Below are 56,644 nucleotides of genomic sequence, written 5' to 3' on the forward strand. Positions count from 1 at the left end.
CCATGGCGGCGGTCAGCCCCAAGCCGATTAATGCGGCGAAGTACAGGTTCAACGACGAAATCAGCTTGCCCTCGATCATCACGCCTTCGCCCATCATCATGGTGGTGATGGGATAGAAGGCGATGGCTGCCAGCACGCCGGAAACGATCAGGCCGCGATACAACGCGTTCATGATCTTGCCGCCCTCACGCGCCGTAACGAAGAAAGTGCCCGCGATGGAGGCAATGATGGAGAAACCGCCCAGCACCAGCGGGTAGATCACCGCTTCGGGAGAACCGGTAATCAGCAGTCCACCCAGGAGCATGGTGGCGATGATGGTCACGGCGTAGGTCTCGAACAGGTCGGCAGCCATACCAGCGCAGTCGCCGACGTTGTCGCCGACGTTGTCGGCAATCACCGCTGGGTTGCGTGGGTCGTCCTCGGGAATGCCGGCTTCGACCTTGCCCACCAGGTCGGCACCGACGTCTGCGCCCTTGGTGAAGATGCCGCCGCCGAGACGGGCGAAGATGGAAATCAGCGAACCGCCGAAGGCCAGACCCACCAGAGCGTGAGTGGCTTCGGCGGTGGTGGTGCCCATCACCATGGTGAGGAAAGCGTAATAGCCCGCCACACCGAGGAGGCCCAGGCCAACCACCAGCATGCCAGTGATCGCGCCACCCTTGAAGGCCACGTTCAGGGCGGCGTTAAGGCCATTCTTGGCGGCTTCCGCGGTGCGCACGTTGGCGCGTACCGATACGTTCATGCCGATATAACCCGTCAGGCCAGACAGAACTGCACCGAGGGCGAAGCCGACGGCAGTTTGCCAGCCCAGTGCGACAAAAATGGCCACCAGCAGGATTGCACCGACGATACCAATGGTAACGTACTGCCGGTTCAGGTAAGCCTGAGCCCCTTCCTGCACCGCAGCGGCGATTTCTCGCATGCGATCGTTGCCGGTCGGCAAGCCCAAAATCCACTTAATCGAAACCGCTCCATATAGAAGCGCCGCAATCGCGCATAACAGCGCAAATACCAGTCCACCTGACATAATTACTCTCCCCAAGTTAAGCCGGCCGATCAGGGCCGGCCAAATGCCCTCACACCAAACGCCCAAAAACTCAAACTACTTTTACAAAACACTGACCCAGAACAAATAAAATACATATAGGAATCAGCTTTTAGTCCGAAACAATCCTGCAAAATGCGTTCGACCGGCTACGCACGCGGGAAAGAACTTGCCACTGAGCCGATAAAACGGTTTATTCAGCAGCAAGTTCATTCTTTACTCCCAGGACTTAAAGCTTGAATTCGTCCAGCTTCTTCGGCACCGCTACGTTCTTGAGCCGAACATATTGTGGCAGGCCATCCTTGTAGGGCGGGTAGTCCTCGCCCTTGATCAGGGGTGCCAGGTATTCGCGACACTTTTCGGTGATACCAAAGCCATCCTTGGTGATGAAGTTTTTCGGCATCATCTTTTCGACGTTGGCCACCTTGCTGAGCTGCGCCATGCCGACCTTCCACTTGTAGGGCTGGTTCGACACGCGGTCAATGGTCGGCATCACGGAATTGTGGCCCTTGAGTGCAAACTCGACCGCCGCCTTACCCATGGCATAGGCCTGATCCACGTCACTCTTCGAAGCGATGTGGCGAGCGGCGCGTTGCAGGTAATCGGCCACGCCCCAGTGGTACTTGAGGCCGAGACCTTCACGAACGATGTTAGCCACTACCGGCGCTACGCCACCCAGTTGGGCATGGCCGAAGGCATCCTTGAGTCCCTGGTCGGCGAGGAACTTGCCGTCGGCGCTCATCACACCTTCGGACACGACCACGGTGCAGTAGCCGAATTTCTTGACCAACTCGTCCACGCGGGCAAGGAACTTTTCTTTGTTAAATGTCACTTCCGGGAACAGGATCACGATCGGTTGCTCAGCGTCCTTGGTAGAAGCCAGTCCGCCAGCGGCAGCGATCCAGCCTGCGTGACGACCCATCACTTCGAGCACGAACACCTTGGTCGATGTCTTGCACATAGACGCCACGTCGAAGGTCGCTTCCAAAGTGGAAACGGCGATGTACTTGGCAACAGAACCGAAGCCGGGGCAGTTGTCGGTGATCGGCAGGTCGTTATCCACGGTCTTCGGCACATGGATGGCCTGGATCGGATAGCCCATCTTTTCCGAAAGCTGCGACACTTTCAGGCAGGTGTCGGCGGAATCGCCGCCACCGTTGTAGAAAAAGTAGCCGATGTTATGCGCCTTGAACACCTCGATCAGGCGCTCGTACTGGAGCTTGTTCTCTTCCAGGCTTTTCATCTTGAAGCGGCAGGAGCCGAACGCACCGGACGGCGTGTGGCGCAACGCGGCGATGGCCTTGGCTGTATCCTTGCTGGTGTCGATCAGGTCTTCGGTCAACGCGCCGATGATGCCGTTGCGGCCGGCGTAGACCTTGCCGATTTTATCCTTGTGCATGCGCGCCGTCTCGATCAGACCGCAGGCGGATGCATTGATCACCGCGGTCACGCCACCGGATTGGGCATAAAAAGCGTTCTTCTTCGCCATATCTTTAAGACTCCCTTTAATTATTGATTCTGCTGACGCTTCGCTTGGTGGTCGGCCTGGAGTTTGAGCAGGGCCACCACACATTCGAGCAGGTCATCGTATTCCGCCTTGCCGGTACCGTATTGCTCGCGCACCGAGTAAAAGAACTGGCAGCGGAAACGATGGTCGCCAACCTTGGATATCACGAAACCGGCGCCCTGCTCCTTCCATACCATCGCGGGGCAAAGCGTCAACTCCGGCACGGCGGGATCCAGACGCAATTCGACATCGGCCAACTGCACTTCCACCGGCTTGCCGTAGCGCTCCTTGAGGGTGGCCTTGACCACCCAGAGCTCGGAATCGGTGATGTCGGGGACGCCGCTCATGCTGAAGCGATTAACCCAATGCGGCAAAAATGGCGTCGCGAATCTGATCCACTTTGCCGATGCCGGAAACCTTGACGCACTTGGGCGCGCCAGCCGCGCCGGAAGCAGCCCAGTCGGCGTAGTATTTAACCAGCGGCTCGGTCTGGGCGTGGTACACGTCGAGACGCTTCTTCACGGTTTCTTCCTTGTCGTCGTCGCGCTGGATCAGGTCTTCGCCGGTAACGTCATCCTTGCCGGCCACTTTGGGCGGATTGAAGATGACGTGGTAGGTGCGACCGGAAGCCAGGTGGGCACGGCGACCGGACATGCGCTTGACGATTTCTTCGTCAGGAACGTCGATCTCGACCACGTAATCGATCGGCACGCCGGCGGCCTTCATCGCGTCGGCCTGCGGAATGGTGCGCGGGAAACCGTCGAACAGGAAACCCTTGGCGCAATCCGCTTCCTGGATGCGGTCTTTGACCAGACCGATGATGATTTCATCCGACACCAAACCGCCCGCGTCCATGATCTTCTTGGCAGCAATACCCAGCTCGGTGCCGGCCTTGACCGCAGCGCGCAGCATGTCGCCAGTGGAAATTTGCGGAATACCGAATTTTTCCTTGATGAAAGTAGCCTGAGTGCCTTTACCGGCGCCAGGGCCGCCCAATAGAATTAAACGCATAAAACCTCCCGTTATTGTGTGTTTGTGGTTTGCCCGGGCGCATGCCCGACCAAATATATTTTTACCCAGCTCGTCGTCAAGGATATTCAAAAACACTTACAGATGCACATTCAAATTTTGTATCAGCCCATAAAACTATCTAAGGATACTCCTTACTCTTTGCAGATCCTCCTCGGTATCCACGCCCGCAACAGGCGCCTGCTCAACCACTGCAACACCAATGCGGTAGCCGTGCCACAGCGCACGCAGCTGCTCCAGCGCCTCGAACTGCTCGATGGAGGCAGGCTGCAGCTGTTGGTAAATTTTCAGGAACGAGGTGCGGTAGGCATAGATACCGATATGGCGATAGGCAGGCAGCCCCGCCGGGAAATTTTCCGGCGCAGCAGCGAACGCATCGCGCGCCCAGGGAATCGGCGCGCGGCTGAAATACAAAGCATGACCTTCGCGGTCGGTCACCACCTTGACGATATTCGGATTGAACAGGTCGGCGCCATCATGGATGGCGTGGCAGGCGGTGGAAATCGCCGCCCCGGGATGGTCGTGAAGATGTTGCGCCACCTCGCGGATCAGCGACGGTTCGATCAGCGGCTCGTCGCCCTGCACGTTGACCACAATCTCGTCGTCACCCCAACCGCGTTGACTTGCCACCTCGGCAATGCGATCGGTGCCGGAGGGATGGTCGGGTGAAGTCATGCAAACAGAGTGACCGCTGGCGCGCACGGCATCGGCGACGCCCTGGTGGTCAGTCGCCACCCAGACTTCATCGGCACCGCTCTCCAGAGCGCGTTCGACCACATGCAACACCATGGGTCGACCGGCAATGTCGAGCAACGGCTTGCCGGGCAGACGGATGGAGGCGAAGCGGGCAGGGATGACGACCTTGAAGTTCACGGTAATGAGTGACGGGTGATGAGTGATGGGCGGCACATTACCCATCACTCATTACACCTCTTCCTCTGGCGGCAGCTTGCGCGCCTCATCCTCCAGCATCACCGGAATATCATCGCGAACCGGGTAAGCCAGGCGACAAGGCTTGCAAATCAGCTCCTGCTCGGCTTTTTTGTAGACCAACGGCCCCTTGCACAACGGGCATACCAGAATTTCAAGCAGTTTGGCGTCCATCAATATCCCTCAATTTTTGTAGTACTGTTTGTCCGAAAGCCGGTGACAGTATGGCTTCCACCGCCAGCGCCCAATAGCGTTCGTCGGCGAAACCGGCGCATTTGACCGCATCCTTCTCGGTCATCAGCAACGCATCGGCATCATCGTAATCCAGATCCTGCGGCCGAAAGACGCAATGATCAGGGAAAGCGTGTTCCTCGAACGCCAACCCCAGCCTGCGCAAATGAGCGAAAAACCGTTGCGGGTTACCGATGCCGGCCACGGCATGAAGTTTCTTGCCGCCAAAATCAGCCGCAACAGCGCGCATTTCCGGATGGCGCAGATTGCAAAACACCTCGCCTTCCAGGCTCATTTCGAACTCGTTGCGTAGCAGCATGGCCGCCTTCAGGCTGCCGCCGTTCACCACCACCGCATCCACCGACCTGAGGCGAGAAACACCTTCACGCAATGGACCTGCAGGCAACAACAAGCCATTTCCGAATTTGCGCTCCCCGTCCACCACCGCGATTTCCATATCGCGGTCGAGGCGGAAATGCTGCAGGCCATCGTCGCTCACCAGTACGTCGCACTCCGGATGCGCTCGCAGCAAAGCATTTCCTGCCGCCACCCGATCGCGGCCAACCCAGACCGGGCAACCGCTTTTTCTCGCCAACAGCAGCGGTTCATCGCCCACTATCGCCGGGTCACTGCGGATATCAACTGCCACCGCGCCCTGTATGCTGCCACCGTAGCCGCGACTGACAATTCCGGGATGGTAGCCCTGTTGCCGCAGAAAATCAGCCAGCCAAAGCACCAGCGGAGTTTTTCCGGTACCGCCGACGCTGATATTGCCGACCACGATCACCGGCACCGGCAATCGGATAGCGCGCAGCAGTCCGATGCGGTAAAGCACTCGACGCAGCGCTGCAACCAGCCCGAACAGGATACTCAGGGGAAACAGCACAACATGCCACGGCGTTAGTCGAAGCCATTGTCGTTGGAGCCAGAGCATACTATTCGGGATTGAGCGCTTGTCCCAATCCCACCGCCTACTTTTCCGGCTTTGCCTGAGTGGCAAAAGTGATGTGGCTGTAACCCGACAGGCGCGCGGCCTCCATGACGTTCACCACCGCCTGGTGGGTCGCCTTGGCGTCGGCATTGATGATAATCACCGGATCCGGCTTGTCCCCCGCGGCACGGCGCAGCGCCAGGCTGAGCGCGGCGGTGTCTGAATCAGCCACGGACGAACCGTTGACCAGGTAACGCCCGGTGGCGTCCACCGCCACGTTGATGGCAGCGGGCTTGTCCGCCGGCTTTTCCGCCTCGGCGGTGGGCAGGTTGATCTGCAATTCGGCAATCTGGGAAAAAGTGGTGGTGACCATCAGAAAAATCAGGATCACTAGCAGCACGTCGATCATCGGGATCAGATTGATCTCGGGGTCTTCCTTGGCCCTGCCGCGCTGAAAATCCATTTACTTCCGCTCGCCGTGGACGATCTGCACCAGCTTGATCGCCTGCTGTTCCATTTCCAGCACCAGTGCTTCGGCGCGGGCGCGGAAATAGCGGTAAAAAATCATGCTGGGAATCGCCACAATCAGGCCCATGGCGGTGTTGTACAGCGCCACCGAAATGCCGTGTGCCAGTTCGGCGGGGCTACCGCCGCTCGGCCGAAGCGCGCCGAAAATCTCCACCATCCCGATCACCGTACCGAACAGCCCGAGCAGCGGGCTCACCGAGGCGATGGTGCCGAGCGTGTTGAGCGAAACCAGGAAAGACAGGCCATATTTCAGGCGGGGCTGCTCGATTTCGTGGGCAACGCGCCGACCTGTTTCCTCGATCTCTTCCTGCATCATTTCACGCGAGCTCTTGGCATTCCTCAACCCGGCCGCAAAAATCTGCCCCAGGTAGGAGTGCTTCTCCAGCTGTGCCAGCTTTTCAGCGTTCACCGCGCCCTGCTTGACCCATTCCCGCACCTGGGGCAGCAAATCCCTGGGCGCGATCAGGTTGAACGTCCATAAATGCCAGCCGATGATCGTCAAGGAAATCACCGATGCAATGATCAGCGGCCAGATCGGCCAGCCCGCTGCTTGAATAATGGATAACACTCGCCCTTCTCCCTTATAATTCCGGCTGCTAGTTAAACGCCCGTAACTTTAGCCTGCCACAGGGTTTTCGGCAAGTCCGGTTAAGTAGAACATCAAGAAAGCGTATTAAGCTCTTGTCGTAAAAACCCTTTACTGACTATCCACAAAGACTGTGGATAACTATGTGGGCAAGTTGTATGCACTTACTCTAACTTGCCCAAGGGAAAAGGGAATTTCACGCAGGTTAAAATTTAACCTGCTGTTTTATTGTTTAAAATCAATCCACTAAAAAAATACGCAATAGGCTCATGGTGATAGCAATTTGTTACACCCACATTCGCCAGACTTGTGGATTAATGTAGAATGGAAAAATGCATTCCGCCCCAGCACTTACAGATGAATCTCCGGTCCTCAGCGTCAGCGAACTGAACCGCCGCGCGAAGCAGTTACTGGAGAGAAATTTCCCGCTGATGTGGATTTCCGGAGAAGTCTCCAATTTCATCGCTGCTGCGTCCGGCCACTGGTATTTTTCCCTCAAGGACGGCAATGCCCAGGTGCGCTGTGCGATGTTCCGCCACAAAAGCCAGTACCTCGACTGGCAGCCGCGCAACGGTGACCAGATCGAAGTGCGCGCCCTGGTCACCCTGTACGAACCGCGTGGCGAATATCAGCTTAACGTCGAAAATATCCGGCGTGCCGGCTTGGGCGCGCTGTACGCAGCCTTCGGAAAGCTCAAGGCACGCCTGGAACAGGAAGGGCTGTTCGACGAAGCATGCAAAAAACCCCTGCCCGCCTTTCCCGGACAAATCGGCATCGTCACTTCCCCTGCCGCCGCCGCACTGCGCGATGTCCTCACCACCCTGCGGCGGCGCATGCCCTCGATTCCGGTCATCCTGTACCCCACCCCGGTGCAGGGCGAAGGCGCAGCGGCGAAAATCGCCGACGCGATCCGCACTGCCGCCAGCCGGGCCGAATGCGACGTGCTGATTGTCTGCCGCGGCGGCGGCAGCATCGAAGACCTGTGGGCCTTCAACGAAGAAATCGTGGCGCGGGCGATCCATGCCTGCCCCATCCCGGTGGTCAGCGGCGTCGGCCACGAAACCGACTTTACCATCAGCGATTTCGTCGCCGACCGACGCGCCCCCACGCCGACTTCAGCGGCGGAACAGGCCAGCCCCAACCGCGCCGACCTGCGGCACCGGATCGAGGCTATGCACAGCCGCCTGAACCGCCATCTGCGACAGAAGCTGGAACAGCGCATGCAGCAAGTGGATTACCTGTCGCGGCGGCTGGTCCATCCCGGCGAAAGGCTGAACGCACGCCTGACGCATCTGACCCACCTGGGCCAGCGCCTGAACAACAACGCCGGCCATGTTCTCGCCGAACGCGAATGGCATTTGCAAAAACTGGCTCACCGTCTGGCTGCGGCCAAACCCGACATTGCCACACGCGAAGCACAACAGCGAGAGCTGGCGCGGCGCCTGCAACTTTCCTTGTCTCACCGGATGCAGGACTATAAAACCGGGCTGCAACGACTGCAGGCCAATCTCGTCCATCTCAACCCGCAGTCGGTGCTCGAACGCGGCTTCAGCATGGTGCGCTCGGCCGACGGGAAAATCGTCTACGACAGCAAGGAAATCGCGATGGATGAAGCGCTTTCCATCACCTTCGCACGCGGTAGCGCCGTAGCCCGGGTAACGCGCAAGGAGGATGGCCGATGAACCTGAAATTCCGGAAAAAGAAAAAGGCGCCCGAGGAAAACGACAATAACACTGATGATGCAACCATCGTCGCCACGGAAATCGACCCGGCTCCGGCAAAACCAGGCTTTTGGACACGACTGAAAAGCACCCTGACGCCCTCACGCAAAAAAGACAAAACCGAGGACGAAGAAAAGCCCGAGGTACGCAAATCCTCGGCTAAACACACAGACAGGAAACATCGGGATGAAGAACCGGAACTCTCGGACATCCCCGCAAAAAAATCCCAGAAACGGCTAGTGATTGTGCTGGCACTCCTGATCCCGCTGGCAGCCGGAGGAGGTTTTTTTTCTGCAACTAAATTATTGGCGCCGCTACAGCACCAGGAAGCGCCACCGGCTAAAAACGCCACTTCGCAGGAAATAAAAACTGACGGGCAACCCGCGTCAGAGCCGACTAAAGCAGCAGAACAAGCGCCGCAACTGAAAACCGAGCAACCTCAGAGCGAACCCGCACCGCAACAGGAAAGCGATGCCACGACACCCGCTGCGGAGGTTACCGAACCACTAGCGGAAGCGCCCGTTGCCGACGCACCCGCCCCGGCCGAAGAGGACGTCCAGACGCAAATTGAAGCGATGAAAAAACACAATCAGGAAATGCAGGCTCAAATCGAGGCGCTAAAAAAACAGCCTGCTGCCGCAAAGCCGGCAAGATCCACCGCCACTCCCCGGGAGGGCGTACTGATCATCAACGGCAAGAACACCAAGGAAAGTGTCCAGGGACTGAAAAAAGTCATCGAGGGCATGAATGGCACTTCAGAGGCAAGAGATACCGGCGGAAAGAAATAGGGGACAATCTTAGTGCCCCCAAGTCGTAAGGCACTAGCCCTATTCCTAGGGAGCCATTTCTAAGACGTCTGGAATCCAGTGTTGAAATGACCGAGGTTTCCCGCCTTGGGTGCCAAAGACCTCATTGTTGAATCTTGGACTAACGCCCGGTTCCGCCCCTGTGCGGACTGTGGCGGCCAGATGCTCCACCGTCTGCAATACAGCGGAAGCAGGCACCCTTTACCCCCAGCCTGTAACACACATTCCGGGAGGCTCACGCGGCATTATGAAAAGTCCAGATTCCTTGCTCAAGACACCTTGCTTTGCAGTTACCCACGACATTTTCCAGACAACTTCTTAGCCGCCGTCGAAGTGGGCAATCAGCTTACCCAAATTTTCGCAGTTTTAGTCATCTCATACATTGACTGTTCCACGTGATGAATGCTGAAGGGATTTTCATCAGTTGGAATATTTGCGCCATGACTTTGCCTATAAATTTTTGATAACACATTGCGCTAAATATACCCTTCCTCGTACCTAAAAATTAAGGTCTTTATCTTATCGCGAACTGTCCGTTGGACGGCTATATTAAAACTTCGTTATCAAACAGGAGGTGCAAGATGAAAAAGGCAGAACTAAAGAGTTTTGGGAATGCGGATGAGGTTCGTGAATTCCCGAAGGGTCGGCTTGAGCTGGTCAAGATTGGCGGCGCAACAGTTGGTCGCGCAATCTTCGAGCCAGGTTGGCGATGGGCAACGTCTGTCCAGCCTATAGCCAAGACAAAAAGCTGTGAGGCTCCTCATTTGCAATATCACGTATCTGGCGTTCTGAAGATACTTATGGATGACGGGACTGAGCTTGAGGCCAAGCCCGGCGACGTTTCCAATCTTCCCTCAGGGCATGATGCCTGGGTCGTAGGTAACGAGCCGGCAGTCGTTGTGGACTTCCAAGGAATGATTGACTACGCCAAATCCCGGTAGATGGCCGACGAGGCACTTACGCTTGGGATACTTTGGCTCGTGCGTTTAAATTTCCTATCCTTAGGAAAAGTCCATGAACCAAGAAACATACAAGATTGCCGTTATCCAGGCGGCCCCGGTTTACATGGACAGGGATGCCACCATGGAGTAGGCGTGTCGGTTGATTGCCGAGGCCAGTCAGAACGGCACACGCCTCGCCGTGTTCCCGGAGGCCTTCGCCTTCATTCCGACTTACCCGGGCTGGATTTGGCATTTGCCACCCGGCAAGATCGCCTTGAATCAGTAACTCTATGGCGACTTACTGGACCAGTCCGTCAGCATCCCCGGCAACCACCGCCACGCTGTGCCAAGCCGCTTGGGACGGCGGCATCCACGTGGTGATTGGCGTCAACGAACGCAACACAGAAGCGAGTGGCGGCAGCCTGTTCAACACGCTCATCTATAGGCGTGTGCGGCACCGCCTTCAAATGCCGCAACATAAGGAGGTCATCACATGAAAATGCTACTTACGGTCGAAATCCCACATGAGCCTTTCAACTCCCTCGTCAGAAGCGGAAAGGCGGGCGAGATCATTGGGCGTATCCTCGAAACAATCAAGCCGGAGGCGGCCTACTTCACGGAGCAGGACGGAACACGCGGCGGAATCTTCGTGATTAACGTTCAAACTCCGTCGGATGTACCGGCCTTTTCAGAGCCCTTCTTTCTCAACTTCCAAGCCAATTGTAAATTTCGCATTCTGATGAGCCCGGAGGATTTGCAAAAGGCTGGCTTGGAGGACCTCGGCAAGAAGTGGGCGTGAGATCCGCCTAACCCTGCGGTCAAGTGGAACGTGCCGCAAACGGCGCGCCCCTACCTTAAGCGTTGGGTGCTTTGGGGGACTACCTGAAGGAATGAAATGTCATATGCACGCATAGTTGCCCTGACGTCGCTGGCCATGATTGCATTTGCGGGCAATTCGCTGCTGTGCCGTGTCGCTCTAAAACACACCAGCATCGACGCAGCGAGTTTTACGACAATCCGACTGATCTCCGGAGCGGTAATGCTTTGGCTGGTCGCGCGAATGAGTCGCGGCACACATACCGGCAAGGGCAACTGGCTATCGGCATTTGCGTTATTTGCGTATGCGGCTGGCTTTTCTTTTGCGTATGTGAGCCTGCCCGCGGCAACGGGTGCACTGCTGCTCTTTGGCGCTGTCCAGGCAACGATGATCGGCCATGGCATTTGGGTGGGGGAACCTCTGCTGAGGCTGCAGCTCGTCGGTCTTGTGCTCGCTCTCGGAGGACTGGTTGGTCTGTTGCTGCCAGGTGTTTCTGCACCGCCCCTGTTAGGTTCCCTATTGATGTTGAGCGCTGGGGTTGCATGGGGCGTCTATTCTTTGCGCGGGAAAGGTGCGGGTGATCCCACCAGGGTAACGGCGGGGAATTTCCTGCGCGCTGTTCCTATCGCGGCAGCATTGAGCATATTGATGCATGATGGCGCTTCTCTGGATAGCGCTGGATTTTGGTACGCGGTTTCATCGGGCGCGCTGGCTTCCGGAATAGGGTACGCCATTTGGTACACGGCATTACCCGCGTTGAAAGCAACCAATGCCGCGACAGTGCAACTCAGTGTTCCGGTCATTGCCGCCTTAGGTGGCATCGTTTTCCTCGGCGAGTCCGTAACCCTACGCTTGGTATTGGCGTCCGTAGTCATACTCGGTGGAATTGCGCTGGTAATTCTTGAGAAACAAAATGCAACTGGCACCCAACAAGTCGTTCCAGCCGACACCGCTTCGCAGCGCGACTGAGCTTGATCGTTAGCCCCTGTTTTTCCACCCACCACGAAAGAAAACAATATGAAACTGAAACTCACATCACTCTCCCTCATGATCTGCGCTGGCAGTGCAATGGCTGACACAACCGTGCAAATGTACATGGCCGATGCCAAGGGTGTTGGCTCCAGTGTTGGACAGGTATCAATCTCTGAATCGCCGTACGGCATGGTGTTTACGCCTTCACTGAAAGGGCTCCCCCCGGGAATGCATGGATTCCATCTGCACCAGAACCCGAGCTGCGACCCGAAGGAGAGCGATGGGAAGATGGTTCCCGCGCTTGCCGCGGGCGGCCATTACGACCCGCGCAACGCGAAGCGCCATGACACTCCTTGGGGTGAAGGCCATTTGGGTGATCTGCCCGCGCTCTTCGTGGATGCGGAAGGTAACGCCAGTCAACCGGTACTCGCCCCTCGCCTCAAAACGGCGGATCTGGCAGGCCGTTCGCTGATGGTGCATGTGGGGGGAGATAATTATGTGGATCATCCTGCTCCGCTTGGCGGTGGCGGTGCGCGCATGGCATGCGGCGTTATCAAATAAATGGCTAACTCTGCATTCGAGAGGGACGCGCCAAATGCGGCGCGCCCCTCAATTTGAACGCTGAATGACCGCTTTGCCCGCCTAACCAGCCATTTCCTCGTGATCTGTGAATGTCCGGAACTGGCATGTTTGAGACTGTGGCAACAGGCAGTTCCCGACACTGAACGGCCATTCAATTTTCAGTAAACCGGACGTTCAACAAATGAAAGGGACTTCCCCGTCCCGAGGTTGCGGCGGAAGCCGCGGTCGGCAACAAGTGCCATGATGGAAGTTCCACCTCACATCAGAACCACGAAAGGGGAAGTCCATGAACATTATCACGGTAGGAATCGATCTCGCCAAGAATGTTTTTGCAGTTCACGGCGTTGATGAAAACGGCAAGGCTGTACTGATCAAGCCAAAGGTAATACGCGAGCAACTACTGCCGCTTATCGCGCAACTGCCGCCGTCCCTGATCGGCATGGAAGCCTGCTCCGGGGCGCATCACTGGGCGCGGCTGTTTCGGCAGCACGGCCACACCGTCAAACTGATGGCCCCGAAGTTCGTCACGCCGTACCGCATGGGTGGTAAACGCGGCAAGAACGATGCGGCGGACGCCGCCGCCATCTGCGAAGCCGTCACCCGGGCGCACATGCGTTTTGTCCCAATCAAAGAAGGACACCAGCAGATCATCCTGTGCCTGCACCGTACACGCCAGGGCTTCGTCGAAGAACGCACGGCAGTCTATAACCGGCTGCGCGGCCTGATTACCGAATTTGGCATCGTCCTGCCGCAGAAGGTCTCCTGCCTGCGGCGGGAGATCGGTGCGCATCTCGAAGACCTGCCGGGCTATGCCAATCAGTGCATTGGCGACCTGTTGTCCCATGCCGACCAATTAGAAGCGCGAATCGCCGAGTATGATCACATCATCGCCAAAGCGGCACGCGAGGATGCACGCAGCAAGCGCCTGATGCAACGTCCCGGCATCGGCCCGGTCACCGCCAGCGCTCTTCTAGCCAGTATCGGCTGCGGACACGACTTTAAAAACGGACGCCAGGTGGCTGCCTGGATCGGACTGATGCCGGGGCAATACAGCAGCGGCGGCAAGGCCCGATTGGGACGGATCACGAAGGCTGGCGACCACTACCTGCGAAGTCTTTTGGTTATGGGCGCCCGATCCATTCTGGCAGGCCTCGGCGACAAACAGGACGGCTTCAGTCGCTGGGCGCGCAGCCTGCAAGAACGGCGCGGCTGGCCTGGGCGGTGTTGAAATACGGCGAAGACTTTCGCCTGAGTCCGAGCGCGGCCTGAACCCCTTTAGAAACGTCTGCAGGAAAAGAATGCTGAAAGGAATTAGCGAGCCACCGGAAGGCGGCCAAGATTCACCGATGCACTGCACGTGTTGATGTGAAGCGGGTTGGACCCGCGCCGGGAGAGCCTGATTAGCTCAAGGGGAAGAAGCCACTCCCGACTAACGAGTGAGGTACCGGCGCGCGTCTTTCATCAGGGTCCGGGCAAGATGCCCAATATGACCGATTGTAGTTTCGCAGTCCTCCATCTTCTCGCTCAGCACTGGCAGGCAAAACATGAACTATCAGGAAAACAGAACATGAAAAGATAAAATCTCAAAGCACTTGCATGAAATGGGGAAGCCCTTGTAGTAGAGCTAAGGGGCACCGCGCTTTTGCGGCGTCCCGCTTAAGCGCCTGGTTAGGCATCGAGCAGCAGGATCTCGTAGCGGTCCATGCGCGCGCTTGCGGTGATCCTCGGGATCGCTTCCATGGCAAGGACGGTTGGCAAAGCGATATTGTGCCACCGGCGAAACTGCCACAGGGAACTTGTCTATACTGGGGAAAAGGCAGCCAACCATGACGCGCACCCTGCTCCCCGAACTGCACAGCCCCGCGACCCGGCAGGCCCTGGCCGAGGCGGTGCTTACCGTGCTCGATGCTTGGGGCATCCATCCGGCGAAGCAGGCGGAGCTGCTGGGGCTGGCGGACATCGCGCCCCTGAGGCAAGGGCAACCCCTGCCCGACGACCCCGGCGTGCTCGAACGCGCAGGGCACCTGCTCGGTATCGAGCGGGCATTGAAGCAGCTTTACCCGGATGACCCGGCATCGCGCCATGCGTCATTGATGCTTCCCGCTGCGGGGCTGGACGGACATCCGCCGCTGCTGGTCATGCTGAGCGGAGTGGAAGGGATCAAGCGAGTGCGTGCGCTGCTCGAGTCCGCGCGAAAAACAGACCGCGAATGAAACTCAGGGCCGGTACCCGCAAACATGCCTGAGACTCCGCTGCACATTCCCGCAGCCTGGCAGCATTCCGCCGCGCGCATCCTGGCAAAAAATTGGCGTCGCGTCCTGGTCGTCGGCGCCGCCGATCGCGGCAAGAGCATCTATTGCAACTTCCTGGTGAATGCCCTGTTGCGCGTGGGGCGCACGGCGTCCTTCGTCGATGCGGACATCGGGCAGAAGGACGTGGGCCCGCCGGCGACGGTCGCGCTCGCCGAGCTCAACGCATCCGCGGCGCTCGCCCAGGCACGCTGCAATGCGCTCTATTTCGTTGGGCACATCAACCCCATCGCCCACTTCCTGCCCTTGGTGCTGGGCACGCGCCTCATGGTCGAGGCGGCTAGGGGCGAGTTCGTGGTGATCGACACCACCGGCCTGGTCCAGGGCAAGGGTCGCGTGCTGAAAGGCTTCCAGATCGAGTCCCTGCAACCGGACGTGCTGGTCTGCCTGGAGCTCGGCGAGGAACTCGCCCCCATTCGTCACGCCGCCCGCCACCTGAATATCCTGCGTCTGCGCCCCTCGCGCCTCGCCGCGCCGAAGTCATCCAATGCGCGGCGGCGCGCCCGGGAGGAAGCGTTCCAACGCCATTTTCGGAAGGCGCGCGAGCTGGATTTCGGGTTGCAAGAAGTCATCGTGCAGCGCGCAAGCCTGTTCAACGGTCAGCCGGTCGAAGACTCGCGCTTTCTATACGCCGAGCGCCTGCCCGACGGGCTGCTCGCCGTGGCGGATGAGACGGTGCCTTCTGCCGAACGGATCCAGTCAGTCCCGCGGCATTGTCTGGATCACTTGTTGTGCGGTGTTGCAGACAAGACGGGTGAATGTCTGGGACTTGGCATCGTCAGCAGCATCGACTTCGCCCGCCGCAGCCTCACGCTCTACACACCGGTGCCGAGGCGCCATATCCGCATCGTCCGGTTGGGCGACCTGTATCTGAACCGGCAGGGACGCGAGCTGCACCTGGGGCGGCTGGGCCATTTCTGATTCATGCGGCCGGCCCCGACTTTGGCTCCGCATCACGTCGGTTTTGGAAGCACGCCGCCCAGGGGCTTGTGTCGATCCCCGAGCGCGACAGGGACGAAGTCAGTCTGTCTTGCAGGCGGCCAGGTGCGCGCGCCATTGGTCGAGGAGCGCCGCTCTGGCTGCCGGGTCGCGCAGGCTGGCGCCAAGAAGTTCAGCGCCTGCCTGCAGCTCCGAGCGCTGCCAGCCGGAGTCGGTGGCGCATTCCACGATGACCGCCCAAGCGCCCTCCCTCGGTTCGACGGCGAAGAGGTAGGCGGAAAGCCCCAGCCCTTCCAGCAGTGCACCCACGGCGGCTTTGGCCTGTGCCAGATCGGCTACGCTGAGCTCTGCCATGGCTCAATCGCGGCGCCCATGCAGGTGCAGCAGCGGGTGCATCCAGTAACAAAGCGCTTGCATGAGAGTCCTCCGCAAGAAACGAATGAAAAAATCTGTGCTGTTTCAGCATAGTCGATGCGCGTTGCGATGCACCGCCAACCAGTCGGCTGCGCGCGCACGTCACGTGCCAGCTGCGGCTAGCTGATCCCCAGTCGCTTGTCGTCGTCGATCTGCGCCAGCAGTTCTTCGACACGCCGGGCACCGCCTTCAGTCGACAGCACCTCCATTGGCGTGTGTCCGCCGAGCTGCAGACGAGGTTGCTCGAGCCACTCGGCCGCCTTGGCCGCACCGCCGAATACCCGGCCGGCCAGCTCCACTACGTAGTTGGGGTCATGCCGATGCACGATCAAACCTCTCTTCCACCTGACAGCAGGGGTGGAAATCTCACCCCTTTAATCAACAATATAGTCCGTGCCAACCACTTTTTTCATTGAATGGCCGCTCCTGGCATTCCTCGGTCAAGCGACACCATCCTGCGAAAACGGTCATCAAGATCAGCACGAGCTCTCTGGCGTTTTCGGCCAAAAAACCAACGCTCGCGGTCTCCTTCTTCCATAGAGCGGTTGTGTCAGACGTGCGACCAGGCTTGGGTGTTCCAGATGCTGGCGGGCAACGCGCAGTGAATCGCTCCAAATTTAGTAGACACCCTAGAACTATAGAATAGATCGTCAGCTTTGGCCGACGATCTGGCATCGCATCCGTTTTCCTGAAGGTCTCCTATCGCGAGCAGACCGGACGTCCGTCAGATCAATTTCAACGCGGCGTCAGTGATCGGAACTGGCACTAAGTAGTCCCCCGCCCTAAATTGATTCAATGCTGGATGCCAACTCACGATAGCGAAAACAACAGCTATAGCCGGGAATGTTGCAATGCCAGATTCCGGATACCCTATTTTTACAGTCCCGCTTTTTTATAGCTTCCCACGGAGCCAGTCGAAAACCGCATCATTCAAGTTTCTCTCCAGGCAGTCGAACTCTTCAATCCCCTCCATACCACGCAGCCAAGTCAACTGCCGCTTCGCCAACTGGCGCGTAGCGGCGATGCCTTTCTCACGCAACTCAGGCAAATCGAATTCGCCATCCAGATATTGCCAGGCTTGGCGGTAGCCGACGCAGCGCATCGACGGCAGGGAAAGATCGAGAGCGCCATTCCGCCTCAATTGCTCCACCTCATCGATTAGGCCTTGCGCCAGCATGATGTCGAAACGCTGGGCAATGCGCTGGTGCAGTATGGCGCGGTCGCTTGGCAACAGGGCCAAGGCATGGACGTTATAGGGCAGGTCGGCAGCGGCGTCCTTTTCAAGCAGCGAGGACATCGTCTGGCCGGTCAGGATGCACACCTCCAATGCGCGCTGGATTCGCTGCGCGTCGGCGGGATTGAGGCGCGCCGCGGTGGCCGGGTCGAGCCGGGCGAGTTCCGCATGTACAGCGGGCCAGCCGCTTTCAACGGCCATTGCATCGATGCTTGCGCGGGTAGCCGGATCGGCTTGAGGCAAATCGTTCAGCCCCTGCCGCAGCGCCTTGAAGTACAGCATGGTGCCGCCCACCAGCAGGGGAATATGGCCGCGCGAGGTGATCTCCGCCATCAGCCGCAGCGCGTCCTGGCGGAACTGCGCGGCGGAATAGCTTCGTGTCGGGTCGATGATGTCGATCAGGTGGTGCGGCGCCGCCGCCAACGTCGCCGCATCAGGCTTGGCGGTTCCGATGTCCATGCCGCGGTAGACCATGGCCGAATCCACACTGATGATCTCGCACGGCAGGCGCTGCACCAGATCGACCGCCACGCCGGTCTTCCCGCTGGCGGTAGGGCCCATGAGGAAAATTGCCGGAGGCAATTCTGGGGAATGGGGAATGGGTAACGAGTGATGAGTTGACATATATTTAAGCCATCAGCCTAAGCCGGACAAGCCGGAAGCCAAATGGAGTGAGGGGGGATGATCGAGAGGTTTTCATCTCCCATTCCTCATCACCCATCACTGTTATTTCCCCCGCATGAACAGCCTGTCCAGCTCTTCCATGGAAATCTCGCGCCAGGTGGGACGACCATGATTGCATTGGTCGGCGCGCTCGGTGGCCTCCATTTCACGCAGCAGGGCATTCATTTCCGGCACGGCCAGTTTTCTGTTGGCGCGCACCGAAGCGTGGCAGGCCAACGTGGCGAGCAGTTCGTTGCGCCGCTCGGCGAGCACCCGGTCGGCGCCGAACTCGCGCAATTCCTTGAGAAGATCACGTGCCAGCAGTACCGGATCGGCATCCTGCAGCAGCGCCGGTAGCGCCCGCACCGCCAGCGTGGTCGGCGACAGTATGGCGATGTCGAAACCCAGTGCGCCGAATGCGGCGGCATGCTCCTCGGCCACGGCAACATCCAGCGCCCCGGCATGGAACGACACCGCGATCAGTAGCGGCTGCATGGCGACGGCGCGATTGTCGAGCGCCGCTTTCAGCTTCTCGTAGGTGACCCGCTCATGAGCGGCGTGCATGTCGACGATCACCAGCCCCTTGGCGTTCTGAGCCAGAATATAGACGCCGTGCAGCTGCCCCAGGGCGAAGCCGAGCGGGGGAATTTCTGGCACCACCTCGGTCGGCGGTGCAGATTCAGGCTTGCCGATCCGGCCGAACAGGGTTTCGTAGAGATCAGTCCGCTCCGCCACGCCGAGCGGCATGGCTTGCTGCTGGGAATATGAGTGAAATGAAACCTGACGCGCCGGTTCGGCCAAAGGCGCGGTAGAGGATTCCTGCCGGGCACGGATCGGTGCCGACAGCGCCTTGTTCAGGGCATGATAAATGAACTGGTGAATGGCGCGTGCATCGCGGAAACGCACTTCGATCTTGGTGGGGTGCACGTTGACGTCCACCCCTTCCGGATCGATTTCGAGGAACAGCGCAAATGCCGGATGGCGGTCGTGATGCAGAATATCCTTGTAGGCCTCGCGGATGGCGTGGGCGATCAGCTTGTCGCGCACAAACCGGCCGTTGACGTAAAAATACTGGGCATCGCGCCCGCCGCGCGAAAATCCGGGCAGACTCGCCATGCCCCACAGGCGCAAGCTGCCGACACGCTCGTCCAGAATGACCGAGGCAGCTGCAAACTCATCGCCAAGCAGCGTGGCGGCACGGCGTTCCATCGACCCTGCGGGAAGCTGCCAGATTTTGCGCCCGTTATGCTGCAGGGCAAAGCCGATATCGGTGCGGCTCAATGCGATACGCCGGAACATTTCCTCGCAGTGACCGTATTCGGTCGCCTCGCTCTTGAGGAACTTGCGCCGCGCCGGGGTGTTGAAGTACAGGTCCTGCACCTCCACCGCCGTACCCGATTCCAGCGCGGCCGGCTGCAGCCCGGTGGTGTCGCCGCCGGCAGCCTCGACTTTCCAGGCGTGACGCTCCCCCCGTCGGCGGCTGGTCAGCGACAGGCGCGACACCGCGGCGATACTGGCCAGCGCTTCGCCCCGAAAACCGAGGCTATTCACTGCCTCCAGGTCGTCGAGTGTAGCGATCTTGCTGGTGGCGTGACGCGCCAGCGCCAAAGCCAACTCCTCCGCGACAATGCCAATACCGTCATCGGCAACGCGCAGCTGCTTGATCCCGCCCTGCGTCAGGGTGACTGCGATCTCGTTTGCCGCTGCGTCCACACTGTTTTCCAGCAGCTCCTTCAAAGCCGAAGCAGGACGCTCCACCACCTCACCAGCGGCAATCTGGTTAATGAGTAGGTCGGGCAAAATCCTTATGACTGACATTCAATGACCTGAGAAATAATTCAAATAAAAAACGATTATACGCATTATGCGAGAACTGTTTATTCAGAGACTCTCGGCACTGAAACGAATACAGATAATTCTTGACTGCTTTCATTGGTTATTGTCTAATGTCAAGACATGGTCTAAACAGAGACATTACCGTTGACGTTGACTACACACAGTCACGGCAAGCAATCATGCTGCTGGTGTGGTTATCAATAATTTTCAGATTCAGAAAGGAATACTTAATATGGAACTTCCAGATCGCGACGGAGATGGTTATCTCGCCGACATGAGCGTGTGGACCGAGGAGATTGGCCGGGCAATGGCGGATGCAGACGGCTATACGCTCGATGATGCCAAATGGGCTCAGATCATGAAAGCCCGTGAATATTTCGAAGAATTCGGCAGCGTGCCCCCGATACGGAAATTCGCCAAATACTTGGGTGAGGAACAGAACACCGTATTCAAACTCTGGATGACCGGCCCGATGAAGCCGATCACCAAGTATGGCGGTCTGCCGAAGCCTACGGGCTGCGTTTGACCATACCCTGCACCGGCGCTCGCCGGTGCATCCAATACCCTATTCGGCGCTGGCCATTTTTGAGCGTGCCAGCGGCGGATTCTTAGCAAAATAGCGCTTGATCCCGCCAAGTATTGCCGCCGCCATTTTGTCCTGGTAGTTGTCGTCCGTGAGTTTTTTCTCTTCCTCGGGGTTGGAGATGAAGGCAGTTTCCACCAGAATCGAAGGGATGTCCGGCGATTTCAGCACGGCAAAGCCGGCTTGCTCCACCGAGCCCTTGTGCAGCTGATTGATGCCGCCGAGTTCGCCGAGCACGGCCTTGCCGAGCTTGAGGCTGTCGTTGATGGTGGCGGTCTGCGACAAGTCGAGCAAAGTCTGTTTGAGATAGATATCCTTGACGTCGATATTGACGCCGCCGATCAGGTCCGCCTCGTTCTCTTTCTTTGCCAGCCAGCGCGCCGCGGCAGAGGTGGCGCCACGCTCCGACAGCGCGAACACCGAGGAACCGCGCGCATCGGGCTTGACGAAGGCGTCGGCGTGGATCGAAACGAACAGGTCGGCCTTGACGTTGCGTGCCTTGATCACGCGGCCGTTCAGGGGGATGAAAAAGTCGCCGTCGCGAATCAGCACACCGCGCATGTTCGGCTCCGCGTCAACCTGGGCTTTCAGACGACGGGCGATTGCCATGGTCACGTCCTTTTCCCTGGAGCCATTTTTGCCATGCGCACCAGGGTCCTCGCCACCGTGCCCGGCATCGATCGCAATGGTGATGAGGCGCGACACCTCCGGCTTCCAGGCACGCATTTCAGTCTGAGCCGGTTTCTCTGCCGGCTTTGCAAGCTCAGCGGGCTTTTCGCTGGCCGGACTTTCCAGTGTGGTGGCGCTAGCCAGTTCAGGCGACTTCTCGGACTGCTCTTTGACGCCCCCCGGCACAGCGACTTCCGTTTTTTCCAGCAGAGCCATCAGCGGGTCCGCCGGCTGTAATGGATAAATATCCAGCACCAGACGGTGGCCGTATTCGCCGTAGGGCGGCAGGGTGAACATCTGCGGCTTGACCTCGCCTTTCAGGTCCAGCACTACTCGCACCACGCCCGGCTTGTTGCGGGCGACGCGCACCAGCTTGATGTAAGGATCATTTGCCGCGACTTTGGCTGCAAGCCCTTCCAGCGCGGAATTGACATCCACGCCTTCAAGGTCGATCACCAGACGATCGGGATTCTTGACAGCGAGAAACTGATATTTGACCGGGCTTGCGGATTCCAGCGTGACCCGCGTGTAATCGGCCGCTGGCCAGACTCGCGCTGAAGTGATGACGATTTCCGCATGGACACTTGCCGCCGCGACCAGCAGAAATACGAGAGCTATTCTAATTCCTGCAAGCATTGCCGACCCTTCTCGCTGCCCGCTTCAACCGTGATGTCCCGTCCAGATTCCCGGATATCCAGGGAAATCCTGAGGTCCGGTGGGGGCAGCAGGCCGCCTGCCTTTTCCGGCCACTCGACGAGACACACCGAGTTTTCGTTGAAATATTCCCGAAAACCCGCCTCGTGCCACTCGTCCGGATCATTGAAGCGATAAAAATCAAAGTGATATAAGTATAAGCTAGAAATCACATAAAACTCAACCAGAGTATAGGTCGGACTTTTCACTTTTCCAAGATAACCCAGCGCGCGCAGCATGGCGCGCACCAACGCGGTCTTGCCGGCACCAAGGTCGCCGCTCAGGGTAATCATCAGGCCCGGTTTCAGCACCTTGGACAGTTTCGCGCCGAACGCATCGGTCGCGCTTTCATCGGCCAGATGGCGGGTTATTGTCGACGGCTGGCGGTTTTCATCTAAACTATGCACGTGGACGCTCTCACTGATTACTCCCAACTGGATTTACGGCAGATTGCCGCGAATATCAAGGCTTGGGGGATGGAACTCGGCTTTCAGGCAATCGGCATCGCCGGCACCGACCTCGGCCAGGCCGAAGTGCGCCTGCTGGAATGGCTGGCGCAGGGCTGCTATGGCGAGATGGATTATATGGCAAACCACGGTGTCAAGCGCAGCCGTCCGCAGGAACTGGTGCCGGGCACGCTGCGCGTAATCACGGCGCGCATGGCCTACTTTCCGCCGCAGGCACGCGACAGCATCGCGGTCATGGAAGACGGCAGCAAAGCCTTCATCTCGCGCTACGCACTGGGCCGCGACTATCACAAGCTGATCCGAGCCCGACTGCAGAAGCTGGCGGAAAAAATCCAGCGCGAAATCGGCCCGTTCCAATACCGCGCCTTCACCGACAGCGCACCGGTGATGGAAGTGGAACTGGCCAGCAAAAGCGGACTGGGCTGGCGCGGAAAACATTCGCTGCTGCTGTCGCGCACGGCCGGATCGTGGTTTTTTCTCGGTGAAATCTATACCGACCTGCCGCTGCCCATCGACGAACCCGAGCAAAACCACTGCGGCACCTGCACCAGCTGCATGACCTCCTGCCCCACCGATGCGATCGTCGCACCCTACCAGGTGGATGCACGGCGCTGCATCTCCTACCTCACCATCGAGCTCAAAGGCAGCATCCCGAAAGAACTGCGCCCCCTGATCGGCAATCGCGTCTACGGCTGCGACGACTGCCAGCTGGCCTGCCCGTGGAACAAATTCGGCCAGCTCACGCGCGAGCCAGACTTCGCCGTGCGCCATGGCCTGGACAATGCCAGCCTGATTGAATTGTTCCTGTGGAATGAAAAGGAATTCGACAGCAGGCTCGCCGGTAGCCCTATCCGCAGGATCGGCCACGAACGCTGGCTACGCAATCTGGCAGTGGGATTGGGAAACGCGCGGCCAGCCGTTGAGATCACCGCTGCCCTAAGGCAGCGTTTGAACCATCCATCCGAACTGGTGCGCGAGCACGTTGCCTGGGCGCTTAATCGTCAAGCGTTGTAAGGTAAGCCAGGATATCGCGGATTTCTTCGGGCTTGAGCTGGTTCAGGACGTCCTTGCTGGGATCCTTCATCTCCTCGTCATGAATGCGTTCGCCCTTGATGAACTTGTCGATCTGGCGCTTGAGGTATACCGTATACTGACCGGTCAGCATCGGCACGGTTTTGTTGCCCATCCCGTCCTTCTTGTGGCAGGAAGCGCATTCGGTCTTGTAGACCTTCAACCCGGCCTCAATATCTCCCTCGGAACGGGGGATGTTCAGCACCTTCTCCACCGCCAGCAACCGGGTCAGCGCGTCATCTGATTCCTTGAATACCGGATAGTCAGTATCCAGCTTGATCGAAGCCAGATAGGCCGCGATATGGACGAGATCCTCGTCCGGCAGCTCACGCTCCTCGGTGTAGGGGAACATCGGCAGGTTAGTCCGCTTGCGCTCTTTAAACTTCTTCAGCTGGTCCATCAGGTATTCGACGTGCTGCCCTGCCAGGCGCGGGTATTCGCCCTTCTTGCCGCCCTGGCCGGTATCGCCGTGACAGGCAGCACACACGCCGTTGATCTGACGCCCGGTTTCCGGGTCCGCCTTGAGCGCCGCGATGGCGGCGGAAATATGGGTGGTAACTGGCTTGTTGGCGGACGCGGGCTCAGAAGCCTCAGCCGTCGGCGCCTTGACCGATGACTTGACCGACTTTTTGGCGGATGACTTGGCCGCCGGCTTATCCGCCGCGGCAGCGCCGACTGGCGCCAGCGCCAAAACAGCCATTAACAGGTACAAACAATTTTTCGACTTAACAAACACTTACAAAATCCTCCGCGAAGTTTTTTTGATCCAGATCAAGAGAATAATTGTACGATAAAAGCCCGGCCCGACCAACCACCACGGTTGTCATGAATTCAAGGTTGCTCTAAGCTGGCACTTACCCCTCACGAGCAAATGCCTTGCTGAAATCCTTATTTAGCCTCCCCGCCACCGTCTGGCTGCTCGGCCAACTGCTGCCCGCCTCGCTGCTGTTCGGCTGGCTGTGGCTGAGTTTCAGGCTGGAAACGGCATTCGGCTTTGCCGCCGGCTGCGCGATGTTGGCAGCGGCGTTGCTGAAATTCTGGGTGTCGCCGAAGCGGAAAATGTAGCCTAGCAGCCTGTCAGACTTATAAGGAAATCGGCTGCAAGCCCGACAGGCTGCTAGTCCCTAAACCATCTCGCCCCCATCTTTACCACAAGTTGTTTGCATTTGGTTCCGGGAAACACTTCATGTTTCGTAAACTTGCGAATCAATACTGACGCACATATTATTACAGAGCCTAACCTAAGAAAGCCCAGCGCATTCAACAGAAACTAGCGACCGGCAAACAGCAGGGTGTCATCTTTGGGAGTTCCCCGCTCCCACCCTCGCCATGAACGGCGGCCGGCAATCGGCACTGTCGCTTCGTTCCGCGCACATCATACAAAGGAGGCTCAACCATGCAACAACAATTCGATATTTTCATTTGGCTCTTTTCTCATATCGTATTGATGACCTCAACCACTGACCGCCATCGCAAGCCACTGAGTGGGTTTCAGGTCGCCGTCGCGCGACCGCTCGATGGCACGGAACCAGCCGAGGTAACTGTCGAGGTAGCGCGTGGCCACGCCTTTAAAACGGCGCATCCAGTCCTTGAGGCGGCTGTGGTAGGCGTTCACGTTCTGCACATGCCAGGGTCCATCGACGCGGATACCGGCGGACAGGTTCACCGGGTGATGAGTCACCCCGATGTCCTTAGCTGCTGCAGTCAGCGCCTTGCTGCCGTCGGTTGCAGAGGATAGCGTCCTGAGCCAGCAGCGGTTTCAACACAGCAGAGACATGCTCCTTGTCGACCGCTTCGAGGATGAAGTCGGCAGTACCGCCGGCGCGATCACGAGCCACAAGCACAGGCACCTGCTCACCGGACAAGCCGCGCTTGCTGGCCTTGCCGCCCCGCTTTCGTGGTACCCGATTAAGCCCGCGCCGCTGCCCCTTATTGGAGCGCAGAAAAAAGGTCTCATCCGCTTCCGCGATACCGAAAAGTGCCTTAGCCTGCACGGTCTTTGGCAGTGCCAAGAACCGGTGCCGCCAGCGGAACGCGGTGCTGACAGCAATATTGAGCCGGTCGGCTACCTCGTGCAGCGTGAGCCCGGCGTGCAGGGCAGTGGCCTGTTCGAGCCACCTGCCGCGCATGTGCAATCCGGCCAGTGGAATGCCAGTCAAGGCGCAGAAGGTCTTGCCACAGCCCCGGCACTTGTAGCGTTGCAGCCCGCGGGCGGAACCATTCTTGACCACCCGTTCGGCGGCGCAGTGCGGGCAAGTCGGCATCTGGGCGAATCGTCCCTCAACAACATTTGTCGAAACCGGACGCGATTCCAGTGCCGCCAATTCCGCACTCAATGCCTTGCGTTGCCCCGGCGTCAATTTACCCAACGCCGCCTTCATTCGCTTCATCTCCCGATTCCTCATTTCGATCTCCTGGCATCGGCGCCATTGCTCCATGAAGCCAGTATCCGCCACCAAGTGGCTCACCAAATGAGCCCGTCACTACGGCTTGCGAAAAGAGCCTTTCATTTCCTCGTTCGATTCCATCATCGCGCAACTCGCGCATTTTCTGCCAAAGCTTCTTGCCGCCCTGGTCCTCCTGTTCTTCGGCTGGTTGATCGCAAAAGTCGTGCGCACCGGCATAAAACGACTACTGGCGCTTGCCCACTTCGACAGCCTCGCCCAGAAAACCGGCGTCGAGGAATTCCTCAGGCATGGCGACATGCACATCACCCTAGCCGGCGTTATCAGCGAAGTTAGCTACTAGCTGGTTCTGTTGATCGTTCTGGTTACCGTGTCGAGCAGCCTTGGGCTGACCGCGGTAGCGAATCTGTTCAACCGCATCGCGCTGTATCTGCCCAACATCATCGTCGCCGTGTTGATCATCATCTTCGGCACACTGCTGGCGCGCTTCATCAACCGCAGGGTGTTCGCCTGGCTGCGCAACCTCGGCGTCGACGGGGCGCTAACCATCAGCACCATCTCGGAATACGGCGTACAGCTGTTTGCGGTATTTGTTGCGCTGGAGCAACTCGCCATCGGCACTCAACTGTTGACGACCGCCTTCGCAATTCTGTTCGGCGCCATCTATCTAGCACTGGCGCTGGCTTTCGGCCTCAGCGGCCGGGATTGGGCGGCGCGTGTCATCGACCGCTGGTCTGGCAGCAAGAGAAACACCAAGTCTTGACTGAGCAACACTCGCCCGGCGGACAAGCGCGGCCATCCGCCGATCCTGCTACGACTTGGGCAGCCCGATCACCTCAATGCCTGATTCGGTTCTTCCCTCGTTGTTGCTCGACCGCGCGCATCAGGTCATCCGCACGCTTGAGCAAGCGATTCGTATCGTCGGGCATGTCACGGAAAGTGGCCACTCCCAGACTGAAGGTGACAGGCCAATTCACCTGACTCACTTCACATCTACTCGGAATACGCGCCCCCAGTACGATGATCATCGCGAGAGTAATACCGGACATCTCCCAGTGGAACCACAACGAGCCCGCCTTCCGTGACGTGATGGCCAGCCGCATGGTCGCGTTCGTGGTCGTAGCCGATCTGCGTGCCGGACGCGATCACGTTATGTCTATCGATGATCGTACGGCGCAGCTTGGCGCCGGCACCGATGCGCACATAGTCCATGATCACGCAATCCTCGATCTGGGCCCCCGATTCGACCACCACTTCTCGCCGAAGAATCGAATTACGTATCTTCGCATCGCTCACGATGGCCGCCGCGCCCAAGCACACATTGTCGAGCTCGCCTCGAAACACCTGCGCAGTCGGGCCATGATAATGACTGGAAAAAATCGGCCATCGCGGATTGAAAGCGTCGAAGCGCGGTTCCATGCCGAGCCCATCCAGATGCGCCTCGAAATAGGCATCCAGCGTTCCCACATCGCGCCAATAGCCTTTTTCTTCATAGGATTTGGTGCCAGGCACCGCGTTGGTTGCAAAGTCGTAGGCAAGCACCCGATGGGACTTGGAAAGACACGGCAGGACATGGATGCCGAAATCAGTCTCGCCGCGTTTGTGCGCATCCTCCAACGCCGCCCTCAGAAGATCCGCGTTGAACAGATAATTCCCCATGGACGCGTAGGCGCGTTGCGGATCATGCGGCAGGGTTTTCGCCTGCAAGGGCTTCTCCTGAAACCCACTAATCCGCCCCGCCTTGTCGGTCTCGATGATGCCGAAGTGGCAAGCCTGATCCAGCGGGACCGGCAACGCCGCCACCGTCACGTCCGCCTCGTTCTCGCAATGGAAGCGCACCATTTGCCGCACATCCATGCGGTAGATGTGATCCGCGCCGAACACCAGCACCAGATCTGGACGGTGCATCTCCATCAGGTTCAGGCTCTGATACACCGCATCGGCGGTACCACCGAACAGGGTATGTTCCTTGGTCATCTGCGGTGGAACTACGGTGACAAATTGTTCCGGGAACAGCGTCGAGACCGTCCATGCCTTGCGGATATACTCGATCAGCGACTGCGGCTTGTACTGCACCAGAACATAGATCGACCGAATATCCGAATTCACCAGATTGCTCAACACGAAATCGACGATGCGATAGCGGCTTCCGAAAGGCACCGCCGGCTTGCAGCGATCCTTCGTCAACGGCCGTAAACGCGAGCCCTCGCCACCCGCCATCACAAACGCCATCACTTTTTCGCGTCCCCGCCTTTCAAGCATCGCTATTCCCCAAACCGTTTACCCGTCGTTTGAAATGGCTTATCCTTTAAACATAGCCGACAAAACAACGCCCACTAAAAAAACATGAGGGTCTGTCCAGGAAATCCCTACCCGCCCGGCGCCACCTACGACGGCGCAGGAACCAACTTATCTCTGTTCTCGGAAGTTGCTGAGCGCATCGAGCTGTGCCTGTTCGATGAACAGGGCCGCGAAACCCGGGTCGATCTGCCGGAGGTCAGCGGTCACTGCTGGCACGGCTACTTTCCTGACATCGAGCCGGGGCAGCGCTATGGCTTCCGCGTGCACGGGCCGTGGGCACCCGAACATGGCCATCGCTGCAATCCAGCCAAACTCTTGCTCGATCCTTACGCTAAGGCCATCGACGGCGACATTCGTTGGGATGAAGCGGCATTCCCCTACCAGTTCAGCTCAGGCCCTGACGAGCGCAACGATGAGGACAGCGCGCCTTTCATACCCAAGTGCATCGTGCAACAGCCCTTCTTCGACTGGGCCGGGGACCGCCTGCTACAACGGCCCTGGCACGAAACCGTCATCTACGAACTGCACGTCAAAGGTTTCACGGCACAGCACCCGGACGTACCGCTCGAGCTGCGCGGCACCTACGCCGGTCTCGCGCATCCCGCGTCGATCGACTATCTGAAGCAGCTTGGCATCACCGCGGTCGAGTTAATGCCGGTGCACTACTTCGTGCATGACAAACATCTGGTCGAGCGGGGACTGCGCAACTATTGGGGATACAACTCCATCTGCTATTTCGCGCCCCACGCCGACTACGCTGCCGACAAGCGCCCCGGTGCCGCCGTGGCCGAATTCAAGCAGATGGTGAAGGTCATACACCAGGCCGGCATCGAAGTCATCCTCGACGTGGTCTACAACCACACGGCGGAAGGCAACCATCTCGGCCCCGTGCTCTGCTTCAAAGGCGTCGACAACGCCTATTACTACCGGTTGATGGAGGATGACCCTCGCCACTACATGGACTACACCGGCACCGGCAACAGCCTCAACATGCGCCATCCCCACGTATTGCAGCTCATCATGGATTCGTTGCGCTACTGGGTGCTGGAGATGCACGTGGATGGCTTCCGCTTCGACCTCGCCGCCGCCCTCGCGCGTGAGCTGCACGAGGTGGAACGCCTGTCCGCCTTCTTTGACATCATTCAGCAGGATCCGGTGATCAGCCAGGTCAAGCTCATTGCCGAACCCTGGGACGTGGGCGAAGGCGGCTACCAGGTCGGCAACTTCCCGCCCGGTTGGTCGGAGTGGAACGGCAAGTACCGCGACTGCCTGCGCGACTTCTGGCGCGGTCAGGATGAAACCCTGGCTGAATTCGCCTACCGCTTCACCGGCAGTTCCGACCTGTATGCCGACGACTCGCGCAACCCGTTCACCAGCATCAACTTCGTCACCGCCCATGACGGTTTCACCCTGCGCGACCTGGTGTCGTACAACGACAAGCACAATCTGGCCAATGGCGAAGACAACCGGGATGGCACCGACGATAACCGTTCCTGGAACTGGGGCGTCGAAGGACCCACCGATGATCCCGAAGTGCTCGCCCTGCGCGCCCGGCAGCAGCGCAATTTCCTGGTCACGCTGATGTTATCCCAAGGCATTCCCATGCTGCTCGCGGGGGACGAACTTGGCCGCAGCCAGAACGGCAACAACAATGCCTACTGCCAGGACAACGAAATCTCCTGGCTCGACTGGGCGCACATCGACCAGGATCTCCTCGCGTTCTGCCAGCGGCTGATCGCCTTCCGCCATGCCCACCCAGTCTTCCGCCGCCGCGGCTGGTTTCAGGGCCGCGCTATCCACGGTGGTGACAGCAAGGATATCGCCTGGTTCACTCACACCGGCGAACTGATGAACGAGGAGCACTGGGGCGAAGGCTTCGCCAAAAGCCTCGGCATCTTCATCAACGGCGACACCATTCCCAACCCCAACACGCGCGGCGAACCGGTTACAGATGCCAGCTTCTTCCTCATCTTCAACGCCCACTATGAGGCGCTAGAGTTCAGGCTGCCAGCCAAACGCTGGGGCCAGTGCTGGGTCACGCTGCTCGACACCATGCAAGGCTGGATCGACGACTCTCCTCCGCTTAATGCCGGCGCCAAGCTAAAGGTGGCGACGCGGTCAGTCGTGCTGCTCCAGCGCCAAGCCTAAGCGGCTACTACTGGCCCAGCGTGGACGCCGGCGCCTGGTAGTCCATCGCCACCGTGCCTAGCCGCGCATTCAGGCCCATGATGGGCACAACCACCAGCCACTTGCCCGGGCCCGTCTCCTCGGCGCTGATCTGCTCCGCACCCAGGTAACGCTCCGCATACAGACGGCTGAAGGCTGCGCCCTTATGCTTGCGGTCGCTGGCGACCATCACCGAACCGTCCGCCTTTGCCACCACCACCCGCTCAAAGCCTTTCTGCTTCACCAGATCGGTCACGGACTGGTCCACCTGATCCAGGTTGTCAGCCATCATCTCCCGCCGAATCGCCCACGCCAGCGGCACCCCGAACATCGTCAACGACTGCCTCACCGTCTCGGTCTGGCGTGCCTCGGCCTGCTTCACCAGTTCCGCCCGCTGAGCTGCTGCGGCTTCTTCAACGTGCCGCACGGCCATGCCCTTCGAAACATATAGCCACCCGATGATCGCGACACTGATCGCGACGACAACGATCAACAGACGATAGCGATGCCAGAACCCCATCGCGCCCGCTTCCTGATTCCCCATACTGGTTTCAGCCATGTTCACCCCTCCTCAAGAAGTTCGCTGCGATCAGACATCTGCCTTGTGCGCCCGCAGCAGCGCATAAGGAAAAGCCTCGAAGACCTGCGCCAGCGAGAGCCCACGTCCCTCGCCAAGCATCTGTGTCTTGACTGTCTGCTCAATCAACACATTGCTCCACTGCTCATGCATGCGCTCCGGCGGCAGTTCGAGCCAAGTGTCACCCCATACGGCCTGGCCGACGGGAAGACGCCCCGCTTCACCCATGAGCCCACCCAGCAGACGCGGCACGATGACCATCAGCGTTTCGCCACTGAAGTGCCGGGCGTAGGCGCAGATCTGCTCCGCGTGCTCTCCGTGCACTTTTAACGGCAGATAGTCACCTTCACGGAAGAGTTGCTCGCACTCGCGCCGAAATGCCAGCATCTTCCAAGTCAGATAGAGCTTGATCTGTCCGTTCTGCAGCGTATCGAGGAGGCTTTGCGCACACATCGCCGCCCCCTGATCAGCATGCATGGTCTTGATCGCTTTCAAGGCGCCATGCCGCGCCTCGTAATCCACCGGCCGCCGGTTATCCGGGTCAACCAGACTGAAGTCCCACACCTCGTTGCCCTGATAGATGTCCGGCACCCCCGGTGAGGTGAGCTTGAGCAGCAACTGCGACAGGCTGTTGAACGCGCCTACGCGCGCGACCCGCTGCTGAAACGGCAGGAAATCGCGCAGGAACAGATTGCCGGGCTCGGGCGCCAGCAGCGCGCGCACGAAGTCGCGCGTCGCCTCCTCGTAGTCGGTGTTCGGATTGATCCACGAGCTATGCACCTTGGCTTCGCGCCCGGCCTTGAGCATGTAGACCTCGACCCGTTGCGCCAGCCCGGCAAGGCCTTCCGCGTCCGGCGTCTCGAACGACCATACCCCAAGCAGGGTCTGGTACAGCAGATACTCGTCGTTGCAGCTGGGCGCGCGCTCCGTGCCCAGCTTGCGGCGCTTGCTGCGGTTGAGCTTGCTCCAGCGGGAAAGCGCGTGGTGCCACTCGTCCGGCATCTCCGAAAGCACGCTGAGCCGCGCCCGCACGTCTTCCGAGCGCTTGTTGTCGTGGGTGGAACTGGCCAGCATGGCGTGCGGCCAGCGGCGGGCGCGCTCTTGATTCTCGCGGTGAAATGCCGCGAGCGACACGCCGAAGCGGTGCGGATCGCCGCCCACTTCGTTCAGGGACACCAGCCGGTTGTACTGGTAGAAGGTGGTGTCCTCTACCGCCTTGGCCATCACCGGGCTGCTGTACTGCTGAAACTTCATGGCGAAGGCGCACGCCGCCTGCCGGTAGTCCTCGCTCCGGCCCTGCCCCTGCCGCGCCAGCAGCACGTCGCGCACGAAATCGAAAATGCCGGTGTCCGCCGCCTGGCTGCGCTTCTTCGCCACCCCCACCGCCCAGTCCACGTAGCGCGCGTCGTCCGGCGAGGCCTCGCAGGCCGCCACATAAGTGCGATAGACCGGAAAGCTCGCGACGATTTCGGCCAGTGCGCTGCGCAGGCTGTTGAAGGTGAAGTCGCAGGTGCGGCGATCCCCCTTGGCGAGGCGCGTGAGTTGGGTGGCCAGCACCTGCAGTTCGCCCGCCAGCGAGGTCTCCATGATCAGGTGCTTGTTGGCACGCACCATCTCATCGAGATTCAGGCGCGCCCGGATGAAGCCCTGATAGATGCGGGTGAAGCGATCTTCGGCGCTACCGTCGACGAACAGGCCGCTGCACGCCGCGCAGAAGTCGTAGCCGGTGGTGCCGTGGATCGGCCACGACTCCGGCAGGTATTCGTGGGCGGCGAGAATCTTCTCCACCACCAGGTACAGCGGTCTGTCGTTTTCCTCCGCCGTCTTGGGCGAAAGCGCCGCCGCCATCGACTGCAGGCGCCCGAAATATTCCTTCGGCGCATACAAGCCGTCCGGATGATCGATGCGCAGACCGTTCACATAGCCGCGCGCCAGCAGTTCGCGCACCAGGCGGTGTGTGGCCTCGAACACCTCCGGGTTGTCCATGCGCAGCGCCGCCAGATCGTTGATGTCGAAGAAGCGGCGGTAGTTGACCTCGTCTGCCGCCATGCGCCAGAAGGCCAGGCGGTAGGCCTGCGCCTGCAGCAGCTCGTGCATGAAATCGAAATTCGCCGCACCCGGCGCGACGCCGTTGAACTCCGCCACGTTCTCCTGAACGAACTGGGCGATGTCGGCGCTGCCCACATACAGCGAGGCCAGGTGATGCTTGTGCACTTCCTTGTCGCGGGCGCGTTCGGCCACCGCCTCGGGGGCCACACTGTCGCGCGAGGGCAGATGGGCGAAGGCCGTGGCCAGCGACTGGAACTCCAACAGCACCGCATCCTCCGCCCCCAGGCGCGCCTGCAGGCGTTCCAGGCCGTGCGCCAGGATGCGCGGATACTCCCGCGGGTCGACCGGGAAGCGGTGCTCGTAATAAAACACGCTGAAGGAACCCTGCTCCGCGTCGAATGCGAGCTTGAGTTCGCCGTTCTCCAGAACCGCCCCGTAGTGGTCGCCCAGCACCGGCAGCAGCACCCGGCCCGGCAGGTCCTCGGCGATGGGATACCAGTCGATGTCGAAGTAGCCGGCGAACCTGGATGCCGGGCCGTTCTCCAGCACATCCAGCCACCAGCCGTTGTCGGCACCCATGATACTCATGTGATTGGGCACCATGTCCATGATCTGCCCCATGCCGCAACGCTTGAGCGCTGCGACGAACTGCTCGAAGTCCTCGGCGCTGGCGATCTCCGGATTGAGACTGCTGTGGTCGGTGATGTCGTAGCCATGGCGGCTGCCTGGTCGCGCCTTCAGAACCGGCGACAGGTAGCAGTGGCTGATCCCCAGCTCGTCCAGGTAGGGCAGCAGCTCCGTCGCCTGGCGCAGATTGAAATCGCGATTCAATTGCAGCCGGTAGGTCGCGCGCGGAATCCACAGGTGCACGCCGCCCTCCGCCCCGCCGCCAGCGGGACCGGGCATATGGGTCACTGGCCGCTCCTGGCGCAGCGCCTGCAGGATGCCCTGCAGGTAGACGCTGCCGTGCCACTCCTCCAGATTGAGCGGCATCTTCAGCCGCCAGCACGGGTAGGCCGGCTCCATGATGCCCGGCAGGTTGGGCTGCTCGCGCACGCCGAAGCCGTCTTCCATCTGCACCAGCAGCAGCTTGGACGGCGCCCGCGCCAGATAAGTGTACACCGCGGCCGCCAGCTCGGCTGTCATCTCGGGGAAGGCCACCGGCTGCAGCCCGCTGCCGGGCGGCAGCACGCCCTCGCCTTCCAGCGCCACCAGCAATTGCGCGCCGTCCTCCGAACGCGCGATGACCTGATGGTTGCGCACCTCGTCGTCCGGGAACAGATGCAGTTGTGCGCGCAGGTCGATGTCCAGCCCCTGCCAGAAGCCCGCCAAGGTCGGCAGATCGTGGGTGGTCACCGCGGCCACGGCATTCACCGGGTACGCCTGCGGCGGCTTCAGCCGGCCGTCGTCCTGCCGCTCGAAATACAGCAGCCGCGTGGACAGCACCCCCATCGGCTGCAGGGCGTGGCGCACTTCGTCCGGCACCGTGCCGATATCCTCGCCCACCACCAGGCAGCGGTTGCGCTGGCTCTCCAGCGCGAGGATTCCAAGCAGATCCTCGAACGGATAGGCGACATAGGCGCCCTCCGCCACGGGCAGTCCGCGCGCCACCCAGAACAGGCGCTGCAGCCCCATCACGTGGTCCATGCGCAGTGCGCCGGAGTCGCGCATGTTGGCGCGCAGTATTTCAATGAAAGGCTCGTAGGCCGCGGCGGTCAGCTGATGTGGAATCCACGGCGGCAGGCCCCAGTCCTGCCCCAGGCGGTTGATCTCGTCCGGCGGCGCGCCGGTGCTCGCCCCCAGCGCGTACAGTTCGCGCCGCGTCCAGGTGGCCGCGCCGCCTTCCGCCACGCCGATCGCCAGATCGAGCATGATCCCGATGCCGAGACCCAGTTCCCACGAACGCGTGCCGGCTGCGGCGAGCTGCCCGGCCGCCTGCCACTGCAGGTATTCGAAAAACTCCACCCGATCGAGATGGACGTCGCAGAACGCCGCCACCTCCGGCGCATGCTGGTCGAGGTAGGCCTCCGGCCACGCCGGCCAGCCCCATACCCCGCTGTCCTGTGCGCGGAAGTGTTCCTGCAGCGCCTCGAACAGCGCCTGCTTGCGCAGGCTTTCGCCGTGTTCGGACTGAAACGCGCGGAACGCCCGCGCCCGGTCGGTGTGGCGCGCCAGATGATGGGCGCGGAAATGCCCGTACAAACGGTCGAGGACCTTCGACTTCACCTCCGCTACGCCGCGGTAGTCCACCTGCCCGGCGGCACGCAGCGCCCGCAGCTGCGCCTGGAACTGGGGCGCATGCACCATCGCCTGGGCCTCCGCGCACTCGGCGAAATCGGCGATGGCATCCACATCCAGATACAGCGTGTTGAAATAGGCGCGATTGGACGGACTGTAGGGGCTCGCATGGTCCGGCGCGTCCGGGAACAGGGCATGCAGCGGATTCAACAGGACCGTGCCCGCGCCCACTTCCCCACAGAACTCGATCATGCGGCGCAGATCGCCGAAATCGCCGATGCCCCAGTTGCGCTCGGAGCGGATGCCGTAGAGTTGGGCCGCGAAGCCCCACACCCGCCCGTCGCCCTGAATCACTGGCGGCTCGTAGCAGGCGGCGGGTGCGACGATGAGCGACATCTCGCCGGTCAGACCCTTCCCATCACCGCGTTCGATGGCGAAGCGGTGATAGCCCGGCTCCAGCGGCAGAACGAGCGCCAGCACGCGCCGCACGAAGGTCCGCTCGTCGAAATCGCGGCGCCCGACCTCTTCCAGTGCGAACGGGGAAAACTCGCCCCGTTCCTCGGCGCCGGACTCTCGGCGCAGGCACCAGCAGTAGGTCAGCTGCTCCTCGGCCGCGGGCAGCGAAATCGCGACCCGATGCGGCCGCGCCGCCTCACGCACCACCTGCACCGGCGACAGCGGCCGCTCCCATTCGCGCCGCTCGAAGCCGTGCAGCGAGCGGGCGATCTCATCTTCGGTGTTCGCCGCGACCCCCATCGCGGCCAGCAGCGCACGCTTCGCCGCATCGGAGGTGTGATGGGCATTGCCCCAGATGTCGCGGTACTCGGGCAGCACGCCGCAGCGCTCGCACAGCTGATCAAGCAGATCGCTCATGCCTTTCCTTCCCTGTCATCGAGCGTCCACACCACCGACCACGGCCCGAGCGCGAGCGTGCCCTCGCCGGCACCCGCCTCCACCGGCGTGGCAAACACGCGGTCTCCCGCCGGCGCTGTCGTGTTCAGCGGGTCGTTGGAGCAATTCGCCAGCAGCCGCAGCGTCGAGCCGTCGCCCAAGCGCCACTGAACCCGCAATCCGCCCGGCGCCAACACTTCGAACTGTGCTGCGCGCCCGCTCATGCCGCGCAGGCGCGGCATGATGACGTCCCGGCGCAGTTTCAGTAGTTCGCGGTAATAGGCCAGCCAGTCCGCCCGCACCCCGTCGTTGAGCGAGCCCCAATCGAGCCTTGAACCGAGGAAGGTCTCGACCCGATTCGGGTCCGGTATCGCTGCCTGCGCCGCCGAGTCGGCGAAGCGCGCGAACTTGCCGAACTCGCGCCGCCGCCCCTGCGTGACCGCCTCGCGCAGATCATCACCGAAGTCGCAGAAAAACTGGAACGGCGACGTCGCGGCAAACTCCTCGCCCATGAACAGCATGGGAATACTCGGCGCCAGCAGATAGACTGCCACCGCCGCGCGCACTGCCGGCTCCGGCGCAATGTGGGTAATGCGCTCGCCGTACGCGCGGTTGCCCACCTGATCGTGGCACTGCAGGAAGGACACGAAGGCCTGCGGCGGCAGATGCGCGCTCATCTCGCCGCGCGCCACGTGCTCGCGATAGGCCGACGCCTCGCCTTGATAGGCGAAGCCTTCCGCCAGGCAACGTCCGAGATGGCGGATGGGCTCATCCGCATAGTCCGCGTAATAGCCGTCCGTCTCGCCGGTGCAGAGGACGTGCAGCGCGTGGTGAATGTCGTCGTTCCACTGCGCGGCGTAAAGGCCCGGGCCAAGATGGCACACCTCGTTGGCATCGTTCTCCAGAACCAAATGCACGTGGCGTTCGGAGCCGATGCTCGCATGCACCCGCTCCGCCAGTTCGGTGAGAATGTGCTGCTCGGAGTCGTCAACGATCGCGTGCACCGCATCCAGGCGCAGGCCATCGAAGCGATACTCCTGCAGCCAATACAGCGCGTTGTGAATAAAGAACTCGCGCACCTCGCGGTTGCCCGGTCCGTCGAAATTGATCGCCGCGCCCCAAGGGGTGTGGTGGCGCTCGGTGAAAAAATTTTTCGCATAGACGTAGAGATAGTTTCCCTCCGGCCCAAAGTGGTTGTACACCACGTCCAGCAGTACCATCAGACCCTTCGCGTGCGCGGCCTGCACCAATGCTTTCAGGTCCTCCGGCCGGCCGTAGCGGCTATCCGGCGCGAAAGGCAGCACGCCATCGTAGCCCCAATTGCGCGCGCCCGGGAAATCCGCCACCGGCATCAGCTCGATCGCCGTCACGCCCAGTTCCACGAGGTAGTCCAGACGCTTCATCACGCCTTCGAAGCTGTCCTCCGGCGAGAAGGCACCCACGTGCAGTTCATACACCACCGCTTCTTCCCAAGGCCGTCCTCGCCATGTCGCGTCCTGCCAGTCGAAGGCCGCCGGGTCGATCACCTCGCTCGCGCCGTGCACGTCGTCCGGATTGAAGCGCGAGGCCGGGTCCGGGACGCGCAGGCCGTCGTTGACCTCGAAGCGATAGCGCGTTCCCGCGCCGGCATGAGACACGATGAGTTCGAACCAGCCGTCGCCACACGCGGCCATCGGCAGCGCCGGCTCGTGCTGCTCGTCCGAGATGCACAGTCCCACCTGTTCGCAGCCGGGCGCCCACAGGCGGAAGCACACGCCCTGCGCCGTGATCTGCGCCCCGAAGGGCATGTCGTGTCGTCGTGTCTGCAAACCCGGTCCTATCTTCAGCGCTGTGCCACCAGAATCAAGCGCCGCATGGTGCCGCCGACGGTGGCCGAATGCCGCGCGAGTGCGCCGCTCACATGGGATATCGCCTTCTCCGCCAAGGATAGGGTCACCAGCGCCTCAGCTGCCGCGGCATCGGCAGGGTGTGACGGGTGCCCGGTCATCGCCTTGCGGTAGCTCCGGAAGAACGCATTACGCGCCAACTGTTCCCAATCGTCCACATGGCGCTGCAGCGCCGCACCGACCTCCGCCGAATCGCCGGCCATATGGTCCAGCGCCGTTGCACCGGCCTCGCTCAGGGAGAATAGCATGCCCGCCACATCATGCAGCGGCGTGTGCTTGCGGCGATGCTCTGCCCAGCTGCGTCCCGGCTCTTCGCCGTAGTTGGCGATCAGAAAATCATTGTTCACCAGCCAGACCTGGCCGAGATGATAGTTGCCGTGGTAGCGCGTCTTCATCACATCCAGACGCACCCCGGCCGCCCGCACGATGCGCCGATAGAGCTTCGGGCGCGCCGCGAGCAGACTGCGGCCAACGGACCGCGCCGCCTCCGGCAACTGCGGCAGATCCAGTTCCAGCAACTCGAACATCGCCTCCATCTCGTGCCGCACCTTATTGATCCAATCGACGATATCCTCCGCACTGATCGGCTCGCTGCCGAAGGCCCACGCTTCGTCGGGTAGTGCCAGCGCCCGATGGAATTCCGCCGTGCGCAGGCCTAGCGTCTTCATCAACCCCAGGTAGGCGGTGTGCCGTGCATCCGGCGGCTGCTCCGGACTGGCGCGGCACTCATCCAGGAAGCGTTCCAGATAGTCCAGCGTATAGACCCAGGCGTCGCCCTGGTTTTCCGTGTAGCGTTCCAGGATCGCCAGGGTCGAACGCTGCTCTTGCGCGTTGGCATATTCCACCGTGCCGGCGAGTTGCGGAATATGGGTAAACTTCGCCGTCTCGGTAAGAAAGCGCGACAGTTCCAGCTCCGGATGCATCCCCTCTAGTAGCCAGCGATAGCCCTTCAGCACCAGCTGATCGTCGAGATTCACCCGTAGCCGCCCATGCTCGGATACGTCGCGCATGAGGCTCGCAGACCCGACCGGGCAGGCAAATCCAGGGTAGGCGCTGGTCGCGTTGAACTCCAACCTCCCTTCGCCGAAGGCAAGCGTCTCGCCCCGCTCCATCCCCGACACCACGGCGCAGCAGAAGCGATCGTCCCAGAAAGCGTCGAACAGCACGCCCACCCGCGCACGCCGCCGCACCTTGGCCAGGGTGGCGTGCAGCAGTGCGCTGACGCGGCCTTCGTCCTCGTCCTCCCAGGCCAGCGCCAGAGGAATGGCGTAGCGGTGGACCTCACCGTTGGTGAGGATGACCGCGACGGTGGCCAGTAGCCAGCTGCCGGAATCCGCAGACCATTCGCGCATCGCGCCGAACTCGAATTTTTCCACCGCCACGCCCCGATCCACGAACCAGGGGTGTGCCCGGAAATAGCGCGGAATGATCTGGCGCTCCAACTGCTCCCGCGCGCGGCGCACCATCAGCTGGTTCACGCCCTCACCGTCTTCCGCCCGCGCGAACAGTGTGCGCCAGCCGGTATCCACCAGCACCAGCACCGGCAGATCCGGCACCACCGGATGTTCCTCGTGCCAGGGAGGCGCCTCCACGTCTGCCGCCAGGCGGAATGCGTAGAAGCCATGCCCGCTGAGGGTGAGCAGATACGGCAGCTCGCCGATGGGCGGAAACTTGCTGCGGCCCATCAACTCCACCGGCACCCGCCCCTTGAACGTGCTCAGATCCAGTTCCACCGCCTGCGGTGCGCGCGACAGATTGGCCACGCACAGGATCGACTCGCCCTCATGCTCGCGCAGATAGGCGAGAATCTTGCGGTTGCCGGGCCGCAGAAAACGCAGCGTGCCGCGGCCGAAGGCGCGGTTTGCCTTGCGCATGGTGATCAGCCGCCGCGTCCAGTTGAGCAGCGACGAAGCATTGCGGTGCTGCGACTCCACATTCACCGCGCCGAAGCCATACACCGGGTCGACGATGGGCAGCAGAAACAGGCGCTCTGGATCAGCGGCGGAAAACCCGCCGTTACGCCCTCCGCTCCACTGCATGGGCGTGCGCACGCCATCGCGGTCGCCGAGCAGAATGTTGTCACCCATGCCGATCTCGTCACCGTAATAGAGAATTGGCGAACCCGGCATGGTCATCAGCAGCAGATGCATCAGCTCGATGCGGTGGCGGTCGTTGTCCAGCAACGGCGCCAGCCGGCGGAGGATGCCGAGGTTGAGGCGCGCCTGCGGGTCCAGGGCATAGGTCTGATAGAGATAGTCCCGCTCGCGGTCGGTCACCATCTCCAGGGTCAGCTCGTCGTGGTTGCGCAGGAAGATCGCCCACTGGCAGCTGTCCGGAATATCCGGGGTCTGCTCCATGATCTCCACGATAGGATGACGGTCCTCCTGCGCAATCGCCATGTACATGCGCGGCATCAGCGGAAAGTGATAGGCCATGTGGCACTCGTCCCCGTCGCCGAAATACTCGCGCACATCCTCCGGCCACTGGTTCGCTTCCGCTAGAAATACGCGGTCGCTGTAGTGCTCGTCCAGCTCGGCGCGCATGCGCTTGATGATCTCGTGCGTCTCCGGGAGGTTTTCATTGTTGGTCCCCTCCCGCTCGCACAGATAGGGCACCGCATCCAGGCGCATGCCGTCCACCCCGGCATCAAACCAGAAGCGCATCACGTGCATCAGCGCCTTGAACACATGCGGATTGGCGAAATTGAGGTCCGGCTGGTGCGAGAAAAAACGGTGCCAGTAGTACGCACCCGCCTCCTCGTCCCACGCCCAGTTGGATTTCTCCGTGTCGGTGAAGATGATGCGCGTGCCGTCGTACTTCGCATCGCTATCGCTCCACACGTAGTAGTCCCGTTTCGCCGATCCAGGCGGCGACCGGCGCGCCGCCTGGAACCAGGGGTGCTGATCCGAGGTGTGGTTGATCACCAGTTCGGTGATCACGCGCAGACCCCGGCGATGCGCCTCCTGAATGAACTGGCGGAAGTCTGCCATCTCGCCGAACGCAGGATGGACGTTGTGATAGTCGGCGATGTCGTAACCGTCGTCGCGCATGGGCGAGGGATAGAATGGCAGCAGCCAGAGCGTATTCACTCCCAGCTCCTGCAAATAGTCCAGCTTTGAGATCAGGCCGGGGAAATCACCGACGCCATCATCGTTGCTGTCGAAGAATGCCTTGACGTGCAACTCGTAGATGATGGCGTCCTTGTACCACAGCGGATCTTCTTCTTGTTCCATAGCATGCTTTCTTTCCATACGGGGATGCGGGGCATTTGTCCTTCTTGCAAAATCGGTAGTCGGCTATTCTTAACAATAGATGCTATTGCAGTAGTGTCCGGTTAAATCTGTAATTGACGCACCGAGAACAAGCGCTGGTGCAGGTTATGAAGCAATTTATTTTGGTGGGGCAGAGTCAACACCGTGAACACCATCATCTGCCAGTGGCCGTTGTAGATGGCCCACGCCTGGGCCAGCAGCGATGCCGCGCTCATCGGCAGCGCCTATCCACCTTGACATCGATCGCATCGCGATCTGCCGACCCTGAGCCGCAATGCGGCGTAACTCGCGCCTTCACCTTATAAACCCTGATGCAGATGCTTGCACCCCATGTAGCTCACCGCTATACTGTCTTACATATTTCTTACTTTGTGGTTATGAGAAGAGAACCCACCATGGAAACCACCAAGTTATCCAGCAAGGGGCAGGTTATTCTGCCCAAGGCCATCCGCTCCACACACAACTGGCAGCCCGGCATCGAATTCGCGGTGGAAGATACGCCGGAAGGCGTATTGCTGCGCCCGTTGAAACCCTTCAAGCCGACCAGCCTGGATGCTGTTCTCGGTTGCGCGGAATACCAGGGCCCGACCAAAACGCTGGAAGAAATGGAACAAGGCATCACCGAGGAAACAAAGGCGCGTCATGCTCGCGGTCGATACTAACATCCTGGTGCGCCTGGTTACCCGCGACGACCCCGAACAGGCCGGGTGCGCCATGCGCCTAATGCAAGGCGGGCGCATCTTTGTGGCCAAAACCGTCATCCTCGAACTCGAATGGATATTGCGCCGTGTTTATGAACTCCCCCTCGAACGGGTCCTGTTCGCGCTAAAAGGAATAGCTGGCCTGGACAACGTGATTCTCGAAGACCCGCTTGTGGTGGCGGACGCATTGGCATGGTGCGAACTCGGGCTGGATTTCGCCGATGCGCTGCATCTGGCCTCCAGCCACGATGCCAAAGGCTTCGCCACCTTTGACGAAGGGTTCAGGAAACGGTCTGAAACAATCGAAACGCATTGTCGAGTCGAGCTTGCGTAACCGTTGGCAAAAGCCGTCCACCGAATTTCGACGTTAACGTTCATGGAAAACTTCATGCATCCCAACTCCAGCAACCCCATCGGCGTATTCGACTCGGGCGTAGGAGGACTGACAGTGGTGCGCGCCCTGATGGAGCGCCTGCCGTTCGAAAACATCGTCTATTTCGGCGACACGGCGCGCGTACCCTACGGCGTGAAATCGGTCGAAACCATCGCCCATTACACCACCCAGATCGCAGAATTCCTGCTCGCCAAAGAGGTCAAGCTGCTGGTCGTTGCCTGCAACACCATGGCAGCGGTGGCCTCGCAGGTGGTGAAGGATCTTTCCCTGGTTCCGGTGCTGGACGTGATCGATGCCGGCGCACTTGGCGCCATCGCCACCTCGACGAAAAAACAGGTGGGTGTGATCGGCACCCCCACCACCATCAACAGCAACGCCTATGCCCGCGCCATCCACCAGTACGAGCCGGAGGTGCGGATTTTCTCCCAGGCCTGCCCGCTGTTCGTGCCGCTGGTGGAAGAAGGCTGGCTGGATCATCAGGTCACGAGACTGACCGCGCAGGAATACCTGAAACCGGTGCTGGCGCAGGACATCGACACCCTGGTGCTGGGCTGCACCCATTACCCCCTGCTCAAGCCGCTATTGCAGGATGTAGTGGGGCCAGGTGTGAGGTTGGTGGATTCGGCCGAGGCGATGGCGGAGGAAACCGCTGCACTACTCACCGAAATGAACCTGTCCAATCCGCAGCGCACGCCGCCGCGCTACGAATTTTACGTTACCGACGTACCGCTCCGGTTCCAGACCATCGGCGAGCGCTTCCTTGGACGCACGCTGTCCAATGTGCACGTCGTGAAATGGTAGCTACTTGAACTCGTAGCCCTTGCCGAACAGCTCCAGGCACACATCCACCACTGCGGCGTCGTACAGCCTGCCGCGATTTGTCCTGACTTCCTCCAGCGCCTTCTCGGTGCCGAGCCCCGGCCGATAGGGGCGATACGAGGCCATCGATTCGACCACGTCGGCCACGCACAGGATGCGTGCGCCGAGCATGATCTCGTCGCCCTTCAGCCCGCGCGGGTAGCCGCTGCCGTCGAGGTGCTCGTGGTGCTGGTACACCATCTGCGCCACCGGCCAGGGAAATTCGATATTTTTCAGGATGTCGTAGCCAGCCTGGACATGGACCTTGATCAGGGCATATTCGATCTCTCCCAGCTTGCCGGGGAAGCTCAGGATCTCGGCGGGAATGTGAATTTTGCCGATATCGTGAATGGTGGCCGCAAGGTAGATGCCGTGCACCGCTTCCGCCGGCAGGCGCATTTCCTCGGCAATACGCTGGGCGAGCCCGGCGACACGGCGCTGGTGGCCTGCTGTGTAGGGGTCGCGCATTTCGATGGTGCTGGCGATGGCTTGGACGGTCTCCTCCATGCTATTTTCCAGCTGCTCCAGGCTGCGCTTGCGCTCGGCTTCGAGCCGCTCGCGCTCGGTGATGTCCTGGGCGGCGCCATCCCACGCCACGCTGCCGCCTTCCTGTGCGCTCGGCATAGCGTTGAGCAGGATGTGCCTGACCCCGCCTGCCCGGTCGAGCCAGCGAAAAGCCTGGTTCAGGCGCACCCCGCCCGCCTCGCAGCGGGCCAGTGCCGCCTCGTAGGCTTGCTGGTCCTCGACGTGAAAACCGCCGCTGAACGCCGCCGCGTCGGCCAGCAGTTCGTCCGGCGGCAGCCCCAGTACATCGCTGGAGCCCTTGCTGACATAGGTGAAGCGGGCATTGCCGTCCGGGTAGCGCAGCATCTGGTAGAGCATTTCCGGCACGTTGTCCGCCATGCTGATAAAACGATGCTCCGAGGCAATGCGCGCAAGCGTGGTGTCGAACAGGCCCGCCACGGCGAGATAGACATTGAGCAGCTCCTTGGACAAGGGCGCGTCGGCGCAATGCCCCACCAGCATCACGGTCGCGGTGCGGCGGCCCTCAGTCAACGGCAGGAAGGCGACCGAACAGGCCTGCGGCAGCTCCAGCGTTTCGGTTGCCAGGAAGCCGCTTTCCAGCACCTGGGCAATGGTCATCCCGGCCGCCTCGACCAGGCGGGGACAAAGGCTTGCATCGGCAGGACTGCAGGAATGGACGATCACCTTCCCATCTGGGCGACGGCCGGCGAAAGCGACAATGTCAGCGCCGAAAAAACGGGTCACCACCTTGCCCAGTTCAGCCCAGATATCCCGGTCGCTGGTGAGGCCCGCAACGTATTGCGCTGTCTTGATCACGGCATCGAAATGCGGGTTTTGTCCGGAAAACGGTTCGTTCATCAGGCCTCCCGTAGCGGCTGAAGGTACAGATTTTCGAAAAATGCCTGGTCGAAATCGGGATAGCGCGCCAAGTTGACGAGCCGGGCGCGGCTGCGCAACGCCTTCAGCCGCTCCGCCGCCAGCGACGAGAGCATGACGTCGCAGCAGCCGGCAAGGGCGGTGTTGCCGGCAAGCTCCACCGTTTCCGGCGGCACTGGCGGCAGCAGCCCGATCACCTGGGCGTTGCCGACATCCAGATAGCGCCCGAACGCCCCGCCCACGCATACCCGCCGCAGGTCATTCAGTCCCACTCCGGCATTGCCGCACAGCGCCCGGATGCCGACCCCGATGGCGGCCTTGGCGCGCTGTATCAGGTCCACATCGCCCTTGGTCAGTGTCAATTCCGTTCCGCCCGCGCTGAAGATGTAGCCCGTTTCGCCGCCGGCGAACTTGCCGGCGCTGGTCAACCTGCCGGAACCGAGCAGGCACGCGATCAGATCCACCAGGCCCGATCCGCACACCCCCCGAGCACGGTCGTCGCCGATGATCTGGCAGGCCAGGTCGCCAGCGGAATCCAGATTCACCCGGAACACTGCACCGGCCTCCGCCGGCGCACCGCAGCTGATGCCGCTGCTTTCGAAGGCCGGGCCGCCCGCGGAAGAGGTCACCCACAGCGCTTCGCCGCTCCACAGCGCGATCTCGGAATTGGTGCCGAAATCGATGAACAACGCCGGCGATGCCCCCTCGGTAAAGCGCGTGGACACCAGCCCCGCCAGCAGGTCGGAGCCGACGAACCCGGCCAGCGGGGCGACCACGTCAACCTCGGCCACCGGGTTGATCTCCCACTCCGCCACCCAGCCCGAAGTTTCCAGGGGCGTGCAATCCACCGGCCGCGTCCAGTAATCCGGCTGCAGCAGCAGCCCGAAATTGCGGCCGGAAAGCAGGGCCAGCATCGCCGTATTGCCGACCACCGTGACATTGACGATGCGGCGCAGATCGAAGCCCTCGCGCGTGGCGATGTCGAGCAACGCCTCCCCGATTGCCGCCACCGCCAGCCGGCTCATTTCCCGTGCCGCGTCGGGAGACTCGGCCGCTGCCGCAAGACGGGTGACCACGTCAGCGCCGAAATTCTGCTGCGGGTTGCGCCCCCAGCGATCCGCCAGCCACCGCCCCTTGGCCAGATCGAACAGTGACAGGCACAGATGCGTCGTACCCAAATCCACCGCCACCCCGCACGGATGCTTGACTCCCGACGGCAGCCACCTCCCCTCCTCCTGTTCGCGAAGGATGTGCAGCAAAGCCGCATCCGGGGATGTTTTCCAGTTCGATGGCGGCGCGGGGTTGAGAATCTCGATTTGCATGTCGTGGCGCGGACTGATTTGGCAGGCCAGCCGCACGCCTTGGGAAAGCTGCGCCGAACTCAGGTGCAAGTGCTCGTTCTGCGTCGGCTCACCGGCTTCGCCTCCGGCCACTCGCACCCGGCACAGGCCGCACGCACCGATGCCGCGGCAGCCGGAACGGACGCGGAAATCGGTCACATCCAGGATGTCTCGGACGGACGGGCCCGGTTCGAAAGGAATGCGGTGGGTCTCGCCGTCGATGCCGAGGATCAGCTCCGGCATGAATCACCCTCCCCGGCATGCCGCCACCATGGCGGCGATGTTGTCCGGCTTCGCCTCGGGCGGGATTTCGCAGCCGGAGGAAAGCAGGAAGCCACCCCGGTCGGCAAATGCCGAAACCAGCCGGGAAGCGGCGGCGGCCACTTCGTCCGGCGACGCCTCAACGAACAGCAGCGACTTCATGTTGCCGTCAAGGCAGGTATTCGGCAGCAATTCCCGCGCCCGCTGCGGCTCGACGTAGTAGTCGAAGTTGGCGATATCCGCCCCAGCCTCCGGATAATAGGGCAAGGTGGTTTCGGTCGGCCCGGCGATGTTGAGCCAGTTGGCCAGCGCCCCGGCCTGCCTGAAAGCGGAGAAGACCCGCTGCAGCCTGGGCAGCAGCAGCTCGCGGAAGAATTGCGGCGGCACCACCGCCGGCGAGGCGGAGGGATCGAACACGATGGGCAGATGGGCGCCCGCCTCGATCTGGGCGGTGCCGTAGCGGATGACGACCGCAGCGGAAAAATCGAGGATTTTTTCGAACCGCGCCGGATCGTCCGCCGCCAGGTACAGCGCGGTTTCGATGCCGAGCAACTGGGTCGCCAGAGTCATCGGCCCGGCCACGCAGCCGGCCACCAGCACCGTATCGCCCAGCTCGCGGCGCAGGATTCCCGCCGCCCGCAACAGCTCCGGCATACGCCCGGCAGCGGCGGGGTCGGGCACGGCCAACGCCGACACGTCGCCGTCCGGCGCGAGCACATAGGAAGCCACGTCCGGATACTGGTTCTCGCGGTATCGCAGAACGGAGCCGACCGCCTCGGTCTCCACGCACAAATCCATGAAGGCGAACACGATATCGTGCCCATAGCGCTGCAGGGCCTCGATCTGGCATCGCGCGAGCAGGCCGCCGTCGCGCAGGTAATCCCCCAGCGCCACGCCAGCCAGCACGGCGGCGTGGCCGAACAATTGCGGCACCGCCGGGGTGCGGTCGACTGGAGCAAAAGCAATCGCGGCCTTGATCCGCTCCAGGCTGTTCATCCTGGAAACCTCAGTTCATTAACCGCAAAGGCGCGAAGGCGCAAAGAAAACAATGACATAAAACCCATCCGGCATTCACCTAACCGGTGACTGAGCAGATTCCCATAACACATTGTTTTTGCAAGTTGGGCGATAAGCTGCCCATCCCTGCGAACCCCATTTCCTTTGCGTTCTTTGCGCCTTTGCGGTTCAAATGCTTTTTTAAGGTTCATGTCGCCCCCCGCACCAGGCTATCCAGGTAGCGCGCGCCGTCGAATGCCGTTTCCGCCACGTAATCCACGTTCAGCGCCTCGGCCGAGGACTGCTTCAGCGCGGCGCCGCCCGCCACCACCCTGATGCCGACCAGACCGCGCTTGTCCAGCGCGGGCCTGACCTTGCGCACCTGTGGAATAACCGGCGTGATCAGGCCGCTCACCAGCACGGCATGGGCATGCTCGCGCTCGGCCGCGTTGACCAGGGTTTCCACCGGGCAGTCCTTGCCCAGATCGACCACCCGGTAACCCTTGCCGATCAGCACCATCTTGGCGATGTTCTTGCCCAAGTCGTGGACGTCGCCCTCCAGCGTGGCGATAACGAAGGTATCGCGGCCACGCTCCGGCGGCACGCCTTCCGGATAAAGCTCGTTCACTACGGCGGACACCGCACGCCCGACCAGCATGATTTCGAGCAGGTTGAAGCTTTCCACGGTGCACTTGTCGTCGAGCTGCTGCATCGCTGCTTCCAGTCCTTCCGTCACGATCCGCTCCGGCGCCATGCCCGTGTGACGCAAACGCCTTGCCTCAGCGAGCGCCGCAGCGTGATCCCCTTCCAGCAGGGTCTCTACCAGACGTTTCATTTCTGCATCGGTCATGACAAGTGTATCAAGGTTATTGCAACGCTTTAATTGTAGCGCCTGGAGCGGCGGTCAATGAAAAAGAGTGAAAGGCGGTGGGGCGCTATCCAACATGCATTCGGTTAAATAGTAGGATAGCGGGTTAAACAGCCACATCATTCTGCCCCTTTCCATCCGTCCTGCAAAGACCCGAAGGGCACAAGAGCGGAAATCCAGTAACACACCGGATTCCGGGCCGCACGCTCTGAGCGCCCTTGCCCGAAATGACATAGCCGGGTTAAGAAGATGTCTCAGTAAATATCATGGGATGCGTTGCTGCCCGCATGAATCCGGATTCCTAATCCTGCACGGGACACCACTCCACTATCCGGTTGCGTCCGTTCTGCTTGGCTTGGTAAAGGGCTTTGTCACAGCGAGCAATAACCTCCTCCACCAAAGCGGAGTCATCCAATAACGATATGCCGAAGGATGCCGTGACTCGCGCCTCAGCGCCGCTGCCTAGCGTGATTGGCATCGCTTCCAGGCCGTCTTTCACTCTTTCCAGGGTTTTTTTCGCCTGTTTTAAACTGGTAGCCGGCAGGCAGATCAGGAACTCCTCCCCGCCGTACCGGTAAATCAGGTCATAATTGCGCAACCGGCCGACGACAAAAGAAACTGCGGCCTGCAGCACATGATCGCCGGCCTGGTGGCCGTAGGTATCGTTGATTTCCTTGAAATGGTCAAAATCCATCATGCCGATAACGCAATGACTGTCGGGGGTGCGCCGTACCCGCTGCTGTTCCTGTTGCAGCCTGGCAATCATGCCTCTCCTGCTACACACGCCGGTAAGCGGATCAATGGCGCTGAGAATATCTCTTACTTCCTGATGCAACCGCCACATCTGCCATTCAAGCAGGTGTGATTGCTCCATGAAAGCATCGAAAACGCTTTGTTCAATTGGCGAGGCGCCTTGAGGCTGCCCCAATAGAATCGATGCGTAAGTGCGCACCGCCTGAAGGTGTTTGGCTATACCTGAATAAGCCGGAAGCACATTTAGAAAACGGGTCGCGCCGTCGCCGGTATACCATTTTTCAAAATCCTGCCAGCCACAATGAATATCTTCCGGAAAAGTAGCCAAGCTGCGCGGGCCACAGGCGATCCGTGACAGCAATGCCTTCGCCCACCCGTTATAGTGGTGCTTAGCCTGCTCGAGCTGGGCTATAATGTCGCTTATTTCGGCAGGTGTCAGACGGGAAAGCGGCACAGCAACTACCTGTCTTGAATGGTTAAATTTGGTTGCCGGAAAACGGTTCATTTATGGGCGCCATATGCCCTGAGCTTTTTCTTCATCGCGCCATTAAGCAGCGCTTCCCAACCGTGCAGACAGCACTTTCACGAATCACAATCCATGCTGTTAACGCGGTCACATTGATCCGTCCATTCACGTCATTCCCCCAAAAGTGTCTGGTATGACATGGCCGGGTTATTGCCAACCCGAAGTCGAAAATTGCCGTTTCAAGGAGACAAGTCCGGCATGCAGGTTTATTTACATAACGCCTCGACACGACTGAAACTAATGCCGTGCTCGGCGGTCATCATTAAATATGATACTTGTGGTTACTAACAATAGCAACCATCAGTTACTAACCTGTGCGCAGGTTTCCAGAAAATGGAAACCATGAACGAAAAACAGGCATTTAGCGAACGGCTGCTACAAGCAATGCGTCAGGCTAAAATTCAGGTAAGAAGCCCGACCCGGTTAACCTTGGAATTCAATCTGCGTTACACCGGCAAACCCGTTACGACACAAGCCGTAAGAAAATGGCTATTGGGCGGGGCAATTCCGTCCCAGGACAAGATTTTCACCTTGGCCAAATGGCTGAGCGTTTCCACAGAATGGTTACGTTTTGGGGAAACCACTTATACAAACAGGGGGGTGGAGAATAGAATTTACGCGGATCAGGATAGACAAAACTATCTCGTAGGCGATACTGAATTGTGCTCGAACATCAATAAGTTAAATGACGAGCACAAAAAAATTATTCGGGAAATGGTGCTAACCTTATTACGGCTGGAGAAATAAAGAAATGGCACCCTGCGCCGTGTATGGGATAGCCACAAAGGCAGCCGATTTTCAATGATGGGCATGATCCTCGTCCTCGCCGTCGATATCAAGCGGCCATAGCTGGTGGGAGTCCAGCAATAGCCGGTAGCGGGTTTCGGCCGCATCCAGGCGCGCCAGCGAGGCGGCCAGATTGGCTTCCAGCGCCTGCCGGCGCGCCGTCAGCACTTCCGGCAGCCCCATCTCGCCTAGCGCATAGGCACGCGCCATCAGCTCGGCGTTGCCGCGCATCTTGTCGGCGGCGCTCTGGGCGCTTTGCCAGCCGCCGTAGGCGGCCTGGGCCGCCGCAAAGCTGTTGACCGCCTCGGCAGTGACCTTTCGCAAGATGGCCGCCTCGCGCTGTGCCGCCATCTCCGCCAGCGCCCTGCTTTCATCCGCCCGGGCCGAGCGCGCCCCGCCGGGGAAGGGCATCGACACATGCAGGCCGACAATGTGCTCGGCACCGTCGCGCTCGCCGCCGAAACGCAGCCCTACGGTGGGATCGGGAAGTTTGTCGGCAGAAGACCGCTCCGAGTGCAGCCGCCCCAGTGCCGCCTCGTTGCGCGCCACGCTAAGCTCGTGGTTGTGCCTGAGGATTTCTTCCTTCCAGTATTCCAGCCCCTGCTGTAAAGGCACAGGAGCCGATGCAGGCACCGATGTCGGCAGGGGAATGACTGGAAAGCGCTGACCGAGCTCGTTGGCGGCTACCTGCTGACGCAGCCTGGCCTGGTACAGTGCGCTTTCCGCCTGCGCCACGGCGGCCTCGGCAAGGTCGCTTTCCAGCCGCGGCGCATCGCCCGCACGCACCCGCTTGGCGACGATTCCCGCCTGATTCTTCAGCAGCTCCACTTGATCCGTCCATTGCTGCGACTGAGCCCGCTCCCTGTTCCAGGAAAACCAGGCCTTCAGCAGGACGCGCCCCGTTTCATGCAGCGCATCGCCATACATGGTTTGCGAACGCGCCACCTCAACATTGCCCATCTTGCCGTCGAGCGCGGCCTTGCCGGGCAGGCGGATCGCCCGCTCCAGCCCGACGTCCCACTCCCGGTAACGCTCGTCGGGATTGACGCTGCGCCGCTGCCCCATCAGACGCAGGGTGACCTCATGCTCGCCCGCCTGCAGGCGCTGGCGCACCGCCTCTCCGACCTTGATGCCGGCCTGGGCGGCCAGCACATCCGGGCTGTTCCTGATCGCTGCCTCGACGGCTGCCGGCGGCGGCAGGTCGGGATAATTGGCCAATGTCTCAGCCGCCATTGCAGGCAAGGAGGCCGAGAGCAGGAATAAACCTAAAAACGGCAACTGCTTAACCGCAGAGGCGCAGAGACGCAGAGAAATAAATGGGTTACAACAATCCCTCCAAATGGGTAAGGTCACACTACACCATAACTTATGGTTTTTCCTCTGCTCCTCCGCGTCTCTGCGGTTCAATTGTTTTTTTTTGAATAAAAATATCCTGCTCATGCGAACCTCCCGAATTCATTGATCGGCGCAATCCAGTAGGCAATCTCCCGGCTCGGCAGGGATTCCTTGAAATGGGCAATCAGCGTTTGCGCATCCTCGTGATCCATCACCACTTCCATCTTCACCCGGTGCGCCCGGCCGCGCACCTGCTCGTTGACGCTGTGGTAGACGGCAACCTGCCCGTGCCCCTCCACCTCGTAAGTGGTAAAACCGCTTGCCAGCTCGGGGTGTTCGAGCAGGTGGTCGATCATGTGGTCTTCCAGCCCCTTGGGAAAAACGATGGTCAGGCAACAATCGGGTTGTTTCATTTCTTCTCCTCTCTTGCGCCCTTCAGGGTGCCGACCACGCCGAACCGCCGGTAGAGCAGCGGCAGGATGATCAATGTCAGCAGTGTCGAACTCAGCAATCCGCCGATCACCACGATCGCCAACGGCTTCTGGATCTCGGAACCGGGGCCGCTGGCGAAGAGCAGCGGGATCAGGCCGAAAGCGGTGATGCTGGCGGTCATCATCACCGGCCGCAGGCGCCGCCTGGCGCCTTCCACCACCACGGAGGCGATGTCCATGCCCTGCTCCCGCAGCTGGTTGAAATAGCTCACCATCACCACGCCATTCAGCACCGCAATACCGAGCAGGGCGATAAAGCCGACCGAGGCCGGCACCGACAGGTATTCGCCTGAAAGCCACAGCGCCCACACCCCGCCGATCAGGGCGAATGGGATGTTGGCAAAGACCAGCCATGCCTGGCGCATTGAACCGAAGGTGGCGAACAGCAGCAGGTGGATCAGGCCCAAGGCGACGGGAACCACGATGGTGAGCCGCGCCGCGGCGCGCTGCTGATTCTCGAACTGGCCGCCCCAGGTGAGGCTATAGCCGGCCGGCGACGGCGCCTGTTTCTCCACCGCCAGCTTCGCTTCCTCGACGAAACCGACGAGGTCGCGGCCGCGCACGTTGGTTTGCACCACCGCGTAGCGCTGCGAGTTTTCACGGTCGATCTTGACCGGGCCATCCACCCGCTTGAGGTGAGCCACGCTAGCCAGAGGCACACTCTGGCCGGAAGGCAGGGTCAGGCGCAGGTCGGCGAAAACCGCCGGAATATCGCGCACGGCATCGCTGCCGCGCAGCAGAACCGGCGTGCGCCGCACGCCTTCCAGCACTATACCCAGCACCTGGCCTTCGAGTTGAGAGCGCAATGTATTGCCGATCTCTTCCACCGACAGGCCCATGCGCCCGGCGGCAAGACGGTCGATCTCGATTTTCAGATACTGCACCCCCTCATTCATCACCCGGTAAACGTCCTCGCTGCCCTTGACGGCCTTGAGCACGGTCTCGACTTTTTCTGCTTGCTGGTTGAGGGTGGCAAGATCGGGGCCGAAAATCTTCACCGCCACGTCGCCGCGCACGCCGATGACCATCTCCGACACTCGCATGTCGATCGGCTGGGTGAAGCTGTGGGCGACGCCGGGGAAGTCCTTGAGCACCTTCCTGAGTTCGTCGGTGAGCCATTCCTTGTCCGGCTTGCGCCACTGGTCGCGCGGCTTCAGCACCAGGAAAGTATCGGTCTGGTTAAAGCCCATCGGGTCGAGGCCGAGCTCGTCCGATCCGACCCGCGCAACAACGCCCTTCACCTCCGGCACTTTTTCCATGATCGCGCGCTGAATTTTCAGGTCGAGCTGGAAGCTGTTCTGAAGGTTGATCGAAGGCAGCTTCTCGATGCCGATAATGATGTCGCCCTCGTCCATCGTCGGCATGAAGGTCTTGCCGATCAGGGGATAAACCGCCACCGTCAAGGCCAGCGCCGCCACCGCACCGATGGCCACCAATTTCCCATGCCTGAGCGCCCAGTCGAGCGCGGGCATGTAGGCCGCAGTGAGCTTGCGCACCAGCCACGGGTCGTCGTGGCCGCTTTGCTTCAGCATATAGGTTGCCAGCACCGGAATCACGGTAAGCGACAGGATCAGCGAACCGGCCAGCGCGAACACGATGGTCAGCGCCACCGGGATGAACAGCTTGCCTTCCAGCCCTTGCAAGGTCAGCAGCGGCAGGAACACCACGATGATAATCACCACGCCCGAGGCCACCGGCATTACCACTTCCTTGACCGCCCGGAAAATCACGTGCAGATGCGGGATATTCTTCGCGCTCCGGTCGTGTGCGAGATGGGAAACCACGTTCTCCACCACCACCACGGAAGCATCCACCAGCATACCGATCGCAATGGCGAGGCCGCCCAGGCTCATCAGATTGGCCGACATGCCGAACAAGCGCATCAGAATGAAGGTGAACAGTGCCGCCAGCGGAAGCGTTACTGCCACCACGATGGCGGCGCGCAGGTTGCCGAGGAACAGCAGGAGCAGGATCACCACCAGCACGATCGCTTCCAGCAGCGCCTTGGAAACCGTGCCGACGGCGCGTTCCACCAGGCTGCCGCGGTCGTAGAAAATTTCGGTCTTGACGCCGGGCGGGAGCGATGGCGCGATCTCCTTCAGTCGCGCCTTGACGCCGTTCACCACCATGCTTGCGTTGGCGCCTCGCAAGCCCAGCACCAGCCCTTCCACCGCTTCGCCCTTGCCGTCCTTGGTGACGGCGCCGTAGCGGCTCAGGTGACCGAAGCGCACCGTTGCCACGTCGCTCACGCGCACCACCTGGCCATCGCGGCTGGCGATGACGATGGTGCGCAGGTCGTCGAGGTTCTTGATTGCCCCCTCGCTACGCACCAGCAGCACTTCCTCGCCGTCCTTGAGGCGGCCCGCGCCATCATTGCGATTGTTGGTCTCCAGCGCCTTTTGCAACTGTTCGAGCGAAACGCCGCGCGCCTGCAAGGCCGCGTTGTCCGGCATCACCTCGAAGCTGCGCACAAACCCGCCCAGGGTGTTGACGTCCGCCACGCCCGGCAGGGTACGCAGCGCCGGGCGGATCACCCAGTCAAGCAGGGAGCGCCGTTCCAGCGGGGTGAGGTCACCGCCCTCGATGGTGAACATCAGCATCTCGCCGAGCGGGGTAGTGATCGGCGCCAGGCCGCCGCTGACGCCGGCGGGCAAATCTTTCATCACGCCGGAAAGGCGCTCCGCCACCTGGTTGCGCGCCCAGTAAATGTCGGTGCCGTCCTCGAAATCGATGGTGATGTCGGTGAGGGCGTACTTCGACACCGAGCGCAGAATTTTCTTGTAGGGGATGCCCAGGAGCTCCACCTCGATCGGCGCCACGATGCGCGATTCGACCTCCTCCGGCGTCATCCCCGGCGCCTTGATAATGACCTTGACCTGGGTCGATGAAACGTCGGGAAAAGCATCGATCGGCAGCTGCTTGAAGGCCACCGCACCAGCTCCGATCAGCGCCAGAGTGGTCACGATCACCGCCAGCCGCTGGGTGAGGGCAAATTCGATTATCCGTGTCAGCATTATTCGCCCCCCGCCGCCAGCCCTTGCCACATCGCCTTGAGTGAAGCTGTGCCGCGCACGACGATGTGCTCGTCACCCTTGAATTCCGCGCTCACCACACTGCTCTCGGCAGTTTCGCCAGCCAGCTTCACCGGTCGGGCGAGAAAACCCGTCGCAGTCTGCACGAACACATAGGCTTGATCGCGCAGCCGCACCAGTGCGCTATTGGGTACATGCCAGTGCTTTTCACTAGCGTCGACGGCCAGCATGGCCTCGACGAACTGGCCCGGACGCAGATTCTCGGAACCCTGACGGATCTCGGCGCGCACCGTCACGGTCTGGCTGCCTTCCTCCACGCCACGACCGATTTGCGCCACTTTCCCGCTTGCCTGATAAGCCGGTACGCTGACCGTGGCGCCAGCCTTCAGGCCGGCAATCTGTGCAAGCGGCGCCTGGATTTCCAGCCACAGCGGCACGATCTGCGCCAGCTTGACCAATGGCGAGGCAGCCTCGATGCGCTGGCCCGGCACCGCCATCAATTCAAGCACCACACCGTTGACCGGAGCGGTGATCTCGATAGCGCCGGACATGACATGGCTCTTTTCCAGACGCTGCAACGCAGCTCCGCTCAGGCCCGCCAGGCCAAGAGCCTGGCGCCGCTCGGACAATGCCGCCACGGCCTCGGCCTGACGGCTCTTGGCGGCAAGATATCGGCTTTCGGCGATAATTCCTTCCTGGAACAATTTCTCGTCGCGGCTCAGGGAGTCTCGTGCCAGCTGTGCCTGCGTCGCCGCCTGCAGGAAGCCGCGCTGGATCTCGACCAGCCCCGGGCTTTGCAAACGGGCCAGAACCTGGCCCTTTTTTACCGCCTGATTGGGCGCCACCGACACGTTTTCCACCAACCCGGCGAGCGGTGCGGCTACGATGTGCAGCTGATGGTTCGGTATCACCACCCTCGCCGGCAACCCTTTTCCGGCTGTCGTGACAAAACTGGCGAGCGGCGCCGTGGCTACACCCATGGCCTTGGCCTGGGCCGGGGATAGGTTGATTTCATCGCCGGCGTAAAGCGGTGCTGCGACAAAAAATCCGCATAGCAGCAGCGCTTCCAGGGCAGCGCGCAAATCTTGCGCTTTCCGCATATCTGTCTCCTTGAAAAATCCGAATAAATTTCCTGCCGTTTCTCCAGCGAGACCGACAGAAAGATTCTGAACCAGCTACCTTAAGGGATGCTTAAACGAGCGCAGGCGGCGCCTGGGCTGGAGGTGGCCCGGCCTGGAAGGGCATATAGGGAAGTATAGAAGATGAAGCGATAGCAACAACATAAGTCGAATACTGCACAGTCAACCATGGTGTGGCCGGCGGCGCCCCGGCGAAGCCGTCGTTGGCGGAGTCGCGCCTGAATTCACTGGCGGCACCCACCACGGGAGAGTCACTCGAGTTGGCCTTGAGTTCCAGTTCATGCGCCGAATGGGAAGCTGATAATTCCAGTCCATAGTCATGAACATGCACATGGGACGTCACGTGCAGTCCGCCGGCATGGGCATGCAAAAGCGGCACCAGACATTGCAGAAACGTCAGAACCAGAAGCAGGCAGTAATTTTTGGTATTCTTTCTCACGGCCGCATTCTAATCGCGAATTCAACGAGCGGCAA

At 60.6% G+C, this 56,644-nt stretch carries 52 protein-coding genes and 2 pseudogenes; 20 read left to right on the forward strand and 34 right to left on the reverse strand.

Annotated elements, in window-relative coordinates; genetic code table 11:
* The 9 genes from VMV64_RS05985 to VMV64_RS06025 form a co-directional block, all read right to left on the reverse strand.
* Window positions 1-1,027: sodium/proton-translocating pyrophosphatase (locus VMV64_RS05985; protein WP_325329047.1), on the reverse strand; the 1,027-nt coding region annotated here is incomplete at its 3' end.
* Between the two features lie 247 nt (window positions 1,028-1,274).
* A complete protein-coding gene (locus tag VMV64_RS05990; RefSeq protein WP_325329048.1) occupies window positions 1,275-2,534 on the reverse strand; it encodes a 6-phosphofructokinase in 1,260 nt (419 codons plus the stop codon).
* Window positions 2,535-2,554: 20 nt separating this feature from the next.
* On the reverse strand, window positions 2,555-2,899 hold the full coding sequence (locus VMV64_RS05995) for a hypothetical protein (protein WP_325329049.1): 345 nt from the start codon (window positions 2,897-2,899) through the stop codon (window positions 2,555-2,557).
* Between the two features lie 10 nt (window positions 2,900-2,909).
* Window positions 2,910-3,563, reverse strand: coding sequence for an adenylate kinase (adk, locus tag VMV64_RS06000; RefSeq protein WP_325329050.1), 654 nt, complete (start codon window positions 3,561-3,563; stop codon window positions 2,910-2,912).
* Window positions 3,564-3,698: 135 nt separating this feature from the next.
* The gene (gene kdsB / locus VMV64_RS06005; RefSeq protein WP_325329117.1) at window positions 3,699-4,499 is read right to left on the reverse strand and encodes a 3-deoxy-manno-octulosonate cytidylyltransferase; all 801 of its coding nucleotides are present in this window, start codon (window positions 4,497-4,499) and stop codon (window positions 3,699-3,701) included.
* A 6-nt stretch (window positions 4,500-4,505) separates the two neighbouring features.
* Window positions 4,506-4,685 (reverse strand): Trm112 family protein, encoded by a 180-nt coding sequence (locus VMV64_RS06010; protein WP_325329051.1) that lies wholly within the window; start codon window positions 4,683-4,685, stop codon window positions 4,506-4,508.
* Entirely contained in the window at window positions 4,666-5,676 is a 1,011-nt protein-coding gene (gene lpxK, locus VMV64_RS06015; RefSeq protein ID WP_414718844.1) for a tetraacyldisaccharide 4'-kinase, read from the reverse strand. Before lpxK ends, VMV64_RS06010 begins: the two co-directional genes overlap by 20 nt.
* Before the next feature lie 37 nt (window positions 5,677-5,713).
* Window positions 5,714-6,136, reverse strand: coding sequence for a biopolymer transporter ExbD (locus tag VMV64_RS06020; protein WP_325329053.1), 423 nt, complete (start codon window positions 6,134-6,136; stop codon window positions 5,714-5,716).
* The gene (locus tag VMV64_RS06025) at window positions 6,137-6,769 is read right to left on the reverse strand and encodes a MotA/TolQ/ExbB proton channel family protein (protein ID WP_325329054.1); all 633 of its coding nucleotides are present in this window, start codon (window positions 6,767-6,769) and stop codon (window positions 6,137-6,139) included.
* 350 nt (window positions 6,770-7,119) lie between these two features.
* Here VMV64_RS06025 and xseA point away from each other — a divergent pair, with 350 nt between their 5' ends.
* The 10 genes and pseudogenes from xseA to VMV64_RS06075 all read left to right on the forward strand — a co-directional run bounded on the left by xseA (window position 7,120) and on the right by VMV64_RS06075 (window position 15,856).
* Window positions 7,120-8,469 (forward strand): exodeoxyribonuclease VII large subunit, encoded by a 1,350-nt coding sequence (xseA, locus tag VMV64_RS06030; protein WP_325329055.1) that lies wholly within the window; start codon window positions 7,120-7,122, stop codon window positions 8,467-8,469.
* Window positions 8,466-9,296, forward strand: a complete 831-nt coding sequence (locus tag VMV64_RS06035; RefSeq protein WP_325329056.1) for a hypothetical protein — start codon at window positions 8,466-8,468, stop codon at window positions 9,294-9,296. The genes xseA and VMV64_RS06035 overlap by 4 nt, the downstream gene beginning before the upstream one ends.
* 599 nt (window positions 9,297-9,895) lie before the next feature.
* Window positions 9,896-10,255: a cupin domain-containing protein gene (locus VMV64_RS06040; RefSeq protein ID WP_325329057.1), complete on the forward strand. Its 360-nt coding sequence runs from the start codon at window positions 9,896-9,898 to the stop codon at window positions 10,253-10,255.
* A 290-nt stretch (window positions 10,256-10,545) separates the two neighbouring features.
* Complete coding sequence (locus VMV64_RS06045; RefSeq protein WP_325329058.1) at window positions 10,546-10,752, forward strand: hypothetical protein; 207 nt, start codon at window positions 10,546-10,548, stop codon at window positions 10,750-10,752.
* Window positions 10,749-11,054 carry a hypothetical protein gene (locus tag VMV64_RS06050; RefSeq protein WP_325329059.1) on the forward strand — a complete coding sequence of 102 codons (306 nt, stop codon included), beginning with the start codon at window positions 10,749-10,751 and terminating at the stop codon, window positions 11,052-11,054. Before VMV64_RS06045 ends, VMV64_RS06050 begins: the two co-directional genes overlap by 4 nt.
* A 96-nt stretch (window positions 11,055-11,150) precedes the next feature.
* Complete coding sequence (locus VMV64_RS06055) at window positions 11,151-12,041, forward strand: DMT family transporter (RefSeq protein WP_325329060.1); 891 nt, start codon at window positions 11,151-11,153, stop codon at window positions 12,039-12,041.
* A gap of 48 nt (window positions 12,042-12,089) precedes the next feature.
* Window positions 12,090-12,605, forward strand: a complete 516-nt coding sequence (gene sodC / locus VMV64_RS06060) for a superoxide dismutase [Cu-Zn] SodC (RefSeq protein WP_325329061.1) — start codon at window positions 12,090-12,092, stop codon at window positions 12,603-12,605.
* Window positions 12,606-12,912: 307 nt separating this feature from the next.
* A pseudogene (locus VMV64_RS06065) lies at window positions 12,913-13,895 on the forward strand (IS110 family transposase).
* 557 nt (window positions 13,896-14,452) lie between these two features.
* Complete coding sequence (locus tag VMV64_RS06070; RefSeq protein ID WP_325329062.1) at window positions 14,453-14,839, forward strand: hypothetical protein; 387 nt, start codon at window positions 14,453-14,455, stop codon at window positions 14,837-14,839.
* A gap of 24 nt (window positions 14,840-14,863) precedes the next feature.
* Window positions 14,864-15,856 (forward strand): Clp1/GlmU family protein, encoded by a 993-nt coding sequence (locus tag VMV64_RS06075; protein ID WP_325329063.1) that lies wholly within the window; start codon window positions 14,864-14,866, stop codon window positions 15,854-15,856.
* A 99-nt stretch (window positions 15,857-15,955) separates the two neighbouring features.
* Here VMV64_RS06075 and VMV64_RS06080 read toward each other — a convergent pair whose 3' ends face one another.
* The 4 genes from VMV64_RS06080 to mutL form a co-directional block, all read right to left on the reverse strand.
* Complete coding sequence (locus VMV64_RS06080; RefSeq protein ID WP_325329064.1) at window positions 15,956-16,228, reverse strand: hypothetical protein; 273 nt, start codon at window positions 16,226-16,228, stop codon at window positions 15,956-15,958.
* 179 nt (window positions 16,229-16,407) lie between these two features.
* On the reverse strand, window positions 16,408-16,614 hold the full coding sequence (locus VMV64_RS06085) for an MbcA/ParS/Xre antitoxin family protein (RefSeq protein WP_325329118.1): 207 nt from the start codon (window positions 16,612-16,614) through the stop codon (window positions 16,408-16,410).
* Between the two features lie 566 nt (window positions 16,615-17,180).
* A complete protein-coding gene (miaA, locus tag VMV64_RS06090) occupies window positions 17,181-18,083 on the reverse strand; it encodes a tRNA (adenosine(37)-N6)-dimethylallyltransferase MiaA (protein ID WP_325329065.1) in 903 nt (300 codons plus the stop codon).
* 165 nt (window positions 18,084-18,248) lie between these two features.
* A complete protein-coding gene (mutL, locus tag VMV64_RS06095) occupies window positions 18,249-20,003 on the reverse strand; it encodes a DNA mismatch repair endonuclease MutL (protein WP_325329066.1) in 1,755 nt (584 codons plus the stop codon).
* A 250-nt stretch (window positions 20,004-20,253) separates the two neighbouring features.
* On the opposite strand from mutL, the gene VMV64_RS06100 reads away from it, so the two are divergent.
* Window positions 20,254-20,547 (forward strand): TusE/DsrC/DsvC family sulfur relay protein, encoded by a 294-nt coding sequence (locus VMV64_RS06100; RefSeq protein WP_325329067.1) that lies wholly within the window; start codon window positions 20,254-20,256, stop codon window positions 20,545-20,547.
* Between the two features lie 39 nt (window positions 20,548-20,586).
* Here VMV64_RS06100 and VMV64_RS06105 read toward each other — a convergent pair whose 3' ends face one another.
* Together VMV64_RS06105 and tsaE are read right to left on the reverse strand one after the other, a co-directional pair.
* Entirely contained in the window at window positions 20,587-21,909 is a 1,323-nt protein-coding gene (locus tag VMV64_RS06105; RefSeq protein ID WP_325329068.1) for an N-acetylmuramoyl-L-alanine amidase, read from the reverse strand.
* Window positions 21,888-22,400, reverse strand: coding sequence for a tRNA (adenosine(37)-N6)-threonylcarbamoyltransferase complex ATPase subunit type 1 TsaE (gene tsaE, locus VMV64_RS06110; RefSeq protein WP_414718845.1), 513 nt, complete (start codon window positions 22,398-22,400; stop codon window positions 21,888-21,890). Before tsaE ends, VMV64_RS06105 begins: the two co-directional genes overlap by 22 nt.
* On the opposite strand from tsaE, the gene queG reads away from it, so the two are divergent.
* A complete protein-coding gene (gene queG, locus VMV64_RS06115) occupies window positions 22,368-23,447 on the forward strand; it encodes a tRNA epoxyqueuosine(34) reductase QueG (protein WP_414718846.1) in 1,080 nt (359 codons plus the stop codon). The genes tsaE and queG overlap by 33 nt on opposite strands.
* Here queG and VMV64_RS06120 read toward each other — a convergent pair.
* The gene (locus tag VMV64_RS06120) at window positions 23,428-24,204 is read right to left on the reverse strand and encodes a c-type cytochrome (protein ID WP_325329070.1); all 777 of its coding nucleotides are present in this window, start codon (window positions 24,202-24,204) and stop codon (window positions 23,428-23,430) included. The genes queG and VMV64_RS06120 overlap by 20 nt on opposite strands.
* A gap of 176 nt (window positions 24,205-24,380) precedes the next feature.
* Here VMV64_RS06120 and VMV64_RS06125 point away from each other — a divergent pair, with 176 nt between their 5' ends.
* The gene (locus tag VMV64_RS06125) at window positions 24,381-24,569 is read left to right on the forward strand and encodes a hypothetical protein (RefSeq protein ID WP_325329071.1); all 189 of its coding nucleotides are present in this window, start codon (window positions 24,381-24,383) and stop codon (window positions 24,567-24,569) included.
* Window positions 24,570-24,957: 388 nt separating this feature from the next.
* Here VMV64_RS06125 and VMV64_RS06130 read toward each other — a convergent pair.
* Window positions 24,958-25,909: pseudogene (locus VMV64_RS06130) on the reverse strand (IS1595 family transposase).
* Between the two features lie 85 nt (window positions 25,910-25,994).
* Here VMV64_RS06130 and VMV64_RS06135 point away from each other — a divergent pair.
* Together VMV64_RS06135 and VMV64_RS06140 are read left to right on the forward strand one after the other, a co-directional pair.
* The gene (locus VMV64_RS06135; RefSeq protein WP_325329072.1) at window positions 25,995-26,252 is read left to right on the forward strand and encodes a mechanosensitive ion channel family protein; all 258 of its coding nucleotides are present in this window, start codon (window positions 25,995-25,997) and stop codon (window positions 26,250-26,252) included.
* A gap of 9 nt (window positions 26,253-26,261) precedes the next feature.
* Window positions 26,262-26,672, forward strand: coding sequence for a mechanosensitive ion channel family protein (locus VMV64_RS06140; RefSeq protein ID WP_325329073.1), 411 nt, complete (start codon window positions 26,262-26,264; stop codon window positions 26,670-26,672).
* 230 nt (window positions 26,673-26,902) lie between these two features.
* Here VMV64_RS06140 and VMV64_RS06145 read toward each other — a convergent pair whose 3' ends face one another.
* Window positions 26,903-28,171 carry a glucose-1-phosphate adenylyltransferase gene (locus VMV64_RS06145; RefSeq protein ID WP_325329074.1) on the reverse strand — a complete coding sequence of 423 codons (1,269 nt, stop codon included), beginning with the start codon at window positions 28,169-28,171 and terminating at the stop codon, window positions 26,903-26,905.
* An 84-nt stretch (window positions 28,172-28,255) separates the two neighbouring features.
* Here VMV64_RS06145 and glgX point away from each other — a divergent pair, with 84 nt between their 5' ends.
* Window positions 28,256-30,358: a glycogen debranching protein GlgX gene (glgX, locus tag VMV64_RS06150; protein ID WP_325329075.1), complete on the forward strand. Its 2,103-nt coding sequence runs from the start codon at window positions 28,256-28,258 to the stop codon at window positions 30,356-30,358.
* Window positions 30,359-30,365: 7 nt separating this feature from the next.
* Here glgX and VMV64_RS06155 read toward each other — a convergent pair whose 3' ends face one another.
* The 5 genes from VMV64_RS06155 to VMV64_RS06175 all read right to left on the reverse strand — a co-directional run bounded on the left by VMV64_RS06155 (window position 30,366) and on the right by VMV64_RS06175 (window position 41,504).
* Window positions 30,366-30,935, reverse strand: a complete 570-nt coding sequence (locus VMV64_RS06155; RefSeq protein ID WP_325329076.1) for a hypothetical protein — start codon at window positions 30,933-30,935, stop codon at window positions 30,366-30,368.
* A gap of 30 nt (window positions 30,936-30,965) precedes the next feature.
* Entirely contained in the window at window positions 30,966-36,113 is a 5,148-nt protein-coding gene (locus VMV64_RS06160; protein WP_325329077.1) for a malto-oligosyltrehalose synthase, read from the reverse strand.
* The gene (treZ, locus tag VMV64_RS06165; protein WP_325329078.1) at window positions 36,110-37,918 is read right to left on the reverse strand and encodes a malto-oligosyltrehalose trehalohydrolase; all 1,809 of its coding nucleotides are present in this window, start codon (window positions 37,916-37,918) and stop codon (window positions 36,110-36,112) included. Before treZ ends, VMV64_RS06160 begins: the two co-directional genes overlap by 4 nt.
* Window positions 37,919-37,953: 35 nt before the next feature.
* Window positions 37,954-41,250: a maltose alpha-D-glucosyltransferase gene (treS, locus tag VMV64_RS06170; protein WP_325329079.1), complete on the reverse strand. Its 3,297-nt coding sequence runs from the start codon at window positions 41,248-41,250 to the stop codon at window positions 37,954-37,956.
* A gap of 101 nt (window positions 41,251-41,351) precedes the next feature.
* Complete coding sequence (locus VMV64_RS06175; RefSeq protein WP_325329080.1) at window positions 41,352-41,504, reverse strand: hypothetical protein; 153 nt, start codon at window positions 41,502-41,504, stop codon at window positions 41,352-41,354.
* Between the two features lie 180 nt (window positions 41,505-41,684).
* On the opposite strand from VMV64_RS06175, the gene VMV64_RS06180 reads away from it, so the two are divergent.
* Genes VMV64_RS06180 through murI form a run of 3 tightly spaced genes read left to right on the forward strand, consistent with a single transcriptional unit; the run spans window position 41,685 to window position 43,185 of the window.
* Window positions 41,685-41,951: an AbrB/MazE/SpoVT family DNA-binding domain-containing protein gene (locus tag VMV64_RS06180; RefSeq protein WP_325329081.1), complete on the forward strand. Its 267-nt coding sequence runs from the start codon at window positions 41,685-41,687 to the stop codon at window positions 41,949-41,951.
* Window positions 41,932-42,324, forward strand: coding sequence for a type II toxin-antitoxin system VapC family toxin (locus tag VMV64_RS06185; RefSeq protein WP_325329082.1), 393 nt, complete (start codon window positions 41,932-41,934; stop codon window positions 42,322-42,324). The genes VMV64_RS06180 and VMV64_RS06185 overlap by 20 nt, the downstream gene beginning before the upstream one ends.
* 54 nt (window positions 42,325-42,378) lie before the next feature.
* Window positions 42,379-43,185 carry a glutamate racemase gene (gene murI, locus VMV64_RS06190; RefSeq protein WP_325329083.1) on the forward strand — a complete coding sequence of 269 codons (807 nt, stop codon included), beginning with the start codon at window positions 42,379-42,381 and terminating at the stop codon, window positions 43,183-43,185.
* Here murI and VMV64_RS06195 read toward each other — a convergent pair whose 3' ends face one another.
* From VMV64_RS06195 to VMV64_RS06220, 6 genes are all read right to left on the reverse strand, one after another.
* On the reverse strand, window positions 43,186-44,625 hold the full coding sequence (locus VMV64_RS06195; RefSeq protein WP_325329084.1) for an HD-GYP domain-containing protein: 1,440 nt from the start codon (window positions 44,623-44,625) through the stop codon (window positions 43,186-43,188). It lies immediately after the preceding gene.
* On the reverse strand, window positions 44,625-46,226 hold the full coding sequence (locus VMV64_RS06200; protein ID WP_325329085.1) for an ASKHA domain-containing protein: 1,602 nt from the start codon (window positions 46,224-46,226) through the stop codon (window positions 44,625-44,627). Before VMV64_RS06200 ends, VMV64_RS06195 begins: the two co-directional genes overlap by 1 nt.
* Before the next feature lie 3 nt (window positions 46,227-46,229).
* Window positions 46,230-47,240, reverse strand: coding sequence for a uroporphyrinogen decarboxylase family protein (locus tag VMV64_RS06205; protein WP_325329086.1), 1,011 nt, complete (start codon window positions 47,238-47,240; stop codon window positions 46,230-46,232).
* The gene (locus tag VMV64_RS06210) at window positions 47,237-47,452 is read right to left on the reverse strand and encodes a hypothetical protein (protein WP_325329087.1); all 216 of its coding nucleotides are present in this window, start codon (window positions 47,450-47,452) and stop codon (window positions 47,237-47,239) included. Before VMV64_RS06210 ends, VMV64_RS06205 begins: the two co-directional genes overlap by 4 nt.
* The gene (locus VMV64_RS06215; protein WP_325329088.1) at window positions 47,449-48,090 is read right to left on the reverse strand and encodes a cobalamin B12-binding domain-containing protein; all 642 of its coding nucleotides are present in this window, start codon (window positions 48,088-48,090) and stop codon (window positions 47,449-47,451) included. Before VMV64_RS06215 ends, VMV64_RS06210 begins: the two co-directional genes overlap by 4 nt.
* A gap of 319 nt (window positions 48,091-48,409) precedes the next feature.
* Window positions 48,410-49,366 carry a diguanylate cyclase gene (locus tag VMV64_RS06220; RefSeq protein WP_325329089.1) on the reverse strand — a complete coding sequence of 319 codons (957 nt, stop codon included), beginning with the start codon at window positions 49,364-49,366 and terminating at the stop codon, window positions 48,410-48,412.
* A 363-nt stretch (window positions 49,367-49,729) separates the two neighbouring features.
* On the opposite strand from VMV64_RS06220, the gene VMV64_RS06225 reads away from it, so the two are divergent.
* A complete protein-coding gene (locus tag VMV64_RS06225; protein WP_325329090.1) occupies window positions 49,730-50,134 on the forward strand; it encodes a hypothetical protein in 405 nt (134 codons plus the stop codon).
* A 51-nt stretch (window positions 50,135-50,185) separates the two neighbouring features.
* Here the strand turns inward: VMV64_RS06225 and VMV64_RS06230 are convergent, their stop codons facing one another.
* The 5 genes from VMV64_RS06230 to VMV64_RS06250 all read right to left on the reverse strand — a co-directional run bounded on the left by VMV64_RS06230 (window position 50,186) and on the right by VMV64_RS06250 (window position 56,609).
* Window positions 50,186-51,391, reverse strand: a complete 1,206-nt coding sequence (locus VMV64_RS06230) for a TolC family protein (RefSeq protein ID WP_325329091.1) — start codon at window positions 51,389-51,391, stop codon at window positions 50,186-50,188.
* Between the two features lie 218 nt (window positions 51,392-51,609).
* A complete protein-coding gene (locus VMV64_RS06235) occupies window positions 51,610-51,921 on the reverse strand; it encodes a DUF3240 family protein (RefSeq protein WP_325329092.1) in 312 nt (103 codons plus the stop codon).
* The gene (locus VMV64_RS06240; protein ID WP_325329093.1) at window positions 51,918-55,013 is read right to left on the reverse strand and encodes a CusA/CzcA family heavy metal efflux RND transporter; all 3,096 of its coding nucleotides are present in this window, start codon (window positions 55,011-55,013) and stop codon (window positions 51,918-51,920) included. Before VMV64_RS06240 ends, VMV64_RS06235 begins: the two co-directional genes overlap by 4 nt.
* The gene (locus tag VMV64_RS06245; protein ID WP_325329094.1) at window positions 55,013-56,131 is read right to left on the reverse strand and encodes an efflux RND transporter periplasmic adaptor subunit; all 1,119 of its coding nucleotides are present in this window, start codon (window positions 56,129-56,131) and stop codon (window positions 55,013-55,015) included. Before VMV64_RS06245 ends, VMV64_RS06240 begins: the two co-directional genes overlap by 1 nt.
* 91 nt (window positions 56,132-56,222) lie before the next feature.
* Window positions 56,223-56,609 (reverse strand): hypothetical protein, encoded by a 387-nt coding sequence (locus VMV64_RS06250; RefSeq protein ID WP_325329095.1) that lies wholly within the window; start codon window positions 56,607-56,609, stop codon window positions 56,223-56,225.
* Between the last annotated feature and the right edge of the window lie 35 nt (window positions 56,610-56,644).

This window comes from Sulfuricella sp. (genome assembly GCF_035531155.1).
GTDB lineage: Bacteria > Pseudomonadota > Gammaproteobacteria > Burkholderiales > Sulfuricellaceae > Sulfuricella.

What these genes read in the sequence shown, in the direction of transcription:
- VMV64_RS05990 (WP_325329048.1), bottom strand. Translation starts at nt 2,534, where the DNA reads ATGGCGAAGAAGAACGCTTTTTATGCCCAATCCGGTGGCGTGACCGCG.
- VMV64_RS05995 (WP_325329049.1), bottom strand. Translation starts at nt 2,899, where the DNA reads ATGAGCGGCGTCCCCGACATCACCGATTCCGAGCTCTGGGTGGTCAAG.
- adk (WP_325329050.1), bottom strand. Translation starts at nt 3,563, where the DNA reads ATGCGTTTAATTCTATTGGGCGGCCCTGGCGCCGGTAAAGGCACTCAG.
- kdsB (WP_325329117.1), bottom strand. Translation starts at nt 4,499, where the DNA reads ATGGGTAATGTGCCGCCCATCACTCATCACCCGTCACTCATTACCGTG.
- VMV64_RS06010 (WP_325329051.1), bottom strand. Translation starts at nt 4,685, where the DNA reads ATGGACGCCAAACTGCTTGAAATTCTGGTATGCCCGTTGTGCAAGGGG.
- lpxK (WP_414718844.1), bottom strand. Translation starts at nt 5,676, where the DNA reads ATGCTCTGGCTCCAACGACAATGGCTTCGACTAACGCCGTGGCATGTT.
- VMV64_RS06020 (WP_325329053.1), bottom strand. Translation starts at nt 6,136, where the DNA reads ATGGATTTTCAGCGCGGCAGGGCCAAGGAAGACCCCGAGATCAATCTG.
- xseA (WP_325329055.1), top strand. Translation starts at nt 7,120, where the DNA reads ATGCATTCCGCCCCAGCACTTACAGATGAATCTCCGGTCCTCAGCGTC.
- VMV64_RS06035 (WP_325329056.1), top strand. Translation starts at nt 8,466, where the DNA reads ATGAACCTGAAATTCCGGAAAAAGAAAAAGGCGCCCGAGGAAAACGAC.
- VMV64_RS06040 (WP_325329057.1), top strand. Translation starts at nt 9,896, where the DNA reads ATGAAAAAGGCAGAACTAAAGAGTTTTGGGAATGCGGATGAGGTTCGT.
- VMV64_RS06045 (WP_325329058.1), top strand. Translation starts at nt 10,546, where the DNA reads ATGGCGACTTACTGGACCAGTCCGTCAGCATCCCCGGCAACCACCGCC.
- VMV64_RS06050 (WP_325329059.1), top strand. Translation starts at nt 10,749, where the DNA reads ATGAAAATGCTACTTACGGTCGAAATCCCACATGAGCCTTTCAACTCC.
- VMV64_RS06055 (WP_325329060.1), top strand. Translation starts at nt 11,151, where the DNA reads ATGTCATATGCACGCATAGTTGCCCTGACGTCGCTGGCCATGATTGCA.
- sodC (WP_325329061.1), top strand. Translation starts at nt 12,090, where the DNA reads ATGAAACTGAAACTCACATCACTCTCCCTCATGATCTGCGCTGGCAGT.
- VMV64_RS06070 (WP_325329062.1), top strand. Translation starts at nt 14,453, where the DNA reads ATGACGCGCACCCTGCTCCCCGAACTGCACAGCCCCGCGACCCGGCAG.
- VMV64_RS06075 (WP_325329063.1), top strand. Translation starts at nt 14,864, where the DNA reads ATGCCTGAGACTCCGCTGCACATTCCCGCAGCCTGGCAGCATTCCGCC.
- VMV64_RS06080 (WP_325329064.1), bottom strand. Translation starts at nt 16,228, where the DNA reads ATGGCAGAGCTCAGCGTAGCCGATCTGGCACAGGCCAAAGCCGCCGTG.
- miaA (WP_325329065.1), bottom strand. Translation starts at nt 18,083, where the DNA reads ATGGGCCCTACCGCCAGCGGGAAGACCGGCGTGGCGGTCGATCTGGTG.
- mutL (WP_325329066.1), bottom strand. Translation starts at nt 20,003, where the DNA reads ATGTCAGTCATAAGGATTTTGCCCGACCTACTCATTAACCAGATTGCC.
- VMV64_RS06100 (WP_325329067.1), top strand. Translation starts at nt 20,254, where the DNA reads ATGGAACTTCCAGATCGCGACGGAGATGGTTATCTCGCCGACATGAGC.
- VMV64_RS06105 (WP_325329068.1), bottom strand. Translation starts at nt 21,909, where the DNA reads ATGCTTGCAGGAATTAGAATAGCTCTCGTATTTCTGCTGGTCGCGGCG.
- queG (WP_414718846.1), top strand. Translation starts at nt 22,368, where the DNA reads ATGCACGTGGACGCTCTCACTGATTACTCCCAACTGGATTTACGGCAG.
- VMV64_RS06120 (WP_325329070.1), bottom strand. Translation starts at nt 24,204, where the DNA reads ATGGCTGTTTTGGCGCTGGCGCCAGTCGGCGCTGCCGCGGCGGATAAG.
- VMV64_RS06145 (WP_325329074.1), bottom strand. Translation starts at nt 28,171, where the DNA reads ATGCTTGAAAGGCGGGGACGCGAAAAAGTGATGGCGTTTGTGATGGCG.
- glgX (WP_325329075.1), top strand. Translation starts at nt 28,256, where the DNA reads ATGAGGGTCTGTCCAGGAAATCCCTACCCGCCCGGCGCCACCTACGAC.
- VMV64_RS06155 (WP_325329076.1), bottom strand. Translation starts at nt 30,935, where the DNA reads ATGGCTGAAACCAGTATGGGGAATCAGGAAGCGGGCGCGATGGGGTTC.
- VMV64_RS06160 (WP_325329077.1), bottom strand. Translation starts at nt 36,113, where the DNA reads ATGAGCGATCTGCTTGATCAGCTGTGCGAGCGCTGCGGCGTGCTGCCC.
- treZ (WP_325329078.1), bottom strand. Translation starts at nt 37,918, where the DNA reads ATGCCCTTCGGGGCGCAGATCACGGCGCAGGGCGTGTGCTTCCGCCTG.
- treS (WP_325329079.1), bottom strand. Translation starts at nt 41,250, where the DNA reads ATGGAACAAGAAGAAGATCCGCTGTGGTACAAGGACGCCATCATCTAC.
- VMV64_RS06175 (WP_325329080.1), bottom strand. Translation starts at nt 41,504, where the DNA reads ATGAGCGCGGCATCGCTGCTGGCCCAGGCGTGGGCCATCTACAACGGC.
- VMV64_RS06180 (WP_325329081.1), top strand. Translation starts at nt 41,685, where the DNA reads ATGGAAACCACCAAGTTATCCAGCAAGGGGCAGGTTATTCTGCCCAAG.
- VMV64_RS06185 (WP_325329082.1), top strand. Translation starts at nt 41,932, where the DNA reads ATGCTCGCGGTCGATACTAACATCCTGGTGCGCCTGGTTACCCGCGAC.
- murI (WP_325329083.1), top strand. Translation starts at nt 42,379, where the DNA reads ATGCATCCCAACTCCAGCAACCCCATCGGCGTATTCGACTCGGGCGTA.
- VMV64_RS06195 (WP_325329084.1), bottom strand. Translation starts at nt 44,625, where the DNA reads ATGAACGAACCGTTTTCCGGACAAAACCCGCATTTCGATGCCGTGATC.
- VMV64_RS06200 (WP_325329085.1), bottom strand. Translation starts at nt 46,226, where the DNA reads ATGCCGGAGCTGATCCTCGGCATCGACGGCGAGACCCACCGCATTCCT.
- VMV64_RS06205 (WP_325329086.1), bottom strand. Translation starts at nt 47,240, where the DNA reads ATGAACAGCCTGGAGCGGATCAAGGCCGCGATTGCTTTTGCTCCAGTC.
- VMV64_RS06210 (WP_325329087.1), bottom strand. Translation starts at nt 47,452, where the DNA reads ATGAACCTTAAAAAAGCATTTGAACCGCAAAGGCGCAAAGAACGCAAA.
- VMV64_RS06215 (WP_325329088.1), bottom strand. Translation starts at nt 48,090, where the DNA reads ATGACCGATGCAGAAATGAAACGTCTGGTAGAGACCCTGCTGGAAGGG.
- VMV64_RS06220 (WP_325329089.1), bottom strand. Translation starts at nt 49,366, where the DNA reads ATGAACCGTTTTCCGGCAACCAAATTTAACCATTCAAGACAGGTAGTT.
- VMV64_RS06225 (WP_325329090.1), top strand. Translation starts at nt 49,730, where the DNA reads ATGAACGAAAAACAGGCATTTAGCGAACGGCTGCTACAAGCAATGCGT.
- VMV64_RS06235 (WP_325329092.1), bottom strand. Translation starts at nt 51,921, where the DNA reads ATGAAACAACCCGATTGTTGCCTGACCATCGTTTTTCCCAAGGGGCTG.
- VMV64_RS06240 (WP_325329093.1), bottom strand. Translation starts at nt 55,013, where the DNA reads ATGCTGACACGGATAATCGAATTTGCCCTCACCCAGCGGCTGGCGGTG.
- VMV64_RS06245 (WP_325329094.1), bottom strand. Translation starts at nt 56,131, where the DNA reads ATGCGGAAAGCGCAAGATTTGCGCGCTGCCCTGGAAGCGCTGCTGCTA.